This window comes from Pseudomonas sp. GD04058 (genome assembly GCF_029836855.1).
Taxonomy (GTDB): Bacteria; Pseudomonadota; Gammaproteobacteria; order Pseudomonadales; family Pseudomonadaceae; genus Aquipseudomonas; species Aquipseudomonas bharatica.
Window position 1 is genome coordinate 55,558 of record NZ_JAOECN010000002.1, and the last position, 55,375, is coordinate 110,932.

57 protein-coding genes and 1 tRNA gene (1 of these 58 cut by a window edge) are annotated in these 55,375 nt (G+C 63.3%); 24 read left to right on the forward strand and 34 right to left on the reverse strand.

What is annotated here, in order from left to right:
- The 4 genes in view from N7650_RS02030 to N7650_RS02045 are tightly spaced (at most 25 nt apart) and all read right to left on the reverse strand, a layout consistent with a single transcriptional unit that may run on beyond the window.
- Positions 1 to 535, reverse strand: the 5' portion of a protein-coding gene (locus N7650_RS02030) for a 5-oxoprolinase subunit PxpA (RefSeq protein WP_009399565.1). The gene continues 218 nt to the left of window position 1, outside the view; 535 of the gene's 753 nt are visible here — the first part of the coding sequence; it begins with the start codon at positions 533 to 535; the stop codon falls past the left edge of the window.
- A 25-nt stretch (positions 536 to 560) separates the two neighbouring features.
- Positions 561 to 1,082, reverse strand: a complete 522-nt coding sequence (locus N7650_RS02035; RefSeq protein WP_279896871.1) for a DUF2937 family protein — start codon at positions 1,080 to 1,082, stop codon at positions 561 to 563.
- Positions 1,083 to 1,093: 11 nt separating this feature from the next.
- Positions 1,094 to 1,870, reverse strand: a complete 777-nt coding sequence (locus N7650_RS02040) for a class II glutamine amidotransferase (protein ID WP_009399567.1) — start codon at positions 1,868 to 1,870, stop codon at positions 1,094 to 1,096.
- 14 nt (positions 1,871 to 1,884) lie between these two features.
- Positions 1,885 to 2,367 (reverse strand): hypothetical protein, encoded by a 483-nt coding sequence (locus N7650_RS02045; RefSeq protein ID WP_064301901.1) that lies wholly within the window; start codon positions 2,365 to 2,367, stop codon positions 1,885 to 1,887.
- A gap of 82 nt (positions 2,368 to 2,449) precedes the next feature.
- Between N7650_RS02045 and N7650_RS02050 the strand changes: the two genes are divergently transcribed.
- Positions 2,450 to 4,507: a S9 family peptidase gene (locus tag N7650_RS02050; RefSeq protein WP_279896874.1), complete on the forward strand. Its 2,058-nt coding sequence runs from the start codon at positions 2,450 to 2,452 to the stop codon at positions 4,505 to 4,507.
- Here N7650_RS02050 and N7650_RS02055 read toward each other — a convergent pair.
- Positions 4,504 to 4,785 carry a hypothetical protein gene (locus N7650_RS02055; RefSeq protein WP_009399570.1) on the reverse strand — a complete coding sequence of 94 codons (282 nt, stop codon included), beginning with the start codon at positions 4,783 to 4,785 and terminating at the stop codon, positions 4,504 to 4,506. The two genes, N7650_RS02050 and N7650_RS02055, sit on opposite strands and share 4 nt — an antisense overlap.
- A 129-nt stretch (positions 4,786 to 4,914) precedes the next feature.
- Here N7650_RS02055 and N7650_RS02060 point away from each other — a divergent pair, with 129 nt between their 5' ends.
- From N7650_RS02060 to N7650_RS02070, 3 genes are all read left to right on the forward strand, one after another.
- Positions 4,915 to 5,289, forward strand: a complete 375-nt coding sequence (locus tag N7650_RS02060; protein WP_009399571.1) for a YajD family HNH nuclease — start codon at positions 4,915 to 4,917, stop codon at positions 5,287 to 5,289.
- A gap of 60 nt (positions 5,290 to 5,349) precedes the next feature.
- Entirely contained in the window at positions 5,350 to 5,820 is a 471-nt protein-coding gene (locus N7650_RS02065; RefSeq protein ID WP_009399572.1) for an RNA methyltransferase, read from the forward strand.
- 67 nt (positions 5,821 to 5,887) lie between these two features.
- Positions 5,888 to 6,250 (forward strand): DUF2892 domain-containing protein, encoded by a 363-nt coding sequence (locus N7650_RS02070; protein WP_009399573.1) that lies wholly within the window; start codon positions 5,888 to 5,890, stop codon positions 6,248 to 6,250.
- A 123-nt stretch (positions 6,251 to 6,373) separates the two neighbouring features.
- Here the strand turns inward: N7650_RS02070 and N7650_RS02075 are convergent, their stop codons facing one another.
- On the reverse strand, positions 6,374 to 7,594 hold the full coding sequence (locus tag N7650_RS02075; protein WP_009399574.1) for a hypothetical protein: 1,221 nt from the start codon (positions 7,592 to 7,594) through the stop codon (positions 6,374 to 6,376).
- A gap of 36 nt (positions 7,595 to 7,630) precedes the next feature.
- Positions 7,631 to 8,080 (reverse strand): YcgN family cysteine cluster protein, encoded by a 450-nt coding sequence (locus N7650_RS02080; RefSeq protein ID WP_009399575.1) that lies wholly within the window; start codon positions 8,078 to 8,080, stop codon positions 7,631 to 7,633.
- 154 nt (positions 8,081 to 8,234) lie between these two features.
- On the opposite strand from N7650_RS02080, the gene N7650_RS02085 reads away from it, so the two are divergent.
- On the forward strand, positions 8,235 to 8,828 hold the full coding sequence (locus N7650_RS02085) for a nitroreductase family protein (protein WP_009399576.1): 594 nt from the start codon (positions 8,235 to 8,237) through the stop codon (positions 8,826 to 8,828).
- Positions 8,829 to 8,919: 91 nt separating this feature from the next.
- Here the strand turns inward: N7650_RS02085 and N7650_RS02090 are convergent, their stop codons facing one another.
- From N7650_RS02090 to N7650_RS02110, 5 genes are all read right to left on the reverse strand, one after another.
- Entirely contained in the window at positions 8,920 to 9,852 is a 933-nt protein-coding gene (locus tag N7650_RS02090; protein ID WP_279896880.1) for a D-2-hydroxyacid dehydrogenase, read from the reverse strand.
- A gap of 62 nt (positions 9,853 to 9,914) precedes the next feature.
- A complete protein-coding gene (locus N7650_RS02095) occupies positions 9,915 to 10,208 on the reverse strand; it encodes a YcgL domain-containing protein (protein ID WP_009399578.1) in 294 nt (97 codons plus the stop codon).
- The gene (rnd, locus tag N7650_RS02100) at positions 10,205 to 11,338 is read right to left on the reverse strand and encodes a ribonuclease D (protein ID WP_279896884.1); all 1,134 of its coding nucleotides are present in this window, start codon (positions 11,336 to 11,338) and stop codon (positions 10,205 to 10,207) included. Before rnd ends, N7650_RS02095 begins: the two co-directional genes overlap by 4 nt.
- 108 nt (positions 11,339 to 11,446) lie before the next feature.
- Positions 11,447 to 13,081: a phosphoethanolamine--lipid A transferase gene (locus N7650_RS02105; RefSeq protein ID WP_279896886.1), complete on the reverse strand. Its 1,635-nt coding sequence runs from the start codon at positions 13,079 to 13,081 to the stop codon at positions 11,447 to 11,449.
- Positions 13,082 to 13,276: 195 nt separating this feature from the next.
- Positions 13,277 to 13,642 carry a 5-carboxymethyl-2-hydroxymuconate Delta-isomerase gene (locus N7650_RS02110; RefSeq protein WP_009399581.1) on the reverse strand — a complete coding sequence of 122 codons (366 nt, stop codon included), beginning with the start codon at positions 13,640 to 13,642 and terminating at the stop codon, positions 13,277 to 13,279.
- Between the two features lie 112 nt (positions 13,643 to 13,754).
- On the opposite strand from N7650_RS02110, the gene N7650_RS02115 reads away from it, so the two are divergent.
- A complete protein-coding gene (locus tag N7650_RS02115; RefSeq protein WP_009399582.1) occupies positions 13,755 to 13,985 on the forward strand; it encodes a DUF465 domain-containing protein in 231 nt (76 codons plus the stop codon).
- A 27-nt stretch (positions 13,986 to 14,012) separates the two neighbouring features.
- Here the strand turns inward: N7650_RS02115 and N7650_RS02120 are convergent, their stop codons facing one another.
- The gene (locus N7650_RS02120; RefSeq protein WP_279896888.1) at positions 14,013 to 14,801 is read right to left on the reverse strand and encodes an aspartyl/asparaginyl beta-hydroxylase domain-containing protein; all 789 of its coding nucleotides are present in this window, start codon (positions 14,799 to 14,801) and stop codon (positions 14,013 to 14,015) included.
- Positions 14,802 to 14,946: 145 nt separating this feature from the next.
- Between N7650_RS02120 and N7650_RS02125 the strand changes: the two genes are divergently transcribed.
- Genes N7650_RS02125 through N7650_RS02135 form a run of 3 tightly spaced genes read left to right on the forward strand, consistent with a single transcriptional unit; the run spans position 14,947 to position 18,135 of the window.
- Entirely contained in the window at positions 14,947 to 16,260 is a 1,314-nt protein-coding gene (locus N7650_RS02125; protein ID WP_279896889.1) for a glycosyltransferase, read from the forward strand.
- Positions 16,261 to 16,315: 55 nt separating this feature from the next.
- Complete coding sequence (locus N7650_RS02130; RefSeq protein WP_279896891.1) at positions 16,316 to 17,437, forward strand: DegT/DnrJ/EryC1/StrS family aminotransferase; 1,122 nt, start codon at positions 16,316 to 16,318, stop codon at positions 17,435 to 17,437.
- Positions 17,434 to 18,135, forward strand: coding sequence for a WbqC family protein (locus tag N7650_RS02135; protein WP_279896893.1), 702 nt, complete (start codon positions 17,434 to 17,436; stop codon positions 18,133 to 18,135). The genes N7650_RS02130 and N7650_RS02135 overlap by 4 nt, the downstream gene beginning before the upstream one ends.
- A 3-nt stretch (positions 18,136 to 18,138) precedes the next feature.
- On the opposite strand, the gene N7650_RS02140 is transcribed toward N7650_RS02135, so the two are convergent.
- The 5 genes from N7650_RS02140 to N7650_RS02160 are packed head-to-tail and all read right to left on the reverse strand — an operon-like array spanning position 18,139 to position 22,017.
- Positions 18,139 to 18,867, reverse strand: a complete 729-nt coding sequence (locus tag N7650_RS02140) for a class I SAM-dependent methyltransferase (protein ID WP_279896895.1) — start codon at positions 18,865 to 18,867, stop codon at positions 18,139 to 18,141.
- A gap of 2 nt (positions 18,868 to 18,869) precedes the next feature.
- Positions 18,870 to 19,649: a phytanoyl-CoA dioxygenase family protein gene (locus tag N7650_RS02145; protein ID WP_064301887.1), complete on the reverse strand. Its 780-nt coding sequence runs from the start codon at positions 19,647 to 19,649 to the stop codon at positions 18,870 to 18,872.
- Between the two features lie 8 nt (positions 19,650 to 19,657).
- On the reverse strand, positions 19,658 to 20,437 hold the full coding sequence (locus N7650_RS02150; RefSeq protein WP_279896898.1) for a class I SAM-dependent methyltransferase: 780 nt from the start codon (positions 20,435 to 20,437) through the stop codon (positions 19,658 to 19,660).
- Positions 20,430 to 21,353, reverse strand: coding sequence for a hypothetical protein (locus N7650_RS02155; protein ID WP_279896900.1), 924 nt, complete (start codon positions 21,351 to 21,353; stop codon positions 20,430 to 20,432). Before N7650_RS02155 ends, N7650_RS02150 begins: the two co-directional genes overlap by 8 nt.
- 7 nt (positions 21,354 to 21,360) lie before the next feature.
- Positions 21,361 to 22,017, reverse strand: a complete 657-nt coding sequence (locus N7650_RS02160) for an acetyltransferase (protein ID WP_279896901.1) — start codon at positions 22,015 to 22,017, stop codon at positions 21,361 to 21,363.
- A gap of 117 nt (positions 22,018 to 22,134) precedes the next feature.
- On the opposite strand from N7650_RS02160, the gene N7650_RS02165 reads away from it, so the two are divergent.
- Positions 22,135 to 22,983, forward strand: a complete 849-nt coding sequence (locus N7650_RS02165; RefSeq protein WP_279896903.1) for a phytanoyl-CoA dioxygenase family protein — start codon at positions 22,135 to 22,137, stop codon at positions 22,981 to 22,983.
- Complete coding sequence (locus N7650_RS02170) at positions 22,980 to 23,819, forward strand: hypothetical protein (protein ID WP_279896905.1); 840 nt, start codon at positions 22,980 to 22,982, stop codon at positions 23,817 to 23,819. The genes N7650_RS02165 and N7650_RS02170 overlap by 4 nt, the downstream gene beginning before the upstream one ends.
- Positions 23,820 to 23,877: 58 nt before the next feature.
- Here N7650_RS02170 and N7650_RS02175 read toward each other — a convergent pair whose 3' ends face one another.
- Positions 23,878 to 25,080, reverse strand: a complete 1,203-nt coding sequence (locus tag N7650_RS02175) for a benzoate/H(+) symporter BenE family transporter (RefSeq protein WP_279896907.1) — start codon at positions 25,078 to 25,080, stop codon at positions 23,878 to 23,880.
- A gap of 92 nt (positions 25,081 to 25,172) precedes the next feature.
- Here N7650_RS02175 and N7650_RS02180 point away from each other — a divergent pair, with 92 nt between their 5' ends.
- Together N7650_RS02180 and N7650_RS02185 are read left to right on the forward strand one after the other, a co-directional pair.
- Positions 25,173 to 26,651, forward strand: coding sequence for a PLP-dependent aminotransferase family protein (locus tag N7650_RS02180; protein ID WP_279896909.1), 1,479 nt, complete (start codon positions 25,173 to 25,175; stop codon positions 26,649 to 26,651).
- A gap of 101 nt (positions 26,652 to 26,752) precedes the next feature.
- The gene (locus N7650_RS02185) at positions 26,753 to 27,217 is read left to right on the forward strand and encodes a GNAT family N-acetyltransferase (RefSeq protein ID WP_279896911.1); all 465 of its coding nucleotides are present in this window, start codon (positions 26,753 to 26,755) and stop codon (positions 27,215 to 27,217) included.
- A 104-nt stretch (positions 27,218 to 27,321) separates the two neighbouring features.
- Here N7650_RS02185 and N7650_RS02190 read toward each other — a convergent pair whose 3' ends face one another.
- On the reverse strand, positions 27,322 to 28,554 hold the full coding sequence (locus tag N7650_RS02190) for an NAD(P)/FAD-dependent oxidoreductase (protein ID WP_279896913.1): 1,233 nt from the start codon (positions 28,552 to 28,554) through the stop codon (positions 27,322 to 27,324).
- A gap of 93 nt (positions 28,555 to 28,647) precedes the next feature.
- On the opposite strand from N7650_RS02190, the gene N7650_RS02195 reads away from it, so the two are divergent.
- Positions 28,648 to 29,604 (forward strand): AraC family transcriptional regulator, encoded by a 957-nt coding sequence (locus N7650_RS02195; protein ID WP_279896915.1) that lies wholly within the window; start codon positions 28,648 to 28,650, stop codon positions 29,602 to 29,604.
- Positions 29,605 to 29,870: 266 nt separating this feature from the next.
- Here N7650_RS02195 and N7650_RS02200 read toward each other — a convergent pair.
- The 5 genes from N7650_RS02200 to dapA form a co-directional block, all read right to left on the reverse strand.
- A tRNA-Ser gene (locus tag N7650_RS02200) sits at positions 29,871 to 29,960 on the reverse strand.
- 93 nt (positions 29,961 to 30,053) lie between these two features.
- Positions 30,054 to 30,764 carry a phosphoribosylaminoimidazolesuccinocarboxamide synthase gene (gene purC, locus N7650_RS02205; RefSeq protein WP_009399599.1) on the reverse strand — a complete coding sequence of 237 codons (711 nt, stop codon included), beginning with the start codon at positions 30,762 to 30,764 and terminating at the stop codon, positions 30,054 to 30,056.
- A 29-nt stretch (positions 30,765 to 30,793) separates the two neighbouring features.
- Positions 30,794 to 31,552 (reverse strand): MBL fold metallo-hydrolase, encoded by a 759-nt coding sequence (locus N7650_RS02210; protein WP_279896918.1) that lies wholly within the window; start codon positions 31,550 to 31,552, stop codon positions 30,794 to 30,796.
- Entirely contained in the window at positions 31,553 to 32,665 is a 1,113-nt protein-coding gene (gene bamC / locus N7650_RS02215) for an outer membrane protein assembly factor BamC (RefSeq protein ID WP_009399601.1), read from the reverse strand. It lies immediately after the preceding gene.
- Positions 32,666 to 32,682: 17 nt separating this feature from the next.
- Complete coding sequence (gene dapA / locus N7650_RS02220; RefSeq protein WP_009399602.1) at positions 32,683 to 33,561, reverse strand: 4-hydroxy-tetrahydrodipicolinate synthase; 879 nt, start codon at positions 33,559 to 33,561, stop codon at positions 32,683 to 32,685.
- 258 nt (positions 33,562 to 33,819) lie between these two features.
- Between dapA and N7650_RS02225 the strand changes: the two genes are divergently transcribed.
- Both N7650_RS02225 and N7650_RS02230 read left to right on the forward strand, forming a co-directional pair.
- Complete coding sequence (locus N7650_RS02225; RefSeq protein ID WP_009399603.1) at positions 33,820 to 34,380, forward strand: glycine cleavage system protein R; 561 nt, start codon at positions 33,820 to 33,822, stop codon at positions 34,378 to 34,380.
- A gap of 11 nt (positions 34,381 to 34,391) precedes the next feature.
- On the forward strand, positions 34,392 to 34,865 hold the full coding sequence (locus N7650_RS02230) for a peroxiredoxin (RefSeq protein ID WP_009399604.1): 474 nt from the start codon (positions 34,392 to 34,394) through the stop codon (positions 34,863 to 34,865).
- Between the two features lie 66 nt (positions 34,866 to 34,931).
- On the opposite strand, the gene N7650_RS02235 is transcribed toward N7650_RS02230, so the two are convergent.
- Complete coding sequence (locus N7650_RS02235; RefSeq protein WP_009399605.1) at positions 34,932 to 36,002, reverse strand: AI-2E family transporter; 1,071 nt, start codon at positions 36,000 to 36,002, stop codon at positions 34,932 to 34,934.
- Positions 36,003 to 36,012: 10 nt separating this feature from the next.
- Positions 36,013 to 36,252, reverse strand: coding sequence for a sulfurtransferase TusA family protein (locus N7650_RS02240; RefSeq protein WP_009399606.1), 240 nt, complete (start codon positions 36,250 to 36,252; stop codon positions 36,013 to 36,015).
- Between the two features lie 122 nt (positions 36,253 to 36,374).
- Here N7650_RS02240 and N7650_RS02245 point away from each other — a divergent pair, with 122 nt between their 5' ends.
- Positions 36,375 to 37,808: a M48 family metalloprotease gene (locus tag N7650_RS02245; RefSeq protein ID WP_009399607.1), complete on the forward strand. Its 1,434-nt coding sequence runs from the start codon at positions 36,375 to 36,377 to the stop codon at positions 37,806 to 37,808.
- Positions 37,809 to 37,967: 159 nt separating this feature from the next.
- Here N7650_RS02245 and nadA read toward each other — a convergent pair whose 3' ends face one another.
- A complete protein-coding gene (gene nadA, locus N7650_RS02250) occupies positions 37,968 to 39,026 on the reverse strand; it encodes a quinolinate synthase NadA (RefSeq protein ID WP_279896924.1) in 1,059 nt (352 codons plus the stop codon).
- 220 nt (positions 39,027 to 39,246) lie between these two features.
- The gene (locus N7650_RS02255) at positions 39,247 to 40,710 is read right to left on the reverse strand and encodes a YdgA family protein (protein ID WP_279896925.1); all 1,464 of its coding nucleotides are present in this window, start codon (positions 40,708 to 40,710) and stop codon (positions 39,247 to 39,249) included.
- A 191-nt stretch (positions 40,711 to 40,901) separates the two neighbouring features.
- Here N7650_RS02255 and N7650_RS02260 point away from each other — a divergent pair, with 191 nt between their 5' ends.
- A complete protein-coding gene (locus N7650_RS02260) occupies positions 40,902 to 42,245 on the forward strand; it encodes a UDP-glucose/GDP-mannose dehydrogenase family protein (protein ID WP_279896927.1) in 1,344 nt (447 codons plus the stop codon).
- 20 nt (positions 42,246 to 42,265) lie between these two features.
- Here N7650_RS02260 and N7650_RS02265 read toward each other — a convergent pair whose 3' ends face one another.
- Positions 42,266 to 43,135, reverse strand: coding sequence for an oxaloacetate decarboxylase (locus tag N7650_RS02265; RefSeq protein WP_009399611.1), 870 nt, complete (start codon positions 43,133 to 43,135; stop codon positions 42,266 to 42,268).
- A 422-nt stretch (positions 43,136 to 43,557) separates the two neighbouring features.
- Between N7650_RS02265 and N7650_RS02270 the strand changes: the two genes are divergently transcribed.
- Positions 43,558 to 44,556, forward strand: coding sequence for a response regulator (locus N7650_RS02270; RefSeq protein WP_037060347.1), 999 nt, complete (start codon positions 43,558 to 43,560; stop codon positions 44,554 to 44,556).
- A gap of 3 nt (positions 44,557 to 44,559) precedes the next feature.
- Complete coding sequence (locus N7650_RS02275) at positions 44,560 to 45,513, forward strand: diguanylate cyclase (RefSeq protein WP_279896930.1); 954 nt, start codon at positions 44,560 to 44,562, stop codon at positions 45,511 to 45,513.
- Here the strand turns inward: N7650_RS02275 and N7650_RS02280 are convergent.
- On the reverse strand, positions 45,510 to 46,418 hold the full coding sequence (locus N7650_RS02280; RefSeq protein WP_279896932.1) for a LysR family transcriptional regulator: 909 nt from the start codon (positions 46,416 to 46,418) through the stop codon (positions 45,510 to 45,512). The two genes, N7650_RS02275 and N7650_RS02280, sit on opposite strands and share 4 nt — an antisense overlap.
- A gap of 140 nt (positions 46,419 to 46,558) precedes the next feature.
- Between N7650_RS02280 and mdlC the strand changes: the two genes are divergently transcribed.
- The 4 genes from mdlC (at position 46,559) to N7650_RS02300 (ending at position 52,055) form a co-directional block, all read left to right on the forward strand.
- Positions 46,559 to 48,148 carry a benzoylformate decarboxylase gene (gene mdlC, locus N7650_RS02285; protein ID WP_279896934.1) on the forward strand — a complete coding sequence of 530 codons (1,590 nt, stop codon included), beginning with the start codon at positions 46,559 to 46,561 and terminating at the stop codon, positions 48,146 to 48,148.
- 62 nt (positions 48,149 to 48,210) lie between these two features.
- Positions 48,211 to 49,545, forward strand: coding sequence for an aromatic acid/H+ symport family MFS transporter (locus N7650_RS02290; protein ID WP_279896936.1), 1,335 nt, complete (start codon positions 48,211 to 48,213; stop codon positions 49,543 to 49,545).
- A gap of 106 nt (positions 49,546 to 49,651) precedes the next feature.
- Positions 49,652 to 50,929 carry an OprD family porin gene (locus tag N7650_RS02295; protein ID WP_279896938.1) on the forward strand — a complete coding sequence of 426 codons (1,278 nt, stop codon included), beginning with the start codon at positions 49,652 to 49,654 and terminating at the stop codon, positions 50,927 to 50,929.
- Between the two features lie 151 nt (positions 50,930 to 51,080).
- On the forward strand, positions 51,081 to 52,055 hold the full coding sequence (locus tag N7650_RS02300; RefSeq protein ID WP_279896940.1) for a helix-turn-helix domain-containing protein: 975 nt from the start codon (positions 51,081 to 51,083) through the stop codon (positions 52,053 to 52,055).
- A gap of 55 nt (positions 52,056 to 52,110) precedes the next feature.
- On the opposite strand, the gene N7650_RS02305 is transcribed toward N7650_RS02300, so the two are convergent.
- From N7650_RS02305 to N7650_RS02315, 3 genes are all read right to left on the reverse strand, one after another.
- Positions 52,111 to 53,337, reverse strand: a complete 1,227-nt coding sequence (locus N7650_RS02305; protein ID WP_279896942.1) for an MFS transporter — start codon at positions 53,335 to 53,337, stop codon at positions 52,111 to 52,113.
- Positions 53,338 to 53,364: 27 nt separating this feature from the next.
- The gene (locus N7650_RS02310; protein ID WP_279896944.1) at positions 53,365 to 54,258 is read right to left on the reverse strand and encodes a transporter; all 894 of its coding nucleotides are present in this window, start codon (positions 54,256 to 54,258) and stop codon (positions 53,365 to 53,367) included.
- Positions 54,259 to 54,340: 82 nt separating this feature from the next.
- Positions 54,341 to 55,360, reverse strand: coding sequence for a carbon-nitrogen hydrolase family protein (locus tag N7650_RS02315; protein ID WP_009399621.1), 1,020 nt, complete (start codon positions 55,358 to 55,360; stop codon positions 54,341 to 54,343).
- Between the last annotated feature and the right edge of the window lie 15 nt (positions 55,361 to 55,375).

Here is a 55,375-nt window from a genome sequence, read left to right on the forward strand (position 1 = left end):
GGCCGTCAGCGTCGTAGGCTCTGTCGGCGAAGGCCTCGAACCACAGCGGCACACCGATTTCAGCGCCCAGGGCTCGGGCAACGGTATCGTCGGCAGTGGCCATCAGCATCAGCGGCAACGGCGGGTCATAGGCGGCCACGGCTTCGAGCACGGCGCGCAGCTTGCGGTGGTCGGCCATCATGTCGTTGTACAGCGCACCATGGGGTTTGACGTAGGACAAGTGCGTGCGCTGGACGCGGCAGATGCCGTCCAGCGCGCCGATCTGGTAGTGCAGCAGGTCGCGGATTTCCTCGTTGCTGCAGGCCATGGAGCGGCGGCCGAAGCCGGCCAGGTCCTGATAGGACGGGTGGGCGCCGATCCGCACCTGGTGCTGCACCGCCAGGGCGACGGTCTGGCGCATGATCCCGGGATCGCCGGCATGGAAGCCGCAGGCGATATTGGCGCAATCGACGAAGGGCATGACCTCGGCGTCCAGACCCATGGTCCAGTTGCCAAAGCTCTCGCCCATATCGCAGTTCAATAGCAGACGGCTCATGGCGGGCTCCGTTGAAGAGATGAAGTTAACGCCAGCTTGGCTGCACGGCCTTGCGCCGGCCCCCCATGATCACCCAGCCGATCAGCAGTAACACGCTTTCCACCACCAGGGCGAAGATCAGCGCACAGCCCACGCCCCAGGCCGCGGCCTCGGGCGTGAGCAGAATCTGGTAGCTGTAGCCCTTGAAGGTTTCCTCGCGGATCGCCGGGTCGGGCTGGGTCAGCACATGCCAGGTGCGACTGGCCCAGCCGGCCTGCAACGCCTGCCATTCGCTTTCCAGCATGCGGTTGCGGGCGACCAGGCTGTCGATGCTCTCGGCATCGCTCTGGAACACCGGATCGTCGCTGGCGCGGTAATGCCGCACCAGGGCCTGGAGATCACCGTTGAAGAAACGCTGGGCGGTCTGCTGGAAGCCCTTCAGGCCCTCGCGGGACTCCAGCAGGTGGGCTTGCACGCGCTGGCTGTAGTCATTGACCAGGCCGGGCACCTGGACGCCCAGCAACAGACCACAGGTGAACAGGATCAACCGCAGGTAGCTTCTCAGCATTTGGCTCGTCCTTAGCGGGTCTGGCCCTTGGCGATGCATTCGCCCTTGCGCCACAGGCCCCATTGGCCGGGCTCGTAGCGGTTCCAGGTTTCGTTTTCGGTCAGCGCTTCGGTGGTGATGACCGTAACCACATCGTTGGGCGTGGTTTCGGCATGGAAGTCAACGATCATGTCCACGTCCTTGAGCCGCGCCGGGCCGAATGGCGCACGCCGGGTGATGTGCACCAGCTTGGTCGAACAGAAGCAGAACAGCCAGTCGCCATCGCTCAGCAGGCAATTGAACACGCCCTTGCCACGGTATTCGGCACAGGCCTGCTCCAGCACCGGCAGCAGTTGCTCGACGTCCACCGGCTCGGGGAAAGCTTCACGGATGCGGTTGAGCAGGTCGCAGAAGGCCGCTTCGCTGTCGGTGTCGCCGATCGGCCGGTAGAAGCTGGTCAGGCCATTGAAATCGGCGAGCTGGCCGTTGTGCGCGAAGCACCAGTTGCGCCCCCACAGTTCGCGGACGAAGGGGTGGGTGTTGGACAGGCAGACCTTGCCGACGTTGGCCTGGCGGATATGGCCGATCACCACTTCGCTCTTGATCGGATAGCGCTGCACCAGGCTGGCGACTTCCGATTCGCAACTTGCCGCCGGGTCCTGGAACACCCGCAGGCCGCGGCCTTCATAGAAACCGATGCCCCAGCCGTCACGGTGGGGGCCGGTACGGCCACCACGCTGCATCAGGCCGGTGAAGCTGAAAACGATGTCGGTGGGGACGTTGGCGCTCATGCCCAGGAGTTCACACATGCTCGGGCCTCCAGTTACAGACGTGGTTCGAGACGCTGGCGCGCCCCGCCCAACGGCGCCTCGGGTGGCTCGTCGCGATAGCGCGCACGGCTATCGGCGGGCTCGGCCAGGATTTCCTCGGCCTCGCGCTTCTTCGCAGCTTCAACGCGTTCGCGGCGCGCCCGGGCGCGAGCCTCCAGGGGCATGCGGATGGCGACGAAGATCAGGTACAGGGCGAAGGCGATCATGCCGTACATCGCCAGGTCGGCGGCAGCGCGCCAGACGTTGTTGCCGACCTTGAAGGCCAGGTCCAGGGCGCTGATGGCGATGGCCGGGGCGAAGATGTCCTTGGCCGGATCGACGATGGTCGGGGTGAACAGCAGCACGGCCAGCAACACCCGCAGCGGCTCGCGCAGCCAGCGCCACATCCAGCCGGTCAGGCGAAAGCCCACCCACAGGCAACCCAGGGCGGCCAGGGCATACAGGCCCCAGGCGAACAGATAGTCGTTTTCGGTCATGGCGTCCGTGGTAGGTAGGCAAACAGGCGCTTATGATAGCGATTTTTCCGCGCGCAGGCGCCCCCCAGCCAAGGAACCGCATATGTCCTCTTCCGCCCGAGCCCTGTCCGCCCCGATCGCCCGCCGGGGCGAAGGCGCGGATCCCTATGCCTGGCTGCAGGAACGCGACGCTCCGGAGGTGATGGCCTACCTGGAGGCCGAGAACGCTTTCCAGGAGGCGCAACTGGCCGGCCAGGCCGGGTTGCGCGAAACCTTGTTCCAGGAAATCAAGGGCCGCATCCTCGAAACCGACCTGTCCCTACCCTCGCCCTGGGGTCCGTATCTGTACTACACCCGCACCACCGCCGGCGACGAATACGCCCGACACTACCGCTGCCCACGCCCGGCCGATGATTCCAACACGGTGGACGAAAGCCGCGAGGAACTGCTGCTCGACCCCAACGCACTGGCTGCCGGCGGCTTCCTCAGCCTGGGCGCCTTCAACGTCAGCCCGGACCATCAGCGCCTGGCCTACAGCCTGGATACCAGCGGCGACGAGATCTACACCCTGTACGTCAAGGAGCTGGCCAGCGGCGCGATCAGCGAACTCCCGTTCGACGATTGCGACGGCAGCATGACCTGGGCCAACGACAGCCAGACCCTGTTCTTCACCGAGCTGGACGACACCCACCGGCCGTTCCGCCTGCACCGCCACCGCCTCGGCAGCGCCGAGGCCGAGCCGGTCTTCGAGGAAAACGACGGGCGCTTCTTCCTCCACTGCTACCGCTCGAGCTCCGAGCGCCAGTTGGTGCTGTCGCTCAACAGCAAGACCACCAGCGAAGCCTGGGTACTGGATGCCGACACCCCGGACGGCACGTTCGCCTGCCTGGCGCCACGGGTCGAAGGCCATGAATACGACGCCGACCACGGCAAGCTCGACGGCGAATGGCGCTGGTTCGTGCGCAGCAACCAGGACGGCATCAACTTCGCCCTCTATCACGCTCCCGGTGACCGCGTGCCCACCCGCGACCTATGGCAGGTACTGGTGCCCCACAGCGACGCGGTGATGATCGAGGGCCTGACCCTCAATGCCGGCGCCCTGACCCTGAGCCTGCGCGAGGGCGGCCTGCCGATCATCGAAGTGCGCCCTTGCGGGCTGCCGGCCTACCGGGTGCAACTGCCGGACGCTGCCTACAGCCTGTACGTACAGGACAGCCTGGAGTTCACCAGCGCGCGCATTCGCCTGCGCTACGAAGCCCTGAACCGCCCGGCCCAGGTGCGCCAGCTGGACCTGGCCACTGGCGAGCAGGTGGTGCTCAAGCAAACGCCGGTGCTTGGCGAGTTCGATGCCGACACCTATGTCAGCCAGCGCCTCTGGGCACAGGCCAGCGACGGCACGCGGGTGCCGATCAGCCTGGTCCAGCGTCGCAGCGACCTTGGCCAGCCGGTGCCGCTCTACCTGTACGGCTACGGCGCCTACGGCGAAAGCCTCGATCCGTGGTTCTCCCATGCCCGCCTGAGCCTGCTGGACCGCGGCGTGGCCTTTGCCATCGCCCACGTGCGTGGCGGCGGCGAGCTGGGCGAAGCCTGGTACCGCGCCGGCAAGCAGGAACACAAGGCCAACACCTTCAGCGACTTCATCGCCTGTGCCGAACACCTGATCGCGTCCGGCATCACCCGCGCCAGCCAGCTGGCGATCAGCGGCGGCAGCGCCGGCGGCCTGTTGATCGGCGCGGTGCTCAACCAGCGTCCCGAGCTGTTCAAGGTGGCGATTGCCGAGGTGCCGTTCGTCGACGTGCTCAATACCATGCTCGATCCGGACCTGCCGCTGACCGTCACCGAATACGACGAATGGGGCAATCCCCAGGAGCCGGAGGTTTACCAACGGATCAAGGCCTACGCGCCTTACGAAAACCTGAAGGCCCAGGCCTATCCGTCCCTGCTGGTGATCGCCGGCTATAACGACAGCCGCGTGCAGTATTGGGAAGCGGCCAAGTGGGTGGCGAAGCTGCGCGTTACCAAGACCGACGGCAATCCGCTGCTGCTCAAGACCGAGCTGGGCGCCGGCCATGGCGGCATGAGCGGGCGCTACCAGGGCCTGCGCGACGCGGCCCTGGAGTACGCCTTCGTGCTGAACGAGCTGGGGCTGGCGGGCGCCTAGTCCTTGGTCTTGTCCATGGTCTTGTCCGGCGTCGGCATCAGCCCCGGCAGCGGTTGATCCTTGGGCGGCGATGGCAATGGCATGGGCGGCAGCAAGGGGCCGCCCGGCCTGCCGTCGCCGGCCTTCGGTGGCATCGATGGGGTGATTTGCGGATAGGGCGTGGGCGTCGCGGTACCCGGCGCCCCGGGCACCGGCGCGATCACGCGCGGTTGCAGGTCGTCGGCCTGGGCGGTGGCCAGGCTGGCGACGCAATACAGCAGGATGCTCGTCAGACGCATGCGGGGCTCCTGGTCGAGGTCATGCCATACAGACTACTCCGCCATGTAGCGGATTGCCTGCCCAGGAAGCGGTACTGGCGCTAAACTGACGGCGAAACCGTGCCAACCCAAGCCTGAACAGGTAAGAACATGACTGACGCCTCCTCCGCCGCTGCCACCGCGCGGCTCGACCGCATCCTTGCCGACGCCAAGCGCGACGACGAACGGGGCTACCGGCAGAAAGCCCTGCGCATGTACCCGCATGTCTGCGGCCGCTGCGCCCGGGAGTTCTCCGGCAAGCGCTTGAGCGAACTGACCGTGCATCACCGCGACCATAACCACGACAACAATCCCCAGGACGGCTCCAACTGGGAACTGCTGTGCCTGTACTGCCACGACAACGAGCACTCGCGCTATACCGACCAGCAGTACTTCAGCGAAGGCTCGCTGAGCACGCCGTCCATCGCCAAGGCCACGCACAACCCCTTCGCCGCCCTCGCCGGAATGCTCAACAAGAAGGACTGAAGTCGCAGCACGCCGCGCCGAGCCCGTATAATCGCGTCTTTTTTGCGAAGGGCCCGGCACGTGGCGAACAAAAGGTACAGCTGCATCGGCCTGTACAACCCCAAATCCCCTGAAAACGTCGGTTCGGTGATGCGCGCCGCCGGCTGCTATGGCGTGAACTCGGTGTTCTACACCGGCAAGCGCTACGAACGCGCTCGCGACTTCGTCACCGACACCAAGCGGGTTCACTACGACATCCCGCTGATCGGCATCGACGACCTGCAGAAGATCATTCCCCTGGGCTGTACCCCGGTGGCCGTGGAACTGGTGGAAGGCGCTCGGCCCCTGCCGGAATACACCCATCCGGACCGTGCCATCTACATCTTCGGGCCCGAGGACGGCAGCCTGGACGACGACGTCCGCGCCTGGTGCGAGGAGACCATCTACATCCCGACCAACGGTTGCATGAACCTGGCCGCCACGGTCAACGTCGTGCTTTACGACCGCATGGCCAAAGGCCTGAACACCCGCTCCGGGCCGCGCTTCAAGTAAGCGATTGAACGCCGGGCGCAAGCCGGCGGTCTGCTGACTATCACGTCACTCAAGAGGAGAAGCGCTCATGCGCCAGAAGCCAGAGATTCCGGCAACGCCCTTTCAGAGCAAACCCGAGCACAACGTCCAGGGCTGGGAGCGAGCGGGCTCGGTATTCACCGGGGTAGTGATGCTGGGCAAGGGCCTGCGTCGTGGCGGTCTGTTCGGGCTGGTCCAGATGGCCATTGGCGGCGCCGTGCTGGCCCGCGGGGTCACCGGGCATTGTTCGGCGAAAAGCCTGCTGGAGAAAGGACGCCAGGACCTGGACGGGATCCGGGCGAAGATCGAACGCACCGGAAGCGAGCTGAAGTCGTTGAAGGATGCGGCGGAGGCGGCGACCAAGAGTGCCACCGTGACCGGGAACGATTCGCTGGTCAGTCCAAAACCCTGAGATTTGCTGTGCTCTTCAGGGCCTCATCGCTGGCAAGCCAGCTCCCACAGGTTGAGTGCAGATCTTGAGATCACTGCAGCCCTGTGGGAGCTGGCTTGCCAGCGATAGGGCCCTGAAGGTCGGTCACTGAAGCAGCGGAGTGCGCAAAACCTCCGACTCCCGCCCCATTACACTCTCGGCCAACTGCACGAACTCCGCCGTACTCACGCTGTTCATCCGCATCAATGCCCGCACCAGATCGTCCAGCGACTGCTTGTTGTGAGTATGAACACGGATTTCCCGATCCAGCGCCTGCAACAGCAACACCGCGCGGGCGATGGTCGCTCCGCTGGCCTGCTCGCCGCGCAGGCTGGTCACCGCCTTGCCTTCCTTGTTCAGGCGCTTCTGCAATGCCTGGTAGCGGTCATCACTGATGCCACCGGCCCGGCGCAGCAGCTCGGTAGCGTAGTACTCCGCCAGCCCCTCGCCGATCCAGTCGCTGCCTTCACGGTCGTTGATCCGCGCAAACACCCGCACCAGCTCGCGCAACAACGGGCTGCTGCCGTTTTCGCTGACCAGCGCGCTGGCACTGTTGAGGTAGATGGAGTCGTGCGCAGCCCGTGCGCCTCGCCATAGATGTTCACGGGCGCCGACCAGCAGCAGTTTCGCTGGATTGCGCGGGAACACCGCCTGGTACTGCGGCCAGACGAAGGTCAGCAAGGTCAATGCATCCATGCGGCGCTGCCCCTGCCCGACCGGACCGGCCACGCTGACCTCGGTCTCGCCCAGGCGGGCACGTCGCACACCTACCGTACCGGCGAGCATCCAGCCGGTTGGACGGTCGAACAGGCGCGAAACGTTGTCGATGCGAAAACGCTGCTTGCCAATCCGCGGCCATGCCGTCTCGATGCTGTTCCAGCCGGCAGGCAGATCGACGCTCAGGCGAGCCACCAGTTCGGTGCCATCCTGCTGGTCGAGACGCGCTGGCGGCACCAGGTCATCACCGCGGAACAGCGCCCAGTTCGCCGCGATACGGCTGTCGTAGCTGCCGTTCTTCAGCTTGTGATCAAGCCGTACCTTGTAGCTCAGGCTGGACTTGCCCGGTGCCGGCTGCCAGACCCCACGTTGGCGGTCCGCCGCCGGTAGCCACGGACCGTCGGCCTTGAAATCGCTATACAGGCCTTCCCTGCCCAGGTCGAAATCCAGGCTGCGCACCTGGGCGCCATCGGCCAGGGTCAGGCGCACTTCGGCCTGGCCGCTCTGGGGCAGCAGGCGCACGTGGTAATCCAGATCGACTTTCCTGGCCCAGGCGGCATCGCTCGCCAGCAGCAACAGGACCCACGCCAGAGGGTGACGCACAGGCATTGCCCGACTCCTTGCACGAACGCGAAACGCGCCAGCTTAGCTGGCGCGGAATATCAGATAGTCTTCCCAGTCATCTTCGGCGACGCTGTTCTCGCTGAGCATGCGCCCCGCCTGCGAAATGCGCTGCTTGTGCACCTGCTCGCGGTCGCCGCAGACCAGGTGGTGCCAGTCCGGCAGGTCCTTGCCCTCGCTGACCAGGCGATAACCGCAGGTGGGCGGCAGCCATTTGAACTGGTCGGCCTTGCCCGGGGTGAGCTGGATACAGTCGGGCACGTGCTCGAAGCGGTTCGGGTAGTCGCTGCAGCGGCAGGTGTTCAGGTCCAGCAATTTGCAGGCGATGCGCGTGTAGTAGACGCTGTTGTCGTCTTCGTCTTCGAGCTTTTGCAGGCAGCACAGGCCGCAACCGTCGCACAGCGACTCCCATTCGGCGGCGTCGAGCTGATCGAGGGTTTTGCGGGTCCAGAACGGCGCGGAGCTTGCCTGCATGTTGCGATGATCCTGTTTCAAAATTCTTCGGCCCTGCGGGGCGGCGCCAGTCTAGGACGTGCGTTGCGCCTTTGCCAGACCGCTTGTCAGGGTGTGGCCGACAGTTGTAGTTTTGCAAACCATTTCAGTTCTCGCCCCTGTCCAGGAATCCGTCATGAGCGCCAACCCTCGTATCGCTGACTATGCCATCCATGAACAGTTCATCCAGCGCTGGTCGCCCCGAGCCTTCACCGGCGAGCCGATTTCCGAAGAAACCCTGCTGAGTTTCCTCGAGGCCGCGCGCTGGGCGCCTTCGGCCTACAACTCGCAACCCTGGCGCTTCCTCTACGCCCGCCGCGATACGCCGAACTGGGAGCGTTACCTGGGCCTGCTCAACGAATTCAACCGCAGTTGGGCGCAGCATGCGTCGGCACTGGTGATCGTGATCTCCAAGACTACCTTCACCGCACCGGGCGCCAGCGAGGAAACCCCGGCCCTGTGGCACACCTTCGACACCGGCTCGGCCTGGGGTCACCTGGCGCTGCAAGCCAGCATCAGTGGCTGGCACACCCACGGCATGGCCGGCTTCGATCAGGAACTGACCCGCAAGGAGCTGAAGATTCCCGAGGGCTACGACCTGCACGCCGCAGTGGCGATCGGCAAGCTGGGTGACAAGGCGACCCTGGCCGAGTACCTGCAGGCCCGTGAAGTACCGAGCCCGCGCCGGCCGCTGAACGAGCTGGCGGCCGAGGGTGACTTCACTCTGTAAGCCTTATGGCCTAATCGCTGGCAAGCCAGCTCCCACAAGGACCGCGTGCACCGCAACCCCTGTGGGAGCTGGCTTGCCAGCGATTGCTGCTTCAATAGCCCCGCGAAAAATCGACTTCTCCGCGCAATCCGTCGCCCCGCCCGTAAGCCCCCAGGTTCTCAACGAACAACCGCACCATCGCCGCCGGCGAGGTCGGCGCCGAGCTATGCCCGGTCAGCAGCAGCCCTAGCGCGGTCCAGAACGGATGATTGCGCGGCAACGGCTCCTGGCGGCACACATCGATCACCGCCCCGGCCAGATGGCCCTTGGTCAGCGCCTCTACCAGGTCGCCATCGACCACTGCCACACCGCGCCCGGCGTTAATGAACAACGCGTCCGGGTTGAAGCGCTGGAACAGCGCAGCGTCATAGATATCGCGGGTCGCCGGGGTATCCGGCAGCAGGTTGACCACATAGTCCACCTGCCCCACCAGCCGGCCGATCTCGTCCAGCCCGGCCACTTCGATGAAGGGCTCGAGCGGGCGGGGCGAACGGGCGATGCCATACAGCTTGCAGCCGAACGGCACGAGGAAACGCGCCACCTCGCAACCGATGTCACCGGTCCCGACGATCAGCACCCGACGCCCGTCCAGGCTGCGTCCCGGACGCCCGTCCCACTTGCGCTCGACCTGGCTCATCAGGCGGGTCAGCACTTCACGCTCGTGACCGAGCATGTAGGTCAGCACGTACTCGGCCATGACCTGGCCGAAGATACCCACGGCCCGGGTCAGCCGGTATTCGCGGGGCAGGCCCTCGGCCAGCAGCGGCGTGATGCCGGCCCAGGTCGACTGCACCCAGCCAGGGCGGTGCCCCTGGCGCAGCAGGGACGCCAGCAGGTCGGGCTGGCCCAGCCAGACCGGGCACTGCGCTGCCTGCGCCGACAATTCGGCGGAATCACCGCTGGTGAGCACTTCGAGTTCGGGCAATGCCTCGCGCAGCAGACGGGCATAGAGAGCGTGATCCTGTTCGGCGATCAGAACGCGCATATCGATTAAAACCTTGCAGAACAGCGGGAGGGCCGGTCGGAACCGGCCCCGTCAGGGCGGGATCAGACCGGGTCGTTGCGACGCAGCAATTCGTCCGGCAGGTGCTCGATGTATTCCTCTTCGGCTGGCGGCATCTGCAAGTGGAAGCCCTGGCTATCAAGGTTTTCCAGGACCTTGGCGATGTCCTCGCTGGCCAGGGTGCGCTCCGGGGTCAGCACGACATCGAAGGCGTGCTGCGGCGTGCCGAACAGCGGCAACAGGGCGTCCGGCACCCGGTTCAGGCCATCGGCCTTGAGCAGGTAAAGGTACATGCCCGGCTTGCGCGGGCTGCGGTAAATCGAACAGATACGTTTCAAGCGGATTCTCCGGCATCGGCCAGGCAGTCGAGGAGGGCCTGGCCCATCCGCTCGCGGCGCCAGCCGCGCAGCGAGTCGGGCAATTGGTACGGTCCGTCGGGGTAGCCGCTCTTGAGCAGCGCCTCGAGGGTTTTCTTGCGCAGCATCAGCTCGGGCGCGATGTTCAGGCGTTCACCCTCGGCCTGGCCGATGGCACGCAGTTTCTTCAGGAGCGCGGCGGCTTCGATCGGCAGCGGCTCGGGCACTGCCGGCGGCCATTCTTCCGGCGGCAGGTTGCCCGTGCGCTTGATCAGGTCGAGCAGGAACTCGCCATCCTGGCGGATGGTGCGCGGGTGCATGTCTTCGATACGGGCCAGGGCTGACAGGTTGTCCGGCTGGGTCCGGGCGATCGGCCACATGGCATGCTCGCGCAGGATGCGGTTGCGCGGCACGTCGCGCTCGCGGGCTTCCAGTTCGCGCCAGGCGCACAGCTCGCGCAGCACGGCAAGCTGGGCCCGGGACAGCTTCCAGGCCAGCTTGGCGTCGCGGTACAGCTCGTAGGGGTCGATTTCCCGGCACAGTTGAATCACCAGCTCGGCGCCGTCCTCCAGCACCCAGGCATTCTTGTCGTCGCTCAGTTGCGGGCGCAGGCGCTCGTAAAGCTCGGCCAGGTGCACGGCGTCTTCCGCGGCGTAGCTGACCTGGGTTTGCGAAAGCGGGCGTTGCAGCCAGTCGGAACGGGTCTCGCCCTTCGGCAGTTCGATGCCCAGGACTTCCTGGACCAAGCGCGAGTAGCCCATGGAAAAGCCGAGGTTGAGATAGCCGGCCGCCAGTTGCGTGTCGAACAGCGGCACCGGCAGGCTGCCGGTCAGGCGAGCAAGGACTTCGAGGTCTTCGCTGCAGGCATGCAGGACCTTGGTCACGCCCTGGTCTTCGAGCAGGCCGGCCAGGGGCTGCCAGTCGTTGATCAGCAGCGGATCGATCAGGAAGGCACGCTGGCCATCGCCGACCTGGATCAAACCGGCTTTGGGATAGAAGGTGTCGACCCGCATGAACTCGGTGTCGAGGGCCACGAAGGGCAGTTGACGCCATTGCCGGCAATGTTCCGCCAGGGCGCTGTCGTCGGTAATCCAGTGAATTTCGATGGCCACAAGGCTCTCCCACATACAATGGCGCGCAGTATATACGGCACGGGCCACCGCCGGGAAACCGCTCGACGGTAGCCTTTCCAGAGTAGGCGGCGAGCCCGTGCCGCGCTTTTACAGTGATGCCTGGGCCGGACGGCAGCCGGCGAACAGATCCAGCTGCGGGTTGTACAACGAGGTCCGAACCTGCAGCAGGCCGAGCATGGAGTGGAACAGGTTGTCCTGGCTCAGCGGCCGGTCGCGGCCCTGTTGCAGGCAGTCGGTATCGACGCCGAAGCTCTTGCGGTAGTTGTCCGAGAACCAGGCCAGCATCGGCACGTGCTTTTGCTGCTCGGGGGCCAGCATGTAGGGCGTGCCGTGGAGGAACAGGTTGTACTCGCCCAGGGATTCGCCGTGGTCGGAGAGGTAGATCATCGCCGTATCGACCTGGTCCTGCTTGCTGCGCAGCACATCGATCAGCGAGGCCAGCACGTGGTCGGTGTACAGCAAGGTGTTGTCGTAGCCGTTGACGATGCTCTGGCGGTCGCACTGATTCAGGGCGTTGCTGCGGCAAACCGGGGTGAAGCGCTCGAACGAAGCCGGGTAGCGCTTGTAGTAGTCCGGACCGTGGCTGCCCATCTGGTGCAGGACCAGCACGGTGTCCTGCTTGAGATCGTCGATACGCGCGGCGAGGTCCTTGAGCAGGATTTCGTCGTGGCATTCGTTGTCGGCGCACAGGGCCGGGTCCTTCAGGTTGCTGACGTCCTCGACGTGCACGCGGTCGCAGGTGCCCTTGCAGCCCGACTGGTTGTCGCGCCATTCCACCACCAGGCCGGCACGCTGCAGCATGTCGAGCAGGCCTTCCTGGTTCTTCGCCTTGGCCGCGTCGTAGTCCTTGCGGGTCATTCCGGAAAACATGCAGGGCACGGAGACCGCGGTTTCGGTGCCGCAGGACGTGACATTGCTGAAGCTCAGCAAGCCCTGCTCCTTGCTCAATTGCGGCGTGGTATCGCGGTTGTAGCCCAGCAGTCCGAAGTTCTCGGCGCGGGCACTCTCGCCCACCACCAGGACCGTCAGGGATTTGCGCGGATGGGCGGCCCAGGCCGGGGCCAGCGTGGCATCCTCGCCGATCTTGCGGAACGGCTGCGAAGCGACCCCGACCTTTTCCCGGGCGTAATTCACCGAGGCGCCGATGTAGTTGCTCGGCACGATCATCAGGCGCAACTCATGATGATTGCGAAACAGCGAGGCCAGCCCCTGGTAATTGACCATGGCCACGGCAGCCAGCAACGCCGCACTGGCCAGCACGACCAGGAGCTTTTGCAACAGCTCGCGCGGAAGGCTACGGAAGCGGATCGGTGTCCTTAGCAGGATGAAGGTCGGTAGTACCCCGAGCAGCACAATATGAACGAACAACTTCAGCGATAGCAGGTCACGCACTTCCGTGACGTTGGTTTCCACGGTATTGCGCAACATGCCGATATCGATCAGCACGCCGTACTGGCTCATGAAATAGGCGACGCCGGCACTGATGATGAATAACGTGGCCAATACCGGTTTAAGAACTTTGCGAAACGCCAGCAGGGTCAGCACGATATTGAAGGCGCACAGCAGCAGCACGCCGAAAGCCAGGCGCAGCAGCACGGCATGGGCGTCCCCCTGCAACACCGTGGAAACATGCTCCCAGAGTACCGAGTTGAAGCCGATCAACAGGTAGGCGCTGGCCAGCAGCGTCACCCATTCGGGACGCAACGACTTGAGTTTCAGCATGACGATTCGCTTATAAAAAGATCCATCCGCTGATGTCTTTGCGACATCAGGTTGTTCGCGGGGTGGACTTTAAGCAGCCGTTCATCAATTTTCCGTGAAAAAAACGCCAACAAACGATGGCCGGGAATGAACTTTTATTAATCCGGAATAGGTGATCAAGCCGCCGCTGGCAAACGGCGGCCGGGAATGGCAGGGTCAGGCAGGGAAACGGACCTTGGCGTAGGAGTCGCGATCGATGTCCAGGATCTCCACGCACAGTTGCGTATCGATACCGGCCGGGACCGCCAGCACATCCTTCAGCGCCTCCAGCAGGCTGGCGGACAACTGGCGCTTGATCTCCGGCGAGCGACCGCTGAGCAGCGCCAGCTTCACATGGACGAAGGCACGCTCGACCGGCGCGATGCCGACGCGAAAGGTCTCATGGGCCACGGCGCGACTCTTGATATCCACCTCGTCGCCGAACTGGCCACTGGCGACCAGGGCGCTGTTCAGGCGCAGCAGGGCCTTGTCGGTATCGAGGTCACGCAGGTTGGCGCTGTATTCCAGATGAAGCTGGGGCATGGGGGACTACCGGTCGCGGAAAAAGATCCGACAGACTAACCCCGACTGCCCAACACGGCAAAGACATCTACGCTGAAGGTTCATGCCCCGACCTGACTGAGGAGTTGAAGCTATGCCGGTCAAACACAATCTGTACGCCGACCTTGGAGTGACCGCGGAAGAATTCGAGGCGCTGAAGAAAGGCAGTGCCCACTTGGCGGAGCTGGAAACCCGCTACCTGCAAAAGGACAAGGAGGTCGTCGAAGCCGAACAGAGCGCCGCCGCGGATGACATCGTCACCCGGCTGCGCAAGGAGCGCCTGGAGATCAAGGACAAGATCGCCAGCCTGGTGAAATCCGCCTGACCCCGCCCCCGCGCTGACGCCCCGGTGTCAGCGCACCACCTGGCGCTGCCGACGCAGCGCCGCCCGCACCTGGTCCGCCCCGAACACGAAGCCCTGAGCCTGGCCCAGTTCCAGAATGCGACTGATCAGCACCTCGCGATCCTGCAGCGGGTCGAGTGCTACGGCGTGCTGTGGATGCTGCTCCAGCCAGCGGCTGAACCCGGCATAGGCCCTGTTGAAACGGCCCTCGCCGGCGGCCGGTGTGGTCGCCAGCCCCGCGTCGATCGCCGCGTCCACCCAAGGGCCAGGACGGCAGTCGATAACCAGGTGGATGCGCGGCCTGTCGCCATGATTGTTGACGCTGTGCGGGCGATACAGGTCGAGAAACCAGCACTCCCCGGCACGCATCGGCACACGCTGGTCCTCCAGCATGAAATCCACCTCCTCCGGCGCCAGCAACGGCACATGCAGGCGCATGTCGGCATCCGGGCCACCCAGATCGTAGTCGCGGTGTTCGCGGATATGGCTGTGGGGGCCGAGGCGCAGCAAACGGGCGTTGCGGATCTCCACCTCGAGCCCGGCCAGGCCCCGGGCCCAGCGCGGATCATCCAGCCACGGCTGGCGCTTGATCGCCGGGCCCTCGCCGTGCACCAGCGCCACCTGGGACTCGGTGGTTATCAGCCCGACGCCACTCCAGTCACCCTGGTAGTAATCGCGGTTGAAATGGGGTTGCCAAAGGGTGTCGTCGAGGTCGGCCAGGGCAGCTAGCATCGGCGCCGGGTCGATGACCAGGGGCAATCGGGAAAAGCCGGGGCGGCTGCGTTGCACGGGTTGCATGGGCGACTCCGATTCCATTGGCTGTCACATATTGTCTTGGAGCAAAACGCCATCACCCTGCCAGTTGCAGGATTCCCCCGCAAGGATCATGTTTACACCCCATCGGCCGATACACTGGCCAGGCACTCTTTTCGAAGCGAACCCCATGCAGTCCATCTACCTGAACCTCGGTTGCCCCGTTCACCCACGCCAGGGCTTCTTCAATATCGACCTGGAGGCCGCCCATGCCGACTACCAGCTCGATCCGGGGGCCGCCCTGCCTTGGGAACGCGGCACGGTGCCGGGGATCTACAGCGCGCATCTGCTGGAGCGCCTGAATCGCAACCAGGGTATCCGCCTGCTGCTCGAATGCCGCCGTGTGCTGCAGCCGGGTGGCGTACTGCGCCTGGTGACCAGCGACCTGCAGGCGCTCGTGGATGACTACGTGGCTGATCGGGTTCACCCCGAAACACCCGGTATCGGCCGGGGCGAGCGCTTGAACCGTGCTCTGCGCCAGCACGCCTGGACCTGGGACCGTGACGACCTGACCCGTGTCTGCAAGATGGTCGGCCTGGTCCCGGTAGACGGCATCGCTGCGGGCCACAGCAGCGACGCCAACCTGGGCGGCCTGGAAAGCGCAGCGGCGGGCCAGCTGGTCCTGGAGTTGCGCAAACCGCAACGCCAGCTCGCCGCCGATGCCGAGCCGCTGGTCAGCATCGTCATGCCGACCTACCGGACCGAGCATTTGCACCAGGCCCTGGAAAGCGCGCTGAACCAGACCTACCGGAATATCGAAGTCCTGGTCTGCGACGACTGCCCGAGCGATGCCATCGAGACCATCGTCGCCGACTATGCCCGCTTCGACCCGCGCCTGCGCTATGTGCGCAACCCCGACGCGGGCAAGGACATCGGTCGCCTCAACCATGTGCTGTGCATGCAGCAGGCCCGTGGCGAGTACATCAAGTTCCTCAACGACGACGACCTGCTGGACATCGAATGCGTCGAGCGCCTGCTCGGGACCTTCCGCGATTACCCGGACATCACTCTGGCAACCTCCAAGCGCCAGCGCATCGACGGGTTCGGCGCACCGCTGGCCGATATTCCCGCGACCCAGGCACCGGTGGCTGCCGACTCGATGATCGAGGGCCTGTCCATGGGCACCGCGTTGATGCTGTCGCAGCTCAACTTCATCGGCGAGCCGAGCACGGTGATGTTCCGCCGCGACGACATGATCGACGTCACCCCGGACTTCATGTCGGTGGACCAGCAGCCGATCGCCTGGGCGTCCGACGTGGCGATCTTCCTCAACCTCGCACTGCGCGGCAATACCGTGTACCTGGTCCGGCCATTGAGCAGCTTCCGCATCCATGGCGAACAGACCCAGGTAGTGTTCGGCGCTGCGGCACAAGGCGAGTCACGCCGCTGCTGGGGCATCATGAAGGACTTCTGGACCCGGCATGAATTCGACAAACCCTTGTGAACATCACGTGCAAAGGGGCCGCGATGAACAGGACGATCGGAGCGATGTGCAGCCCATGAAAAAGCGCGATCCGATCTTCGTCACCCAACCCGCCCTGCCCGCGCTGGACGACTTCATCCCGTACCTTCGGGAAATCTGGGACAGTCGCATCCTGACCAACGGTGGCAGCATGCACCAGCGTCTGGAAAGCGCGCTGTGCGAGTACCTGGGCGTCGCGCATGTGTCGCTGTTCTGCAACGGCACCCAGGCGCTGATCACGGCGATCCAGGCGGCAGGCCTGGAAGGCGAAGTGATCACCACGCCCTATTCGTTCGTCGCCACGGCCCACTCGTTGCTGTGGAACAACCTGCGGCCCGTGTTCGTCGATATCGCCCCCGATACCCTGAACCTGGACCCGGCCCGCATCGAAGCAGCGATCACCGCCCGCACCACGGCGATCATGCCGGTGCATTGCTACGGGCATCCCTGCGATGTGCGGGCAATCCAGCAGATCGCCGAGCGTCACCGACTGAAGGTGATCTATGACGCAGCCCATGCCTTCGGCGTGCGCGACGAGGCCGGCAGCCTGCTGCAGCATGGCGACATGGCAGTGCTGAGCTTCCATGCCACCAAAGTGTTCAGCACCTTCGAGGGCGGTGCCATCGTCTGTCGCGACGAGGCGACCAAGCGCCATATCGACCAGTTGAAGAACTTCGGCCTGTCCTGCGATGGCAGCACCGTGGAATTCACCGGCAACAACGGCAAGCTCAGCGAAGTGCACGCGGCCTTCGGCCTGCTGCAACTGCAAGGGCTCGACCAGGCCCTGGACAAGCGTCGCCTGATCGACCAGCGCTATCGCCGGGGCCTGGCCGGAGTCCGCGGCATCCGTTGCATCGACGGCGTCGGCGAAGCCCTCGGGAATCACGCCTATTTCCCGATCCTGGTCGGCGCGGACTATCCGCTGCAACGCGATCAATTGTTCGAGCATCTCGCCGCCCACGGCATCAACGGCCGCCGCTATTTCCAGCCGCTGATCAGCAGCCTGCCGATGTACCGCCACGACCCGTCGTCCAGCGCCGACAACCTGCCGGTGGCGCACCGGGTGGTGGAGCAGGTGATCTGCCTGCCGATCTACCCCGACCTCGACCACGACAGCGTGGATTTCATCATCGAGCTGGTCGCCGGGGCGGCTGCATGACCGCACTGGCGATCATGCAGCCGTACCTGTTCCCCTACATCGGCTACTGGCAACTGCTGCAGGCTACGGACCGCTTCGTGGTCTACGACGATGTGAACTACATCAATCGCGGCTGGATCAATCGCAACCGCATCCTGATCAATGGCGAACCGGCGCTGTTTACCCTGCCGCTGCTGCAGGCCTCGCAGAACCGCAGGATCGACGAGATCGACATCGCCCCCGCCGCCCAGTGGCAACGGCGCCTGCTGCGCAGCCTGGAGATGGCCTATCGCAAGGCCCCCTGCTTCGAAGAAGTGTTTGCCCTGGTGGAGGGAATACTGCGTCATGAGGACCGCAACCTGGCCGGGTTCCTGAGCCACCAGGTGCAGGTACTGGCCCGCTTCATGGGCTTGCAGGCGCAGATCGTGCCGAGCAGCAGGTGCTACAGGAACGGCCATCTGGCGGCGCAGGAACGCATCCTCGATATCTGCCGCCAGGAAAACGCGAAGCGCTACATCAACGCCCAGGGCGGGCGCTCGCTGTACGAGGCGCAGGCTTTCGCCGAACGCGGAATCGAGCTGCGCTTCATCGCCATGCGCGCCCTGCCCTACCGCCAGCGCAGCGAAGGGTTCACGCCTGGCCTGTCGATCATCGATGCGCTGATGGAAGTGGGCCCCGAGGGAATCGGGGCCCATTTGCGGTCGTTCGACTGCACGTGAGGATCAGGCTTCGCACACCACGTAGATGCTGGCGGTAAGGTCGGGGTACTTCATTCCCAACTGGTAGCAACCCTCGAAGAACGCCTGGTCGATGATGCCGGCGCGATGCGCTGCATCGAACTGGAAATTGGCCAGCGGCTTGAACAGGATGCCGCCCCGCTGCCCGATGCGGAAACCGGCCTGCCGCACCTCGTGCTCAAGCGTATCGAGGCTGTAGGTGCAGCGGTGGCCATGCTTGCGCTCGCCTTCGGTGACTGCCGCGTTGAAGTCGATCAGGCCCATGCCTACGGCAATCTGCCGGGATGCCGCATTGGCATTGGGCACCACGACGAACAGGCGGCCGCCGGGCTTGAGCCATTCACGGACGCGTTTCAGCACCGGCTGCGGTTCGCTCAGGTGTTCCAGCGTGTGGACCAGGAAAATATTGTCGAAGCGCTGCCCGGGATCGGCCTCTTCGAACCGGCCCAGGATGAACGTCGCCCGCGCATCGTCGACGTTCCTGCGGGCGATCTCGATAAGGTCGGACGCGCCTTCGAGCACCGTCACCTCGTTGAAGACCTGCAACAGCTTCCTGGTGAACTCGCCGTGGTAGCAGCCCATCTCCAGGGCATTGCCGGGACGGAACTGCCCGGCCAGCGCGCGGATCATGTAGTCGCGGTGGATATAGTCGAAATCGTAGGCGTAGCGCCGGTCTTCGGTGTCCTGGTACTCGGTGTTGAGATCGCGTGACATGCTCAGCCCTGGTTGGAGTGGTACATGCGCTTGGCCGGCGGCTGGTACCACTCGTCCAGCGTGGCGGGAACCCGCGCGTTGTAGCCGATGACCTGGCGCAGGCGCTCGTCGAACTCCGGCCCGCGGTCGTAACCCAGGGCGCGCGGATAATCGAACTGCTGCTTCATGAACGGCCTGGAGAACATCGGCGTCACCGAGCGACGCAAGTGATCGGTGATATTGCTGCCGCCCGCGTGCCAGACATTGGAGTTGAACATCAGGATGCTGCCTGCCGGCGCGATGGCCTGCTCGGCGTGGGCCCGGAAGTAGTCGTCGGTCGGTTTGCCCGGCGCTTTGTGCGAGCCGGACAGCATCCAGGTGGCGCCATTGTCGGCGGTGAAATCATCGAGCATCACCAGGGTGTTGAGCAGCAGCGCGGTTTCCCCCGAGTAGGAGCGGATATCCCGGTGCACCCGCTGCGCGTAGGACTGGCTGTCCCGCGTGTTGATCGCCCCACCGAACGAATTGAGGATGAACTGGCCGCCGAAATAGCGCTCGATGAACGGGTAGATCGGATAGGCGCGCAGGCAGTCGAGAAAGCTGTCGAACTGCCCGACCAGGTGGTGCACGGTGAAACTGGTGTCCTGGTCGATGCCATTCTTCACCTGGTACTCGCGGCAGATCGCATAGGCCTTGTGGATGTCCTCGCGCATCTGCTCGACGATGGCCTGCGGGATGGCCCGTTCGAAGATGACCCAGCCCTGCCCGGCCATGCGCGCGTCGAATTCCTCGATGCTGATCATTGCGGCTCCTACTTGATGGTGACGATGCACTTGGAGGGGTACAGCTCGCACTTCTCCAGGCTGTACTCGTGGGGCTGGAATACCTCCTTGAACGCCAGCGCCTCGCCCGGCGATTCCGCCCAGGTCAGTTCGTCCATCAGCAGCACACTGCCGCTGACCAGATGCGGCCTGACCGCCTTGAGCGCCGCCAGGGTCGGCTCGTACAGGCCCATGTCGAAGTAGGCGAACGCGACAATCGCCGAAGCGTTGGCCGTGAAATACTCGGGCGCGGTCTGACAAACGTCACCCGCCACCAGTTGATGAATGCCGCGCTTGTGGCCAAGGACATTGTTGCCCTCGTGCACCTCCAGCAGTTCGGCAAGATGATCCTTGTAGCTGGCTTGGGTGGAATAGGAATTCTCGACCCATACGCCGCTTTCCTGGCGATCCTTTTCGCCCGGCGCGGAATAGCCTTCGAAGGTATCGAAACCGACGATCCGCCGTTGCTTGTTGAACGGCTCGTACATGGCGCGCAGGTTCTCCAGCAGGACCAGGTTATGGCCGTACCAGGTGCCGAATTCGCAGATGATTCCAGGAATGTGCTTGAAGCGCTTGTACAGGTCGCTGAGGACGATGAACTTCACCAGCACCGAGCTGCGGGTATACAGGCCGATATTGAACAGCAGGTCGTCATCCGACAGCGGGCTGTTCAGGTACAGGGCGCGCAACCTGTCGCGGAACGCGTATTGCAGGTCCGAGGCAGTGGATTCCAGCTTGTAGACATCATCCTGGATCTTTTCGTTACTCATCATCACTCCACTGGGCCAGGCCGAAGCCGCTGGTCCCGAACCGGTTGCCGTTGTACAGCATGTATTTTTGCCCGCCGCTCTCGAAGATGAACGGGTAGCAGGTCATCTGCGAGTCCCAGCCCTCGACGGATGGTGGGATGCCCTCGTCATCGAAGCGGGTCCAGGTCCGGCCGTCGACGGACTCGGCGTAGCGGATGCGGTAGGACCCGGCGCCGTCGCGATAGTCCTCGGAGGCGCGGGAGCAGAACCACATCTTGAACAGGCCATCCTCGCGGATCACGCACGGACGCGAGAACGCCTCGGTGGGGAAGCGCGATTCCAGGCACTGTTCGGGGAAGCGGGTGTATTGGTAGCCGTCCTCGGATTCGGCGTACTTGATCACGTAGAGCGGCTCGTACTTGCCGTTCACCTCCAGCCAGCGGGTGCCGGAGACGTACCACATTTTCCACAGGCCCTCGTCGAACAGCACCGTCGGGGTGACTGCCAGGTATGGCTCGGTGGCGGTGCGGTCCATGATCGGACCTTCGAAAAGCTTGCGGAAACTCAGGCCATCATCGTCCGAGACTGCAACGCCCATGGCGTTGTGGTAAGGCACGGTGAGCCGCTGGTTCCAGCCACTGTAGTAGAGGTAGGTGCGACCGTCGCGCTTCAGCGCATAGCTGGGCATAACGCCCTCGTCGTCGAAGGTGCCGGGAGCACCGAAGCCCAGGCACGGCTCGCGGTGGCGGGCGACCACCCGCAGCGGGTCGTGCCGGTCCAGGTCCACCGCATAGCAGAGGCTCTTGCCCTGGGCATTGCGGGTGGAAATGAACACCCGCACGACATCGTCGAGTACCAGGCTGGTGGGTACCTGAGCGTGGGAGCCAACCCAGTCGCTGTCCGGGTCGAAGATTCTGCCGAGTTTTTTCCAGGCCATGTTCTACCTAAAAATCCAGGTCCTGGCTGCTTTTCACGGCACGCGCGGGTGCGCCGATGTAGAGCTGCCAGGGTTGAGTGTTTTTCGAAATCAGCGCGCCCATCGCCACGCAGGTGCCTTCGGCGATGGTGCAGTCGTTGGTGATGGTCGAATTGACCCCGAGCCAGGCGTAAGGCTCCACCACGCAATGACCGGACAGGACCACGTGGGAGGTGAAGAACACGTGGTCGCGAATCTCGCCGTGATGACCGATATGGTTGCCGCTCCACAGCACCACGTTATTGCCGATGGTGGTGAAGGGCTGCAGGGTGTTGTCTTCGAGAATGAAGCAGTTCTCGCCGATCGGATTGTCGTTCACCGTGGCATTCGGGCTGACATAGGAAATGAAGTCGTAGCCCTTGTCCTTGCCCTGCAGGTAGACGGACTCGCGCAGGCGATTCATCCGGCGCCCGGTCATCGGCGCGAACAGCCTGTACCCGCTGCTGGGAAAGTACTCGTGGAGCGATTCGAAGGGCACCACCGGCAGCCCTTCGAAGCGTTTCGACTCGGGGATATAGCGCTCATGCACGGTGAAGGCGACGACCTCCACGGTCGGGTCCTTCTTCAGGTAGTAATGCGCCAGCTGCGCAGTATCCAGAATTCCGAAAATGACAACTTTCTGCATCGTGACGTCCCGCGGGTACAAAAGTGAGTCAGGTCAAACCGACGTGAAAGAAGCGCTGTGTATACTGCCGGCCACGATAGCACTGTCGCTGGCACAACGAAAAAGGACACCGGGAAGATGGGCAGGATTCTTGATCACGATCAAATCCGTTTTTACCAGGACAACGGTTATCTGATCGTCGAGGACATTTTCGATGCGCGACACCTCGACGAAACCCTCGAGCATTTCAACCTGTCCTTCGCCCAGCAACTCCAGCGCCTCGGGCTGCCCGTCGCCACGGGGCCGCTGGTGGACGCCCTGCACGACAACATGGCCAGCCTGCTCGGCGCCAGCATCCCGCTCTATCTCGCCACGCTGCGCATGTGCGCCAAGCTCCATGGCGTGTATCGCCTGATGACCGAGGAGCGCCTGCGCCAGGCCTGCGCCGACCTGGGCATCGCCACCCCGCTGTTCCAGACCACCCCGGTGCTGCACCTGATGTCCAGGCGCCTGGTGATCCCGGGCGGTTACCAGGGCTTCGATGTGCATCAGGACTGGACCTCCGTCCAGGGCAGCCTCGACACCATCACCACCTGGATTCCCTTCATGGCGATCGACGAACGGTTGTTCACCATGGAAGTGGTACCCGGGAGTCATCTGCTCGGCCTGCTCGGCGGCAACCAGGAGCAGCATGTGCTGCGCGTGGATCCCCGGCACTACAGCGAGGACAGCTTCGTTCCTGTCTGTGTCGGCAAGGGCGGCGTTTGCTTGATGTCGAACTTCACCATTCATCGATCTTCGCGCGAAGGCGACGAGCGCATGCGCCTCTCGATCAGCGGTCGCTACGAGAACGCCAGCGAACCGACTTTCATCGCGCGGGAATATCCGTTCACCCAGCACAAGTCGATGCAGCGCGGCTTCATCACCGAGAACTTCCCCAGCGTCGAACAGGTACGCCGGACCTACGCCCGGAGCACCGAGCAATGAGCGATTCCAATCCGTTTCCGGCCTTGATCGAGTACTTCGCCGCCAAGCGCGCGATGTTGCAGCAGGACAGCCCGGTGCTGACCAGCATCGCCCTGGGCTCGTCCCATGGCGACTTCGCCTTCGATCCGCGCTACAGCCCGGGTTCGTTCAACCTGTGCAGCCGCTCCCAGGATTTCCGTCATGCCCTGGCGCTCTACCAGCACGCCGTGAACCAGGCGCCGCGACTGGATACGGTGATCGTGTTCTATTCGCTGTTCTCGCCTGGCAACCTGCTGGAGCAGTCGCCCAGCGAGAAGATTCTCGCACCGCTGATGAACGAGATTTTCCAGTTGGGGCTGAGCTACGAGGATCCGCTGCTGATACAGATCGCCAGCCAGTTGCAGGGCCGCCTGGCAGCACCGGGCGATACCCTCGGCGGCGTCGCCGGCTTCCTGCCGGACCAGCAGAAGGCCTTCATGCCGGCCAGCCAGGGCGCAGCGCAGCGGGTCGCCGACCACATGCGCCTGAATGCACGCGAAGACGGCAACCAGTACCTGGCGCAACTGCTGCTGTTGGCCGCCGAGCTGCGGCACAGGGTCATCGTGGTCATCCCGCCGATGCACGAGGCGTACCGCGCCGCTGCCGGTCACGACAGCGCCTTCCTGTTCCGCGGAGTCTTCGAACTCCAGCAGTTGCTCGGCACCCTCGCCCCCGGCCTGGACATGCAGATTATCGATCTCTATGCCGACCCCGCCTTCCATGCCGGCCACTTCGGCGACTTCGACCATCTGCTGCCGCAAGGCGAAGGAGCGATGCTGCTATCGCGCCGGATAGGCCAGGCCCTCGGAGCGTCGTGATCGAAGTTTCCAGCGCCTGCGCCAGGCCGGCGCGCAAAGCCATATGATTTCGGCTGGGTCAGCGTTGCCATGGAAGGCGACCGTTCAGCACGGCATAGGCCAGCAATCCGATCACCAATCCCCAGAACGCCCCGCCAATCCCGAGCAGCGTGATATTCGCCGCTGCGGCAAGAAAGGTAATCAACGCCGCTTCCCGTGACTTCGCGTCGGCCATGGCGCTCGACAGGCTGCTACCAATGGTGCCCAGCAAGGCCAGCCCGGCCAGGGTCGTGATGAAAGGTGCCGGAAAGGCCATGAACAGCGCTGCCAACGTCACCCCGAACACGCCGACCAGGATGTAGCAGACGCCGGCAGCGACACCGGCGATCCAGCGCTTGCCCGGGTCCTCGTGAGCTTCCTTGCCGGTGCAGATGGCGGCGGTGATCGCCGCGATATTGAAGGCGTGGGAGCCGAACGGTGCCATCAGCAACGAGCCCAGGCCGGTTACGGTAACGATGGGATTGGCGCTGGTGGCGAAACCGTCGTTGCGCAATACCAGCATGCCGGGCATGTACTGGCCGGTGAGGGTAATCAGGAACAACGGCAGCGCAACACTGAGCGCGGCATTCAGGCTGAAGGCCGGAGCGGTGTACACCGGAGCGGCGAATTGCAGTTGCAGGCCTGCCAGTTCGACTTGCCGCATCGCAAGCAGATAAGCCAGGCCGAGAAGCAGGATACCGACCACCGCGTATCGCGCGCTGAAGCGCTTGAACAGCACATAGGCGCAGATCAGCAACCCGGCCAGTGCGGGATCCAGCGAGAGGCTGGCGAAGGCCCCGATCCCGAACTGCAGGAGGATGCCTGCCAACAGACCGGCAGCCAGCCCCGCAGGGATAAGACGGATCAGCTTTTCGAAGCAGCCCGTGACCCCGAGCAGGACGAAGGCCATCGCAGACAACAGATAGGCACCGATCGCCTCGGCATGGGTGACGGTGGGCAGCGCGGTAACCAGGAACGCCGCCGCCGGTGTGGACCAGGCGGTGATGATTGGCGCGCGGCTGAACCACGACAGCAGCAATCCGCTGATGCCCACCCCGATCGATACGGCCCAGACCCATGAAGCGGTCAGCTCGGGGCTGAGCCCGGCCATCCGGGCCGCCTGGAACACCAGGATAAAGGTACCGCCATAGTTGACGATGACCGATACCACGCCGGCGACCACTGGATGAATCAGGTCCGCGGGGCGCACGGCGGACGAAGGGGTTTCAGCGGAAATGCTCAAGGCAGCCTCCGGAACAAGGTTGAAGGAAGCCACGTTTATAGCCGTAGAATGGCGGGTGACTTCCCGCCAATTCATGGATATCGAGCAGACCAATGTTCAAGAACGCCCAACTGGAATCGGTAAAGGCCTGGCTCAACCACCCGGCCTATGGCGCGCTGCCCCTGCATGTGCGTATCCAGCGCGGGATTCGCCAGTTGATCCTCGATGGGGCATTGGGGGTGAACAAGCCCTTGCCGGCCACCCGTCCGTTGGCGCTGTCGCTGGGTGTGTCGCGGGATACGGTGGAATCCGCGTACAGCCAACTGCATGCGGAAGGCTTCATCGAGCGCCGGGTTGGCAGCGGCAGTTTCGTTTCCGAACGCACCAGGCAACTACCACCACGAAAACGACAGCGTTCCGGGGCGAGCGTTGCACAGGCCGAGTTGAGCCAGCGCGGCGCCGCCATCTTTCGCGAAGGTGGCGTGCAAAACTTCCAATATCCCCACCCTTTCGCACCCGGTCTCGCAGAGACACGCAATTTCCCGTTACCGATCTGGGATCGGCTCGAGCGCCAGGTCATCAAGGAACATGGCACCCGCGCCCTGCTGCACAGTGCTCCCCAGGGCATGGAGGTGCTGCGCAGCAGCATCGCCGACTACCTCAACCTTGAGCGCGGGGCACGGGCCAGCACGGATCGGGTGTTGATCCTGACCAGTTCCCAGCAGGCCCTGAGCCTGTGCTCGACCGTGCTGATGGATAGCGGCGAGCGCGTGCTGGTGGAAGACCCCATGTACCACGGCGCGAAAAAAGCCATCGGTGCGGCCGGCCTGGAATGCATACCGGTGCCGGTCGACGGCGACGGCATGCAGGTCCCGGCCATGGCCGCGTTGGCCGGCGATGCCCGGGCGCTGTTCCTTACCCCGTCCCACCAGTTTCCCACCGGTACCACCCTGTCCCTCGACCGCCGCCTGGCCGCCATCGAGTGGGCCCGCCAGCAACGGGCGTGGATCATCGAGGACGACTACGACAGCGAGTTCCACTATGAAGGCCGCCCCACCACCTGCGTCCAGGGGCTGGATGCCCACGACCGGACCCTATACATCGGCACCTTCACCAAATCCATGTTTCCCGGCCTGCGGATCGGCTACATGGTTCTGCCGCCGCAACTGGTCGGCCCGATGACCGCGGCGCGGACGCTGCAGGACGGCCATAACCCCTCGATTTCGCAACTGACCCTGGCGCGCTTTATCGAAGGCGGGCATCTCGGTGCCCATGTCAGGACCATGCGCGCCCTCTACAAGGCTCGCCGGGACATCCTCGCGGAGCTGGTTGAGCGGCATCTGGCCGATTTCCTCGCTCCACGGGTGCCTGATGGAGGCATGCAGATGCCCTGCCTCTTTACCCGCCCCATGGACGAGCGCGCGGTGGTCGCTGCTGCCAGAACGGTGGATGTGGACCTGCTGGGGATGGGCAGCCTGTATGCGCGGCCACGCAACGACACGGGATTCCTGATGGGCTTCGCCGCACATACGCCAGCGGAACTGACGGCTGCGGTGGGTCGGCTGAAGAAGGTGCTAGAGAAAATGGTCTGACTGCCTATCTGCAATTGGCAGGCTATCCCAGGCCATTTCCGGACTATAAAACGCAACCGGGCAACACGCCCGTTTCGATCAGTCCGGATAGGAGTCTTCCCATGGCCGCAGTACAACAGTCGATAGCAATTCGCCCCTTGGAACCGGGCGACCTCGAGCAGTGGAGCGATTACTGGCGCAGCTACCAGACCTTCTACAAGGTAGACCTGGGCGCAGAGATCACCCGGCTCACCTGGGAGCGCTTCTTCGACCCCAGCGAGCCGGTGCACTGCGCCGTCGCCGCGGATGGCGACCGCATCCACGGCTTCGTCACCTACGTATTCCACCGTTCCACCTGGGGCAAGAACGATTTCTGCTACCTCGAAGACCTCTACGTCAGCCCGGAGGTACGTGGCCAGATGATCGGCAAGCGCTTGATCGAATACGTGCAGGGACAGGCGCGGGAGAAAGCGTGCGACCGGTTGTACTGGCATACCCAGGAAAGCAATCGCACGGCGCAGCGCCTGTATGACTGGATCGCCGAAAGGCCGGGAGTGATCGAGTACAGGATGGGGCTCGACGACTGAGTGATTCGTTACGCCTGAGGCGTGGAATTCCTGTGGAGTCCGTCCGGCACGACAGTGCGGGCGTGCTCCACAGGGGCCAGGAGGTCGAGGGCCCTCACGTTCCGTCAGGCCTGGTGCAACTCCTGCATCATCAATGACATCTTCTCCGCGTCGGCCAGGTAGTCCCGGCGGATCATCCTGTCGAGAAAACCCGTGTGGTCGAACACCAGGTCTCGCAGTTTGGCCAATGGATAAGGCAGCCGGTGAAAGACATGGCCCAGTTTCCTGGCAAGCTCCACATGGTGGTTAACGTAGGCGACACGCTGCGCTTCGAACTGGCGCAAGCTCGTACTGATCCGTCCGGCATCGGCAAGGTCCGCTCCCGCAAGCGCCTTACCAAGGAAATAGCCATCTTCGATGGCCATGCCCATACCGTAAGCGGCGTAGGGTGAAACCGGATGCACCGCATCGCCCAGGCAGACCACCCGGCCTTCGCTCCAGCGCTGTAGCGAGGGGCGATTGTAGATATCCCACTTGAAGATCCGGTTTTCCACATCGGTGGACCTGAGCAAGCGAGGCAACGGCTCCGGGAAGTCGCGCAGGATCCTGCCCAGATGGCCGGCAACGTCGGACGGCGCCGGGGCGTTTTCCCGGCAGGGCTCCACGACCCACCACTCGTAGCCCGGCTTGCCGTCGTGGAGCATGGGAAAGAAACTGGCCTGGTATTTGTGCGAGTGGATGATCCTCCCGGTCTGCGGCGCAATACCCTCGACAGGATCGCACCAGGCCAGCCAGACGCGCAGGCCCACATGGAATAGTTGCGGATCGCCGAACAACTGCCGCGACACACCCGAACGAACGCCATCGGCACCGACCAGGATATCGGCATCGACAGCCTTGCCATCCTTGAAGTTCACCGTCACGCCATCGGCCCTTTGCGTGTAATGGTCGAACTCCGAGTCCGGCACCAGCATCCCGTCGGGCATGAGCTCCAACATCCGGGCAAAGGCATTGGATCGCAGCATCCCGTAATGCCAGCCGTTGATTCCGAAGGATTCTTCCACCGAGCGATTGAACGGCAGGCGCGACCGCAAGCGATTCCTGTTATTGCGAAATTCGGTGACGGTAAACGAGCCGAAGTTGTTCAGATCGACACCATAATGGCGCAACACCGCCAGCACCGGCACGCTCAGCAGCACGGCACCTCCCAGCGGCTTCGGCTCTGGCTGCCTTTCATAGACCCGGACATCGAAGCCCTGACGATGCAAGGCCAAGGCGGCCGAAATACCCCCCGGCCCAGCGCCGATCACGGCGACACGTTTCCCCGCACGCCATTGCAAGTTCGAGTCATTGCGCATATCCAGCTACTCCCGTTGTTATTGTCGGGATAGTCTGAAGGCCTGCGCCTGGACAAAAAACGCGTAAATCTCCATATAACCGGATAAATCCTCTTGATTGCGCCCATGGACTTATTGAGCCACTTCCTGTCGATGCTCAGGATCGAATCGACCAGCCTCTCCAGTTGGCACCTCAGGGCTCCATGGGGTGTACAGGTCCGCGACTACCAGCCGGGCTTCTGCTTTATCGTCACCGAAGGCAGCTTCGTGCTGGAAACTGCCGACGGCCAGCGCCTGCATCTCGCCCAAGGCGACATACTGCTGGCCGCCAAAGGCGCCGAGTGTCGCCTGCTGTCGAAACCGGGGGTCGCCACGACCGATCTTCACCAACTGAGGTGGAGTGAATCGCGCTCACCCAGGCTCGACCGCAGTCAGCAGCCCGGGTCGGCGATTTCCGTCGTCCATGGCGGCGACGGCGAGTTGTGTCGTCTGCTCGGATTGGCCTTCAGCATCCAGGGCGGACAGGGCGCATTCATCCTGTCGGCACTGCCGGAGTTCATCGTCTTGCGGGATAACGACGCCAGCATTCTCAATCTGACCCGCCCGGCTATCGAGACCTTGCTGGTCGACGGCAAGCCAGGCTATTACGCAGTCGCCAGGCATATGGCGGAATTGATCATCGTCGGCCTTTTGCGCCACTTCATCCTCACCGACTCCGGTTTCTCGCCAGGCTGGATGAAGGACTTGCAGGACCCATACATCTGCAAGGCCATGCTGGCGATACACGAAAAGCCGGATCATAAGTGGAACGTTCAGCAACTGGCGGCAACCGCCAATCTATCGCGCTCGTCATTCGCCGCACGTTTCAGGCGGCTCGTTGGCCAGTCACCGATCGACTATCTGAATGCATGGCGCATTACCGTCGCAGCCGAGCTGTTGCGCGACAGCAAGGACTCGATAGGGCAAATCGCCGCGACGGTGGGGTATCAATCGGATCGCGTGTTTCGCCAGGCATTCCATGAGCGCATGGGCACGTCGCCCAGGCATTATCGTAATGAGCAGAAGGCTTGAGTGTTCTTTCGACAGGCATGGCGGATACGACTGCAAGTCGCTCAGTTCCTGCTTGAACGGGTCAAACCGAGGTAGCTGAAAAGGGGAATTCGTGAAGGTTTGCGCAGTCCGACCTTAGCTCGACAGTCGGCTCACCATACGCCATGGTCAGCATGTCCTCTATGTCACGACTGGACAGGGCATTCCACCGGTGTTGCCACGCGCGCATGACCAGACAAAACGACAAAGCCCCTGAAACTTCACAGTTTCAGGGGCTTTGACATGTATGGCGGAGAGATAGGGATTTGAACCCTAGGTACCCGCGAAGGTACAACGGATTTCGAATCCGTCCCGTTCGGCCACTCCGGCATCTCTCCAGTGGCGCGCATCATACCAGCACTTTCTGCAAAGGCGAAGCCTTTTGATGAAAAAAATCGCGTGCTTTCAGATGCTTGCGCGAACGTGCCGGTTTACAGCGGCACGCCCAGGCGCTTGGCGACTTCTTCGTAGGCTTCGATGACATCACCGAGGCCCTGGCGGAAGCGGTCTTTGTCCATCTTCTTGCGGGTTTCCTTGTCCCACAGGCGGCAGCCGTCCGGGCTGAACTCGTCGCCGAGGACGATTTCGCCGTGGAATACGCCGAACTCCAGCTTGAAGTCGACCAGCAGCAGGCCGGCGTCGTCGAACAGCTTGGTCAGCACTTCGTTGACCTTCAGCGACAGCGCTTTCATCTTCGCCAGTTGCTCCGCAGTACCCCAGCCGAACGCCACGACGTGGGATTCGTTGATGAACGGATCGCCCTTTTCGTCGTTCTTCAGGAACAGCTCGAAGGTCGAGGGCTCCAGCTTGATGCCTTCCTCGACGCCAAGGCGCTTGACCAGGCTACCGGCGGCGTAGTTGCGCACCACGCATTCGACCGGGATCATGTCGAGCTTCTTGACCAGGCATTCGTTGTCGCCCAGCAGCTTGTCGAACTGGGTAGGGATGCCGGCTTCTTCCAGTTTCTGCATGATGAAGGCGTTGAACTTGTTGTTCACCATGCCCTTGCGGTCGAGCTGTTCGATACGCTTGCCGTCGAAGGCCGAGGTGTCGTTACGGAACAGCAGGATCAAACGGTCGGCGTCGTCGGTCTTGTAAACCGACTTGGCTTTGCCGCGGTAGAGTTCTTCACGTTTTTCCATGATGGGCTCCGCTTGCTAAATGAGAGGGGCTAGACGATTTCGCGCCAGTCGAGCCCACAATCCTGGTTGGCCACTTGCAGCCAGTCCGGGTCGCACCCGAGGGTATCGACGAAACATTGCCGGGCCAGCTGTGGCAGGTTGTTCTTGCTGCTGAGATGGGCCAGCACCAGGTGCTGCAGATTCTCCCATCCCAACTCCGCCACCAGGTTCGCGGCCTGGTGGTTGTTCAAATGTCCGTAGTCGCCACCCACCCGCTGCTTGAGAAACATCGGGTAATGCCCGCGGGCCAGCAGGTCGCGACAATGGTTGGATTCGATCATCAGGGCATCCAGGCCCCGGTAATGCTCCAGCAGCACAGAGTCGTAGCAGCCCAGGTCGGTCAGCATGCCAAGGCGCCTGCGGCCGTCACTGAACACGTACTGCAAAGGCTCCAGCGCGTCATGGGTCACACCCACCGCGCGGATGCTCAGGTCACCCACCACGAAGGTGTCGTTCGCCGCGAGCAGCCCGGTTGCCTCCAAGGGCTTGCGCAAGCCGCGCAAGGTGCCTCGACTCAGGTACACCGGAACATTGTAGCGCCGTGCCAGCAAGCCCACCCCATGCACGTGGTCGGCATGTTCATGGGTTACCAGCACGGCGCTCAGGCTGTCCGGGGCAACGCCGAGCCGCCCCAGGCGCCGCTCGGTTTCACGCAGGGAAAAGCCGCAATCGACCAGCACTCGCGTGTTGCCACTGCTGACCAGCGTGCCATTTCCCTGGCTGCCGCTTCCGAGAACCGCGAAGCGCACTTAACCCAGGTTGTCCTGGATGACGCTCAGCACACGACGGGCCACGTCAGCCGGGGCCACGGTATTGATGTTCTTCTCGACGGTGACCTGCACGCTGTCACCTACCTTGCTCAGGCGTACCTGATAGCGCTCGGCGCGGGCTTCGACCTCTTCCTTGCTCGGCTCGCTGCCGAACATGCGGCTGAAGAAACCAGGCTCGCTCTTGGGCTCGGCTTTTTCGGCAAGGTTGATGTAGTACAGGCCAAGGCTGCGGTTGATGTCTTCGACGCGCCATTCGCCGTGCTCCAGGGCACGACCGACGCTGGACCAGGCGCGATCGAGGTCGGCACCGAGGCTCAGCACCGGGTTGCCGCTGCCGTCCTCGCTCAGGCTGACACGGCTCGGCGCATCGAAATCGCGGGCCGCGAGCAGGGACACCGAACCACCCTTCTCGGCGCTGCGGGTCATGCTGGCGAGCATTTCGTCGACCAGCACCGCGTCGACGCCGGTATTGCTGGAGCGCGCCGGGAAGTCCTGCTCGGCGGTGCTGCCGGCAGGACGCTCGACGGTAACCACGTAGACCTCGCTGGTGTTGCGCTGCACGCCCGGCTCGATACGCACACGGGCACGGATTTCGCTGTCACGGCTGCTGGCGGCGCCGCCCAGGCGATCGGCCATGGACGCGGAAAGCTCGTCGAAACGCTGCCAGGTGGTGTTGAACTCGCCGGTCTGCGGACGCTCTTCGGCAATCCGGAAACCGTTGTCCTCGAAGAACTGCCGGGCCACCGGCCAGGTTTCCGCCGGCGAACGCTGGGCCAGGACCCAGCGCGCGGCGCCGCTCTTCTGCAGGCTGAAATCGCTGACATCGGCGGTAGCCGCCAGCGGCAGCGGACGGGGAACCTCGAATTCGCCCTTGACGGTGTCGTCGGCGACGTTGCGCGGAATCGGCAACAGTGGATCGAGACGCTTGACGTTGCTCGCATCCGGAGGCAACTGCATGGGCGGCTTCTGGGTCGCCTCCAGGTAGTCGCTGCCACGGTCGCGGAAATACCCGTCCTCGCCCCACAACCAGGCGCAACCGCTGGTGCTGGAAATGATCAGGGCAAGGGCGGAAAGACCAGCCAATCGCTTCATGCGGAGTACGTCCTCAATTAAACCAGTACGCCGCACTGGCGCATGGCCTGGCGCAGCGTGTCATGACAGGATGGGCTCAGCCAGGTCAGCGGCAGGCGAATGCCGTTGTCCATCAGCCCCATTTCATTCAGGGCCCACTTCACCGGAATCGGGTTGGCCTCGATGAACAGGTTCTTGTGCAGCGGCATGAGTTTTTCGTTGATGGCCCGTGCGGTTTCGGCATCGCCACGCAGGGCGGCTTCGCACAGGTCGGCCATTTCGCGCGGAGCGACGTTGGCGGTGACGGAGATGTTGCCCTTGCCACCGAGCAGGATCAGCTCGACGGCGGTCGGATCGTCGCCCGAGAGGACGATGAAGTCGTCGCCGACACCTTCGATGATCGCCTTGGCGCGGGCCAGGTCACCGGTGGCTTCCTTGATGCCGATGATGTTCGGCACGCTGGACAGGCGGATCACGGTCTCGGCCAGCATGTCGCAGGAGGTGCGGCCCGGCACGTTGTAGAGGATCTGCGGGATGTCCACGGCTTCGGCGATGTGCTTGAAGTGCTGGTACAGGCCTTCCTGGGTCGGCTTGTTGTAGTACGGCACCACCAGCAGGCAGGCATCGGCACCGGCTTTCTTGGCATTCTGGGTCAGGTGGACGGCTTCGCTGGTGGAGTTGGCGCCGGTGCCGGCAATGACCGGGATGCGGCCGGCGACCTGCTTGACCACGAACTCGATGACCTGGATGTGCTCATCGACGCTGAGGGTCGCCGACTCGCCGGTGGTGCCGACGGCAACGATGGCATGGGTCCCGTTCTGCAGGTGGAAGTCCACGAGTTTGCTGAGGCTGTCCCAGTCCAGACGCCCATGTGCATCCATGGGTGTGACCAATGCCACCATACTGCCCGCAATCATGAAGCTGCTCCTGCCGGAAAAAGAGAGCGGTAATGGTACTGGCGCCATCGGCCTTGCACAAGCGACGCGGGCGCCTGGAGCATTCCCCTTCGCGGCCATTTTCGCTACCCTTCGTCCTTTGATCGGTACACAGCGGCCCGCCGGGCTGCCAACCATGCGTTCCGGCAGGGTCCGCCCCTCGATCCAGAACCCCTGGAGCATGCGAACCAGCCTTTTTCCGCGCGTCAGGTACCGACCGCTCATCGCTTTAGGAATGCTATGTCCACCCCCACCGTCCGCGAACAATTCCTTGTCGTCAGCGCCCTGGGCCCGAGCCCGATGGAGCTGACCAACATCCTCTGCCGCGCCAGCAACGACAGCCGCTGCGCGGTGGTCACCTCCCGCCTGACCCGCCACGGCGAATGCAGCGCGCTGATCCTGCAGATCAGCGGCAACTGGGACGCCCTCGCCCGCTTCGAAGGCGCCCTGCCGAGCCTGGCGAAGAAGCACGGTTTCATCGTCAACGTGGTGCGCAGCACCGAGCTGGAAGTGCGCCCGCTGTCGCTGCCGTACGTCGCCTACGTCAGCGCTGCGTACCGCCCGGACATCATCAACGAGCTGTGCCAGTTCTTCATCGACCACCGTGTCGAGCTCGAGAACCTGACCTGCGACACCTACCAGGCACCGCAGACCGGCGGCACCATGCTCAATGCCACCTTCACCGTCACGCTGCCCGCCGGCACCCAGATCAGCTGGTTGCGCGACCAGTTCCTGGACTTCGCCGATGCACTCAACCTGGATGCCCTGATCGAGCCGTGGCGTCCGCAGAACCCGATGTAAGGAGCCGCCTCATGGCCGTCGAACTCGATAAACCCGTTGCCGACTTCCAGGTCCAGGCCACCAGCGGCCAGCAGGTCAGCCTCGCCGATCTCAAGGGCCGCCAGGTCGTGCTGTACTTCTATCCGAAGGACAGCACTCCGGGCTGCACCACCGAAGGCCAGGATTTCCGCGACCAGCACGCCGCCTTCCAGGCCGCCGGCACCGAGGTGTTCGGCGTGTCCCGCGATGGCCTGAAGTCCCATGAGAACTTCAAGGCCAAGCAGGCCTTCCCCTTCGAGCTGATCAGCGACAAGGACGAAAGCCTTTGCCAGCTGTTCGACGTGATCAAGCTGAAGAAGCTGTACGGCAAGGAATACCTGGGCGTCGACCGCAGCACCTTCCTGATCGACAAGGACGGCGTGCTGCGCAAGGAATGGCGCGGCGTCAAGGTGCCTGGCCATGTGGCCGAGGTACTTGCCGCGGCCGAAGAGCTCAACAAGGCTTGAACAGAAACGGGGCATGATCGACATGCCCTGTTTTCATTTCACGCTGTTCATTTCGCGCTGTTCACTTCATAGCAGCGGCGCCACCGCCGGTTCCCGCCTCGGCCAGGCATCCAGCACGGCCTTGAACAGCGTCGCCAGCGGAATGGCGAAGAAGATTCCCCAGAAGCCCCACAGCCCGCCGAACAACAGCACCGCGCAGATGATCGCCACCGGGTGCAGGCTCACCGCCTCGGAGAACAGCAGCGGCACCAGCACGTTGCCATCCAGCGCCTGGATGATCGCGTACACCGCCATCAGGTAGATGAACTGGTCACCCCAGCCCCACTGGAACAGCGCGATCAGGGTCACCGGCACGGTGACCACCACCGCGCCGACATAGGGCACCACCACCGACAACCCCACCAGCAGCGCCAGCAGGGCCGCGTAATTCAGGCCCAGGGCAACGAAGGCAATGTAGGTGGCCACGCCGCAGATCAGGATCTCGATGCCCTTGCCGCGGATGTAGTTGGCGATCTGCCGGTTCATTTCCTCGGCGACCCGGGTCATCAGTGCGCGCTCGCGCGGCAGGTAGCTGACGACCCAGCGGGCGATGGTCTCGCGGTCCTTGAGGAAGAAGAACACCAGGATCGGCACCAGCACCAGGTAGATCATGACGTTGACCAGCAGCGGCAGGCTGGACAGGGAGAAGGTCAGTGCCCACTGGCCGAACTTGCCGATTTCGCCGCGCATGGCCTCGATGGCCTGCAGCACCTGATCGTCCGACACCAGGTGCGGATAGCGCTCCGGCAGCAACAGCAGCAGCGACTGCCATTTGCCGAGCATGCCCGGCAGTTCGTTGAACAGGGTGATCAACTGGTGCCAGAGCAACGGCACCAGCACCAGCAGGAACACCGCCAGCGCGCCCATGAACAGGGTGAAGACCAGGCCGACCGCGACCTTGCTCGGCACCTTGAAGCGCTCCAGCGCATTGACCAGCCCCTGCATCAGGAACGCCAGGACCATCCCCGCCAGCACCGGCGCGAGCATGCCGCCCAGGGTCAGGACCGCGGTGAAACCGAGAAACAGCAGAACCGCCAGCACCACCGCTTCCTCATCGGAGAAGTAACGGTGCAGCCAGCTGCGAAGCACTTTGAACATCGGAAAGGACTCAGGCCTTTTTTAGCCAGTAGGTGTAGGTCCCGCCTTCGGCGGTTTCGTGAAGCAGGGTATGACCGGCAAGCCTGGCGAAAGTGCGGAAGTCGCGCTGCGAGCCGCCATCGGTGGCGATGACCTTGAGCACTGCGCCCGAAGCCAGGCGATTGAGTTCCATCTTGGCCTTGAGCAACGGCAACGGACAGTTCAAGCCGCTGGCGTCCAGTTCGGCATCGGGATTGGGAATAGCGGTCATTGCAGCACTCCAGAAGAATCGGAACGGGCCGGGCGAGCCGGCAAGCCTCGCAGAATTGCGCCACTGGTCGCAACCGTGCCGGGCGGCTACAGTAAGGCTTTTTGTCGACCAGAGCTCCGTGCATGACTTTTCTGCGCCCTACCCTGCTGACACTGGCCTGCCTGCTGGCGCTTCCGAGCCACGCCGACGACCTGCCGTCACTCGGCGACGCCAGCTCGGCCATCGTCTCGCCGCAACAGGAACACCAGCTAGGCCGCGCCTGGCTGAGCCTGCTGCGCGGCAACGTCAGCCAGTTGTCCGACCCACAGCTCAAGGATTATGTCGAAACCAGCGTCTACAAGCTTGCCGAAACCAGCCAGCTGCAGGACCGCCGCCTCGAATTCATTCTGATCAACAGCCCGGAACTCAACGCCTTCGCCGCCCCTGGCGGAATCGTCGGGGTCAACGGCGGCCTGTTCCTCAATGCCCAGACCGAAGGTGAATACGCCTCGGTCCTGGCCCACGAACTTGCACACTTGTCGCAGCGCCACTTCGCTCGGGGCGTCGAGGCCCAGCAGCGCATGCAACTGCCTATGATGGCGGCCTTGCTCGCCGGCATTGTGGTCGCGGCGTCCGGTGCCGGCGATGCCGGTATCGCCGCCATTGCCGGCACCCAGGCCGCAGCCATCCAGGAACAACGGCGCTTCTCCCGGCAGAACGAACAGGAAGCCGACCGCATCGGCATCCTCAACCTGGAGAAAGCCGGTTACGACCCGCGCAACATGCCGACCATGTTCGAGCGCCTGATGCGCCAATACCGCTTCGACGCCAAGCCGCCGGAATTCCTCCTGACCCACCCGGTTACCGAAAACCGTATCGCCGACACCCGCAACCGCGCGGAACAGGCGCCACCGGGCGGTATCGAGGACAGTGCGCGCTACCAATTGATGCGCGCCCGGGTGCAATTGTTCTATGAAGGCACGCCGGGCCTGGCAGCCAAGCGCTTCCGCGCGCAACTGGACGAAAACCCCAAGCTGGACGCAGCGCGCTACGGCCTGGCCCTGGCGCAGATCAAGGGTGGCCAGCTCAACGAGGCGCGGGAAAACCTCAAGCCGCTGCTGGCCAAGGCGCCCAACGACATCACCTACAACCTGACCCAGATCGACCTGGAGATCACCAACAATCGCCTGGCCGACGCGCAGCAGCGGGTCGATCGCATGCGCCAGTTGTATCCCGGCAACTACCCGCTGAAACAGGTGGCTGCCGACCTGCTGCTCAAGCAGAACAAGCCGGCCGAGGCAGAAAAGGCGCTGGAAGCCCTGGTGAAGGACCGTAGCGACGACCCGGATGTCTGGTATGACCTGGCCGAAGCCCGCGGGTTGTCTGGCAATACCATCGGCCTGCACCAGGCCCGGGCCGAGTTCTTTGCGTTGACCGGGGATTTCGACCAGGCGATCCAGCAACTGGACTACGCCAAGCGGCGTGCCGGTACCAACTTCCAGTTGGCCTCACGGATCGATGCCAGGCAGCGGGACATGCTGGAGCAGCAGCGGATGGTCAAGGATATGATGCGCTGATCTTCAGGGCCTCATCGCTGGCAAGCCAGCTCCCACAGGTATAGCAGTGCTCTCACGAGCGGCGCAGTCACTGTGGGAGCTGGCTTGTCGGACCGGCGCAGTCACTGTGGGAGCTGGCTTGTCGGACCGCCGCACCGCAGCGATTGGAGCAACCGAGGTTCAAGCGTTACCCGACAGTTTCAACCGCGCCGCCGCGGTGAAATCCAGCATCCGCTGCAATGGCCGGATCGCCTGCGGCACCAGCGCCGGCTCGACGAAGATCTCGTTGCTGCCTTCGCGCAGGCATTGCAGGGTGCGCTCCAGGGTGTTCATCGCCATCCATGGGCAATGGGCACAACTGCGGCAGGTCGCGCCGTTGCCCGCCGTTGGCGCCTCGATGAACTCCTTGTCCGGACACAACTGCTGCATCTTGTAGAAGATGCCGCGGTCGGTAGCAACCACGAAACGCTTGTTCGGCATGCGCTGCGCTGCGGCAATCAGCTGGCTGGTGGAGCCCACCGCGTCGGCCAGCTCGATCACCGCCTCCGGCGATTCCGGGTGCACCAGGATCGCGGCATCCGGGTACAGCGCCTTGATATCGGCCAGCTGTCGGGATTTGAATTCTTCGTGAACGATGCAGGCGCCATCCCACATCAGCATGTCGGCACCGGTCTGCTTCTGGATATAGCGCCCCAGGTGCTGGTCCGGCCCCCAGATGATGGTTTCGCCGTTGTCCATCAGGCTTTCGACGATCTCCAGCGCGCAACTTGAAGTCACCACCCAGTCGGCACGGGCTTTCACCGCCGCCGAGGTGTTGGCGTAGACCACCACGGTACGCTCGGGATGCTGGTCGCAGAAGGCCGAGAACTCGTCCACCGGGCAACCGAGGTCGAGGGAGCAGGTGGCTTCCAGGGTCGGCATCAGGATGCGTTTTTCCGGGGTGAGGATCTTCGCGGTCTCGCCCATGAAGCGCACGCCGGCCACCAGTACGGTACCGGCCGGGTGGTTCTTGCCGAAGCGGGCCATCTCCAGGGAGTCGGCCACGCAGCCACCGGTTTCCTCGGCGAGGGCCTGGATCACCGGGTCGCAATAGTAGTGGGCGACCAGCACCGCATCCTGCGCCTTCAGTTCGGCGGCGATGGCGGCACGGTAGTCGGCCTCTTGTTCAGGGGTGAGGGGCTTGGGCTGCTTGGCATCCAGGTGGGCCTGGACCAGAAGGCGTTCGGAAATCTGCGTCATGTTCGCAAGACCTGCAGGCGCTGATGCGCGTAAGTCGAGAGTATCATCGGGCACGGACAAATCGGGTAACAGCTCGACTGTTGCACAGGTGGCAAAGTCCGCTGCGACCTCGGTTTTATGAGTGGCCGAAGGCTACAGACAATCGGATGAATTCTAAAGGCTTTTTTAGCTTGCCAGGCTGGCGGGCGACGCTCGACACAGCGCCCGCGAGCCCGTGTGGTTACTGTGCCGCGCCAGTGAATCCGGCAGTACGCTGCTGGACCAGCGCAGCAAACTGATCGACGGTCATCTTCTGGCCGTTGAAGTCCACCTGGCCGTCGGCGTAGCGCAGTTGCACGAGGATGTCATCTCCCTTGATAGCCGCAAGCTGGCTCTGCGCCGCGATCATCCCGACCATCTCGCCGGAAGCCGAGGCCTGGCGCACTTGCTCGGCGTCCAGCCCTTCGAGCCTGGCGCGCAAGGCCGCGAGGTCGCCGATCATCGGTTTGGAGATCTTCAGATTGGTCTGCAGTGACTTGACCGACTGGGCGAAGGCCTGCTCCAGCGGGACACCTTCCGGGCCCTTGGCGGACAGGTCGAGATCGAGATCGAAGCGGCTTTCGCCGTTGGCAGTCTTGAACGACAGCTCCTGCAGGGTAACCCGTGGACCGCCCGCCAGCAGTTTCAGCAAGGGCGCCTGCAACTGCGGGTCATCCAGCATCAGTGCGCCGGTGTCCGGGGTCAGGCCCAACGCCATGCTTTGCAGTTGCGGCAGGTTCTGCTCGTACCATTGCACCAGGTTGCCGACCGCCTCCGGATTCAGGCGCGCGACATGCCAGGCTACCCGTGCGCTGCCGATGGGGTTCCCGGAAAAGGTGATATCCGCAAGGCTGGCCTGCTGCTGCAACGACAGACCGCTCTGCTCCAGGCGATAGACATCGCGCTGTTCGAACTTGCCGAAACGCAGTGATTGATTGTCGCCGAACGACAGCGAGCTCTCGGCCACGTCCAGGTTCATCGAGCCGACGAAATAGCCGTAGCTGCTCATGGTGAAGTCGGTGGACAGCGCGATGCCCTTGAGCGAGACACTGACCGGGGCTTCACCACCCGTCACCATTGCCACACGGCCCAGCTCACCGCGAAGACGCAACCCCTCGCCTTCGAGCGTCGAATCCATGTCCAGGGTCAGGCCGGAGAACGACAGGGAGGTATCGTCCTCGCCGACGGCTTCGAACGGCGCCAGGCGCAGCTCGTTGCGGATCGCACCGCCGTAACCGACGCTCATGCTGCCTTGCAGCGGTGCTTGCTCGCCGGTCACGGCAAACCAGGGCGCGCTGTCGTCGGTGTTTTCCAGTACGTAGTTGCTCGCAGCCATCACCGGCGCCAGTTGCAGGCGCTTGACCCGCGACCAGGGCAACGGGCCATGCTCCAGCCGGTCCTTGAACTCGAGCTGGAGGTGTTCGCCCTCGGCACCGTCGAGGGTCAGGCGATAGCGCGCCTGGCTGCTGAACACTCCGGAATCCAGGGACAACAACTCGACCTTGCCGCTGCCACTGCCGCTCAGGGCTGCGGCCAATTGCCGGTTGGTCTGCGCCAGCGAGGCCTCGAGCACCTCGGGCAATTGCTTGCCGGTGTACCACGCGATCGAGGTACACGCCGCTCCCGCGACCACCAGCCCGCCGATGACTAACAGTGCTTTCTTCATGAAGTGTTCCAGTTGCTTTCCCTGATTGATTGACCGACTGCCCGGGCGTCCCGCCGCGTATTGCCGGGCAGCGAGATTACCACCCCCGCATCGCACGCTCATACAACTGTCATCGGACACTGCCATGTTCAGCGCATCAACCCGCCCTGCGCGGCGGCACGAACGGCATCGCACCGAAAAGGGAGCTTCTTATGAAAGTTGCAGTGTTCGGCACCGGTTACGTGGGCCTGACCCTCGCCGCCTGCCTCGCCGAGGTGGGCCATGCGGTGTGCTGCGTCGATGTGGATGCCCGGCGCGTGGCGAGCCTGTCCGAGGGGCACTGCCCGATCTTCGAACCCGGCCTTCCAGTGCTGCTGAAAAACGGCCGGGCCAGCGCCCGCCTGGCCTTCACCACCGACGCCGCCCGGGCCATCGACGCGGCGACAGTGATCTTCATCGCCGTCGGCACCCCTTCATTGCCCGACGGCAGTGCCGACCTGAGCCAAGTCTTTGCCGTGACCGACAGCATCGCCCGGCATGCCCGCGGCGAGAAGATCGTGGTCAACAAATCCACCTCGCCGGTCGGTACCGTCGATGCGATCAAGGCCCGTCTGGCCCGACACGACGCCAGCACCGCCACGCGCGTGGACGTGGTGAGCAACCCGGAATTCCTCAAGGAAGGCTCGGCGGTGCTCGACTGCATGCGTCCCGACCGCATCCTCATCGGCGGCGCCAGCCCGGCGACCCAGGCGCTGCTGCGCGAGCTGTTCGCACCGTTCAGCCGCAACCACGACAAGTTCATCTGCATGGACGCCCGCAGCGCCGAGCTGGCCAAGTACGCGGCCAACTGCATGCTGGCAACCAGGATTTCGTTCATGAACGAGATGGCCAACCTGGCCGAGCACACCGGCGCGGACATCGAGGCGGTGCGCCGGGCAATCGGCTCCGATCCGCGTATCGGCTACGACTTCATCTATGCCGGCTGCGGTTTCGGCGGCTCGTGCTTCCCCAAGGACCTTTCCGCGCTGCAACGCATCGCCGAGCAATACGACTACCAGCCGCGCCTGCTCCAGGCCGTGGACGCGGTCAACCAGCGGCAGAAACATCGGCTGTTCGAGAAGATACTCGGTCACTACGACGGCGACCTGGCAGGCAAGACTTTCGCCGTCTGGGGCCTGGCGTTCAAGCCCAATACCGACGACATGCGCGAGGCCTCCAGCCAGGTGCTGCTGCGCTCGCTGTGGCAGGCCGGGGCGAATGTCCAGGCGTTCGACCCACAAGCCCACGCCGAAGCCCGCCGCCTGTTCGGTGAACGCGAGGACCTGCGCTTGATGGACAGGAAGGAAGACACCCTGGCAGGCGCCCATGCCCTGGTGATAGTCACCGAATGGCAGGATTTCAGGGTTCTGGACAACGGCCTGGTCAGGCAGCGCCTGCTCGACGCCACGGTGTTCGATGGCCGCAACCTTTACGAACCGGCACAGATGGCCGAGGCAGGACTGGTGTACTACAGCATCGGTCGCCCCGACGCCGGGGCGCACCAGGCGCCCCGGTGATCCCGGGATAACGAAACGTCCTACTCGTTGACGTCCATGAACTCGCGGGCCCAGACGATGTAGTCATTTGGCTGGGTGTAGGTGTGAGTCAGCTCGGTGGCGCTCAGATCCGAGGCGGCACTGGTAATCCGGCGCTGCTCGCGAAGGCTGTCGTAGGTAGCCTTGATCGCGGCGAAATAGGCGCCATGGCCATCGACCGCGATGCGCACACCCAGTTGCGCCAGGCGCGCATCGTCGTGCAGTTGCGGGTTGCCGTAGGTCACCAGCATCAGCGGTACGCTGAGGTGGCGGGCGATTTCTTCCAGGTGCTCGAAATCGCGCACGCCAACCATGCACACACCATCGGCGCCAGCGTTCTGGTAGGCCACCGCGCGGGCGATGACTTCCTCGGTCGGGATGGCCGCGGCGTTGGTCCGGGCGATGATCACCAGCTCCGGATCGACACGGGCTTCAAGGGCCGCACGGACCTTGCCGACGCCTTCCTCGATGCTGATGAGGTCGGTGGATTTGCGCCCGAACTGGGCCGGCAGCAGGGTGTCTTCGATGGTCAGTGCGGAAACCCCGGCGCGCTCCAGTTCGATCACCGTGCGCATCACGTTCAGGGCGTTACCGTAGCCATGGTCGGCGTCGGCAATGAACGGCAACTGGGCGACACGACCGATGCGGGTGGCCTGCTCGGCGAACTCGCTCAGGGTGATCAGGGCAAAATCCGGTGCTGCAAGTACCTGTAGCGACGCCACCGAGCCCCCGAGGATACCCACCTCGAAACCGAGGTCGGCGGCGATACGCGCGGACATCGGATCGAACACCGAGGCGGTGTGGTAACAGCGGGGGGAAGCAAGGAGTTTACGAAACGCACGGCGCAGTTCTTGGTGGGACGCTTTGGGCATGATCAATCCACTTATTTCGACTTCATTCTGCCCCGCAACATACCACTGCTTGATGTCGCTCTGACAGCAGGAAAGGTCCTTGTCCGACAAATTGACGAAACGTTTCATCTCCCCGGGCTTGCAGGGAAACTGGATGGCGAATGACGCCCCGACGCCGACCGGCCAAGGCCGGGCCTGGGTGGATCGAGGCTGGCGAAACAGGAATTTTTTCAGCGTTTCATAAAAAAAGCGCCGAATGAGTATGAACTGTGCATGGGTTTTTCCCTCAACACTGACTCAGGCCAATCCTGTATCCACGATCAGGGATTACCGTAATGGATCCACTTGAGGCATCAGAGATTCCCTGAGTCATTAAGCATAGAATTTGTATGGCTATGGCATAATGAAATCATTCCGCAACTCCAGATAACGAGCCGTGACTTGTGTCAGTAACTACCCTAACCGTATGTGACGACTCCACCGTTGCCCGCAAGCAGGTATTGCGGGCCCTGCCTTCCGACTGGCCGGTTTCGGTCACCGAAGCCGCCAATGGCCACCAGTGCATGGACGCTGTGCGCAAGGGCCTGGGCCAGGTCGTGGTGCTGGACCTGAACATGCCGGAGATGGATGGCTACCAGGTACTGCATGCATTGCGCGACGAAGGCTTGAAGGCCAACGTCATCGTTATTTCCGGGGACGTTCAGCAGGAGGCCCTGCGCCGCGTGCAGGAACTGGGCGCCCTCGCCTTCCTGAAGAAGCCCTTCGAACAGGACCAGTTGCGCGAAACCCTCGACCGCCTCGGCCTGCTGCGCCTGGCAGGCCAGGCGGCGCATAGCCATCGTCCGCAGACCCACGCTGCTGTCAGCTTCAACGAAGTCTTCCGCGAGACCGTCAACGTCGCCATGGGGCGGGCCGCTGCACTGATCGCCAAGGTGCTCGGCGTCTTCGTCCAGTTGCCGGTCCCTAACGTGAACGTCCTCGAGGTCGGCGAACTGCATATGGCCCTGGCCGACGCCGGGCGCAGCCAGCAACTGACCGCCGTGTGCCAGGGTTTCATCGGCGGCGGTATCGCCGGCGAGGCGCTGCTGATGTTCCATGACGCCGAAATCGCCGATATGGCGCGCCTGATGAAGCACCAGAGCAGTCATGCCTCCGACCTGGAAATGCTCCTGGACCTGTCCAGCATCCTGATCGGCGCCTGTCTGAGCGGCATCGCCGAGCAGGTCGATGTGGTGTTCTCCCAGTGCCACCCGCAGATCCTCGGCCAGCACGCCAACATCGAGGAGCTTATCCGGGTCAACCAGGGGCGCTGGAAGAAGACGCTGGCGGTGGAGATCAGCTATCGGCTCGAAGGGCATGACATCAGCTTCGACCTGTTGCTGCTGTTCACCGAGGACTCCATCGAACGCCTCACCCATAAACTCGCGTACCTGATGAACTGAGCCATGAACAAACCTCTTGATCTGACCGAGTTCCACTGGCTGCTGGCGATCGTGCAGAGCATCGATGTCGGCGTCGTGGTGCTCGATCGCGACCACTGCGTGCAGGTCTGGAACACCTTCATGGAGAACCGCTCCGGGGTGCCGCCCAAGGATGCCATCAGCCAGTCGTTCTTCAGGCTGTTTCCCGAAGTCAACGAAGAGTGGTTCCGGCGCAAGCTCGACAGCGTCGCAACCCTGGGCACGGCAGCGTTCACCGTATGGGAACAACGCCCCTATCTGGTGCGGTTCAAGAACTACCAGCCGATCACCGGGCAGGAAGACTTCATGTACCAGAACACCACGCTGTTCCCGCTGCGCTCCACCGATAGCAGCATCAGCCACTTCTGCCTGGTGATCTATGACGTGACCGACGTCGCCACCAACCGGCACATGCTGCAGTCGGCCAATGCCCAGTTGCAGAAGCTGTCCAGCACCGATCGCCTGACCGGGCTATACAACCGTGGTCACTGGGAAGACAGCCTCAAGGTCGCGTATGCCCGCCATCAGCGGCATGGCAACCCCACCAGCCTGGTGATGTTCGACATCGATCACTTCAAGCGCATCAACGACACCTACGGCCACCAGGCCGGCGACAAGGTGATCGAGCAGGTCGCTGCCCTGCTCCGCCAGTACGTGCGCGACACCGATGTGGCCGGACGCTACGGTGGCGAGGAATTCGCGGTGGTGCTGTCGGACACCGACAAGCTCGGCGCGACGGCCTTCGCCGAGCGCCTGCGCAAAGCCGTGGAGGAACTGGAAGTCCAGCACGAGGGGCAGAGCATCCGCTTCACCATCAGCCTGGGTGTCGCCGATCTCGACCGGGCCTCGGACAGCCATGCCGATCTGATCGCCTGGGCCGACCAGGCGCTGTATGCGTCGAAGAAGGGTGGGCGCAACCAGGTCTCGGTACATCCCTAGCCTGCGCTTTCCAGACTGACCTGTACCTGGCGCAAAAACCACTCGAGCGCCGTGGACTGGGTGCTGCGCGAGTGCCAATGCAACGACACCTCGAAGGCTGGCACCTCGAATGGCAGCTCGAGTGTCTTGAGCTGCCGGGGCAGTGGCATTTCGCAGAAGCTTTCTGCGATCTGGCTGGGCAGGATGACCAGCATCTCGGTGCCCGGAATCAGTCGTGGAAGTACGGAAAAATGCGGCAAGCGCAACTTGATCCGGCGCTCCACGCCCAAGCGCTGCAACGCTTCCTCGGCCATGCCATGGCCCGATGTGCGGGTGACCAGGGCATGGGGCTCGGCAAGAAACTGCTGCATGTCGATGCTGTCGCCGATACGCGGATGGGCGGCATCGAGCAGGCACACGTAGCGCTCCTTCATCAGTACCCGCGAGACCACCCCGTTGTCGGTGAGCTTCCTGCTGCAGATCGCCGCGTCAATGTGGCCGTCGTTCAGCCAGATACCGACCTGGTCGATCTCCAGCGGTACCACTTCGAGTTCGATATTCGGGGCTTGGTGGCTCAGGTGCTCCATCAGCCTGGGCAGCAGTGCCATCTCCCCCAGGTCGGACAATGCCAGGCGAAACTGGCGCTGCGAGTGACGGGGGTCGAACTTGCGCGCCTCGCCCACTGCCGAGTCGATGCAGCGGGAGGCTTCCTTGAAACTGCCATACAACTGCGTGGCCAGGCGGGTCGGCTGCATGCCTTGGCGGTTGCGCACGAACAGCACGTCATCGAACTGCTCCCTCAGCTTCGCAAGCGCGTAGCTGACCGACGGCTGGGTAACGAAAAGCCGTTGGGCGGTCACCGTCACGCTCTGTGTTTCGTAGACGGTAATGAAAGTGGTGATCAGGTTGAGGTCGAAGCTGGCCATGTTCGCGGCTGTCCACGGGCTGTTGGTCAAGGGGCACAACTATAGCTGGTGTTTATACAACACTCATAAAGCATTTATTTGATCGATCATGAAGGGATTCTTAGAGTGGAGGCCTCACGACACACGCGGAATCACCCACGATGCAAACCATTCACTCCGCCGCTTACACCCTGCTGCGGCGCCACGGTATGACCACCATCTTCGGCAATCCCGGCTCCAATGAATTGCCGTTTCTCAAATCGTTCCCGCAAGACTTCCGCTACATCCTGGGGTTGCACGAAGGGGCTGTGGTAGGCATGGCGGATGGCTACGCGCTGGCAAGTGGCAAGCCGGCTTTCGTCAACCTGCATGCCGCGGCAGGCACCGGCAACGGCATGGGCGCGCTGACCAATTCCTGGTATTCCCATAGCCCGCTGGTCATCACCGCCGGCCAGCAAGTGCGCCCGATGATCGGCGTCGAAGCGATGCTGGCCAACGTCGATGCCGTGCAACTGCCCAAGCCGCTGGTCAAGTGGAGCTATGAGCCGGCCAACGCCCAGGACGTGCCGCGGGCGCTCAGCCAGGCTATCCATTACGCCAATACCACACCGAAAGCACCGGTCTACCTGTCGATTCCCTACGACGACTGGGATGCGCCCTGCCCGCCCGGTGTCGAGCATCTTTTCGAGCGCCAGGTGCAGGTCGCCGGCACTCCCGACGCTGCCCAGTTGCAAGCGCTGATAAAGCAGCTGGACCAGGCACGCAATCCCGTGCTGGTACTCGGGCCCGAGGTCGACGCCACCCTCGGCAATGCCCACGCCGCGGCCCTGGCCGACAAGTTGCGGTTGCCGGTGTGGATCGCGCCATCGGCGTCGCGTTGCCCGTTCCCGACCCGTCACCCGAGTTTTCGCGGCGTGCTGCCTGCGGCCATCGCCGGGATCAGCAAGACGCTCGCCGGGCATGACCTGATCCTGGTGGTCGGTGCTCCGGTGTTCCGTTATCACCAGTTCGCGCCCGGAGACTACCTGCCAGCCGGCGCACGCTTGCTGCAGATCACTTCCGACCCGCAGGAAGCCGCGCGGGCGCCGATGGGGGATGCGCTGATCGGCGATATCGCGGCGACCTTGCGGGCCCTGGCCGAGGGTGTAGCGCAGCAGGCACGCAGCTATCCCGAAGCGCTGCCGGCACCGCAGCCAATGGCCGACGAGCCTCGGCACCTGCGTCCGGAAACCCTGTTCGATGTGCTGGACGCTGTGGCGCCGGAAGACGCCATCTACGTCAAGGAATCCACGTCCACCACCAGCGCCTTCTGGCAGCGCATGAACCTGCGCCACCCCGGCAGCTATTACTTCCCTGCGGCGGGCGGCCTGGGCTTCGGCCTGCCGGCAGCGGTCGGCGTGCAACTGGCCCAGCCGCAACGACGGGTGATTGCCCTGATCGGCGACGGCTCTGCCAACTACGGCATCACCGCCTTGTGGACCGCTGCCCAGTACCGCGTGCCGGTGGTGTTCGTGATTCTCAAGAACGGTACCTATGGCGCCCTGCGCTGGTTCGCTGGCGTGCTCAAGGCCGAGGACGCACCCGGCCTGGACGTGCCGGGCCTGGACTTCTGCGCAATCGCCAAGGGCTACGGGGTCAAGGCAGTGCACACCGACACCCGTGCCGGCTTCGAGGCGGCACTGCGCGCCGCGCTGGATGCCAACGAACCGACCGTCATCGAGGTACCTACCGTCACCATCGAGCCCCACTGACCTGCTGCTGGAGCCATCAAGGCTCCTTCAACCCACCGACATAACAACAAGAAGACAAAACCATGACCCAGAAACGTGCGCTGGACGTCGCAGGGGGCGCGCCCCTCGGAAAACTTCATTACACCCTGCTGTTCTGGTGTTCTTTCATCATGCTCTTCGATGGCTATGACCTGGTCATCTACGGCTCGGTCGTACCGCGCCTGATGGAAGAATGGGCACTGACGCCGGTGGTTGCCGGCTGGATGGGCAGCGCGGCGTTGTTCGGCATGATGTTCGGCGCCGTCGTGGTTGGCCCGCAGGCCGACCGGCTTGGGCGGCGCAAGGTGGTCATCGGCTCCATCGCCCTCGCAAGCCTGTGTGCCTTGGGGACCGCCTTCACCTGGGATGCACCGAGCTTTGCCCTGCTGCGCTTCATCACCGGCGTAGGCCTTGGGGGCGCGATACCCAACATCGTTGCCTTGATGAACGACCTTGCGCCGACATCACGCCGCAGCTCCCTCACCACCATCATGCTCAGCTTCTACTCGATCGGCGCGATGATTTCCGCGCTGGTCGCGATGTGGATCATCCCTCGCTACGGCTGGGAGGCGACTTTCATCATCGGTGGCGTACCGCTGCTTCTCCTGCCATGGCTGGCGCGGCAGCTGCCCGAATCGCTGCACTATCTGCTGGAGAAGGACCGCGCTGCGGCGAGCCATCTGCTCACCCGTATCGATCCGCAGGTCGATACCAGCAACGTCAGCTTCGAGGCCCCACCCAGGACCTCTTCCGCGGCACCGCTTTCGCGTCTGTTTGCCGAAGGTCGCGGCGTGGGTACGGTGTTCCTCTGGCTAGGCTTCGGCATGTGCATGCTGATGGTCTACGGGCTCAACACCTGGCTGCCCAAGATCATGGTCGCCGGCGGTTTCGAACTGGGTTCGAGCCTGATGTTCCTGGTCACCCTGAACATCGGCGCTACCTTTGGCGCGCTGGGCGGCGGCTGGCTGGCCGACCGCTGGGGCTGCAAGCCTACGCTGATGCTGTTCTTCCTGCTTGCGGTGGTGTCGCTGTGCACCCTGGGCATCAAGCCCGGTCCGCTGTTGCTCAATGCCATGCTGCTGGTGGCAGGGGCCACGACCATCGGTACCCTGGCGGTGATCCATGCCTTTGCTGCCCAGCAGTACCCGAGCGAGATCCGCTCTACCGGCGTCAGCTGGTGCTCGGCCATCGGCCGCTTCGGCGGGGTGGCCGGGCCTGCCCTGGGCGGTCTGATGCTGAGCCTGAACCTGCCGCTGCAGCTCAACTTCATCCTCTGCGCCGTGCCCGGTGTGGTGGCGATCCTCGCCATTGCCATGATCCGCCAGCGCAACGTCGCAGGCTCCGCTGCTTCGGGTCGGGCGCTGGAAGCCCGGCACTGAGCTGACTCGCAAGCCTCTTCCGCTTGAAAACCTTGCCAACAGTGGCCGCTCGTCCCCGAGCGGCCCGATGGATCGTGCCATTTCGACAACAATAATAGGTACCTTCATGCGTCACTCTCCTGTTCCCCGCCACAGCGCCTGGCTGCTGGGCTGTGCCTGTCTGTCGCCGGCCTTTTACGCCCAGGCCGACTTCCTCGATGACAGCAGCGTCGTCCTCGGGCTGCGCAATGCCTACATCGACCGCGACTTCAAACAGTCGGATGCTCCCAGGTCGCGGATCGGTAGCTGGACCCAAGGCTTCGATCTGCGCCTCTCCTCCGGGTACACCGAAGGCCCGCTCCAGTTCGGCCTGGAAACCAGCACCCAGTGGGCCTATCGCCTCGATGGTGGCGGCGGGCGTGGCCCCGACAGCGTGATCCCCTACGACGCCAGCAAGGGCGAGCAGGTACGGGACTATGGCCGTACCGGGGTGACCGGCAAGCTCAAGTATTCGCAGACCGAGCTGCGCGTCGGTGAACTGCGCCCGCGCTTGCCGGTGGCCTATATCGACGACTCGCGCCAGTTGGTCACCACCTACCAGGGCGCCATGCTGGAGTCACGGGAATGGGCCGGCCTGACCCTGACAGCGGGACGCATCGATAAGATCGCCACCCGTGAATCCTCAAACCGGGAGCGGATCTACCTGATGAACGGCGCCAACATCAGGCGCCCCAGCGACGGCCTTAACTTTGCCGGCGCTACCTACCAGTTCACCCCTGACCTGTCGGCGACCTACTTCTACGGTCAGCTCGAGGATATCTATCAGCAGCATTACCTGGGTCTGTCCAACCGCTGGGCGCTGTCTGCGGATTACACGCTGCAGACCGAGCTGCGCTATTACCAGAATCGTGAGGACGGCCAAGCGCTGTATGGCGAGATCGACAACAAGAGTTACGGTGCCATGACCACGCTGAAGACCGGCGGCCATGGCTTTGGTGTCGGTTATCAGCGGATGCTCGGCGACAGTGCTTTCCCGTTGTTCAACGGCTATGCACCGCAGCCCTGGCTGGTCAACTGGTCGACGGTCGGCTTCTTCAAGGCCAACGAAGGTTCCTGGCAACTGCGCTATGACTATGATTTCGCGGCCCTGGGCGTGCCGGGCCTGAAGTTCATGACCCGCTATCTACGGGGTAGCGGTATCGATCGAGGCAACAACGATCTGGACCAGAACGTTGAAAGCGAGCGCAATTTTGTCGTGAGTTATGTGCTGCAAAGCGGTGCGCTCAAGGGGCTCGGCTTCGAATGGCGCAACATTGACGTGAAGACGCGTTACGGCAGCGGCAGGGTGTCGGGAGTCGATTACGACGAAAATCGCCTTATCACCACCTACACCTGGAGGTTCTGATCGCTTAGCGATCGTTTTACCAACGGGTCGCTTGACTGAGCGTCGCATCATCGTTGCCTTAACCGCTCGCGCGCTTTGGGCAACGAGGCCAGCCGTTACAGCGGACCATATCTTGCAGGTTTTTCGTTATGTCATTCTCCAGGTAACCGCCATGACGATCTCCATCTCAACCACCTGTGTCCCGGCTTCAGAGCGCAGCGGTTTCTGGGACGACATCAGTAGCCGATTTTTCGTCAAGCTCGATTGCCAACTGGATGGATTCTCCAGTAACGCAGCGTCCGGTGGATTCGAGGCGCATCTCAAGCACAGCCGTTTTGGCAGCCTCGACCTGATCGACCTCCAGGCAAGTGCGCACAGCGTCGAGCGTCGAGTCAGCGCTGGCAACGACCCGCATTATTTCATCCTCAGCCTGATTACCCATGGCATGTGCGAACTTACCCAGGACGACCGGCGCTGCGCCGTAGGTGCAGGTGACATCGTGCTGTATGACACTCGCCGCCCCTACAAGGTCGTACTGCCCCGTGCGTTTCGCATGTGCTCGCTACGCATCCCTCAGGAAACCATGCGCCTTTACAATCCTGCCGCAGAGCGTGCCGTGTCGAAGCCTCTGACCACCGCCAGTACCATGGGGCGCATCATTGGCGGCCTGATGCTGACGCTGTTCGAAGAGCAGGAGCATGCCGCCGAATTTGGTGAAGATGCCATGGCCCGGCCGCTGCTGGAAATGCTCTCGCTGGGTCTGCAGTCATTGGGCAAGGGCGAGGCTGACCCGGCGTGCACCCGCCTCATGCAGTTCCACCTTGAGCGCATCAAGAGCCTGATCGACAACCATTTGGCCGAGCCATTGCTGAGTGTCGAATGGATCGCCGAGCAGCTGAAGATGTCTGTCAGTTCCGTGCACCGGGTGTTTTCCGGGCAACCGGTCTCGGTGAGCGAGTACATCTGGGGCAAGCGTCTGGAACTGTGCCGTATGGCGCTGGCCAACCCTTGCCTGCGTGACCGCAGCATCAGTGATATCGCCTACAGCTGGGGCTTCTCCAGCAATGCGCATTTCAGTCGGGTATTCAAGCGTCATCTGGGCCTATCTCCCCGTGAATATCGCACGCTCTCGCTAGCCGCCAGGTAAGGGCTTGCAGGCCCCGCTCACTGGCGAGAGCCATACGAGCGGGGCCAAGGCTTCACTACAGCGGTTCGGCATTCCCAATGACCGATGCGCTGGCCATGGCTCGCGGCGCCGTTTCAATGAACGCGAACGAGACGATGGCGATAGCGGCGAAGGCGATCCCCACAATCATCATCGGATATTGCAGCCCAAATGCATCAGCCAGTCCTCCCGCCACGATGGGCATGAGCACGCCACCGAGCATCTCCCCGACGCAGGTCGGAATACCCACGGCGCTGCCGGTCATGCGCGAGGGCACGGTCTCCGCGGGGATAATTGCCAGAAATATCGGCGCGATGCCGAAGCCGAACACACCTGCGATGAACAACAATGCGAACATTCCGGCCGGGGGAAGCGGATAAAGCGCGAACATCAGCATCAGCGCGCTGTAGGCCGCCGCACAACCAATCATCATCGGGCGCCGGCCAAGACGGTCGGAGAGCGCCGGCATGATGATCATGCCGAAGAAACCGCCAAAGCCCCAGCCGGAAACGATCAGGCCGACCGTACTCAGCTCCAGGCCGATCACCTGGGTCAGGTAGAGCGCGACGAAGGTCGAGAAGACGAACAGCCCCGTCTGGAAGCAACAGCTGACCACGGTGGCCACCCAGATGTTGCGGTAACGCAGCGCCGCGAAGGCGCCATCGCTTGAAGCACTGTGAGCGCCTGGCGTGTCACGTGCAGGCTCACGCATGAACCTGGCCAGACACCAGGCTAGCAGCACGCCTGGAACGCCCACCACGATGAAGACCATCTCCCATGGCATGTAGTTATTGAGTTGGGTGGCGATGATCGGCCCCAGCCCGATCCCCAGCAGCGGGAAGAAGGCCTGGTGGATGCCTAGATTGAGGCCCTTTCTTTCGGGTGTGGAGGCGCTGGCAATGGCCGCGACGCTGGTGCTGAACACTCCGCCTTCGCCGACACCCAGCAACCCTCGGATCACCAGCATGCTGGTGAAACTCTTGGCGATCGCGGTCATCCACGTCATTAGCGAGAAGAACAACGTCGAGTAGATCAGCACCCGTTTGCGCCCGTACTTGTCGGACATACTGCCCAGGACCCAGGTCGAGATTGCCCAGGTGAACGCCAGCACGGAAGCGATGGCACCGGCCTGGATGTTGTTGAGCCCAAGCTCCGGGATGATGACGGGGAACAGATAAAGAACGACAAACCGGTCAAGGCCGACGATCCCGAACAGGACGGCCAGCAGGAATACCAGCTTCCACTCGTAAGAGAGTTTTTTCATGGTCAATGCTCACAAAGGAGTGGGGCGTCAGAAGGCGTGTGCGATGCGAAGGTTCACCCGGTATTTCTCCTGGGCGCCGTTGACGACATCGAGATCCTGGCCGAACTGGGTCTGTATCTGCAGGGTCGGTTGCAGGAAGTGTTGCCAGGTCAGCAGATAGCGCTGGGTACGGGTCGTGTCGTTCTGGGCCACGCCGCCGACGTGGGTTTCGCCGCCTGTGGTGTGAAACCAGCTGACACCGAACTGATTCTGCTGGTTGAAGACATAGCGCAGGTGCGTTTGCACTTCGAAGACATCATCCTGGCGCAGCGTCTGGCCGAAGAAGTCATCGTTATTGCCGAACGTGTCATGCTCCAGGGTTAACTCTGCGTACAGCGTGTCAGGCAAAAGAGCCTGCACGTAGGCAAGATGAACCATGCCTTTCCAGCGGTTTTCACCGAGATTGACCGGGGCGTCGTGGTCATAGCTACCCAATGGCATACCGACATAACCGGCGATGGCCAGGTAGCGCTCCTGCTTGGGATCGTTTACCAACCACAGCGCACTTCCGACCATGGGGTCTGCGGCGCCGCCGACGCTGTAGTCACGGCTGCCGCCCAAGTCGAGATGGCCAAAGGGCAGTATGACTTGCGGGGTCACGGTGAAACCGCCCAAGGTGGTCCAGTGCACGAAGCGAGCGATGCCAATGTCGCTGTCCAGGCCAAAATCACGGGTCACGGTATGGCCGTCAACCTTGATGCGGTTGCGTTCGGCGTGCTGGTAATACAGAAGACCCAGCTCGGTACCGGGTGGCAAGGCGACATAGTCACCAGGGTCGGTTGATAGCACGGCTGCCTCGACGGCGTTGCTGTTGGCCAGGGCCAACACTGTCAGGGCTGCACTCAGGGTGGTGAAGACGGTCATGCCTTTGCGGGCTTTCATGATGAATTGCTCCGGAGATTTATTATTGGCAGTGAGCAAAAGGACGGGCGGTGACGGCTGAATTCTTATGTGCTGTGCCGTCTCAGGCGTCTGGCTGAACCTCGTCGGGGTTCCTGGTGGGCGCGACTGCGTCGGATTGCGCGAAGGTGCCGAGCTGAACGGGCCGGCGAGGTGTGTTGTCGAGCAGCAGGCGGGTGACATCCGGGCGTGAGTAATGGCCTACCGGGTCGGCGGCGAGCTTGGCCAGGCTCAGGACACCCAGGTCGATGTCCGCAAGCAACAGCCCCTCGCGGTGTTCATCCAGTGGCTCGGCCAGAGGCGAGCCATCGGGCCCGAAGATTCGGGCATGGCCACCTCCGGATGGCAGCAGTTGCCGAGCCTCTTCGTTGTGGCAGAGCAACTCGACCATCCTGTCGCTCACCACGGAACTGGGCGCCACCACGAAACACTGGCCTTCCACGGCGTAGGTCTGGGTCACGGCCGTGTTGACCTCAGGGCCAAGGGCGTAGGCGACCCCGCTATAGAGCGAGAAGCTCGGCCAGGCTGCGATGTGCACCTGCTCGTGCTGGGCGAACAGCGCGTATTTGCTCAACGGCTGCACATGTTCCCAGCAGCACAGCGAACCGACCTTACCCAGTGGCGTGTCGATCACGCTCAGGTCACTGCCATCGCCTTCGCCGAAAAGGCTGCGCTCTACCAGTGTCGGCTTCAGCTTGCGTCGGGTGCTGAGGGTCTTGCCCTGATCGTCGATCAGCGCCTGGGCCATATACAGGCTGCCGTTGGATTTTTCGCTGAAGCCGATGGACAGGTAGATCCCCAGGCGCCTGGCTGCTTCGCACAGGCGTTGATAGTGCGGGCTGTCAATGACCAGCGAGTTGTCGTGGTAGCGCTGGATAAACTGCATGGCCCAGGCAGGCGAACCTAGCCAGAGAAAGAAGGGGTAGCCGGGAAAGAAGTTCTCGGGAAATGCAACCAGGCTTGCGCCTGCGCTAGCGGCCTGTTGCATCAGGCCGACAGCTTTCTCTACGGTAGCTTCGAGGTCAAGAAACTCAGGGGCCGCCTGAACAGCGGCAACGCGGTAGGTTGGATGATTGATGGGCATCGCAGGCTCCTTTGG

Coding starts and splice junctions, on each gene's coding strand:
- N7650_RS02170 (WP_279896905.1), top strand. CDS start 22,980: ATGAGCGATTCCAATCCGTTTCCGGCCTTGATCGAGTACTTCGCCGCC.
- N7650_RS02150 (WP_279896898.1), bottom strand. CDS start 20,437: ATGAGTAACGAAAAGATCCAGGATGATGTCTACAAGCTGGAATCCACT.
- mdlC (WP_279896934.1), top strand. CDS start 46,559: ATGCAAACCATTCACTCCGCCGCTTACACCCTGCTGCGGCGCCACGGT.
- N7650_RS02230 (WP_009399604.1), top strand. CDS start 34,392: ATGGCCGTCGAACTCGATAAACCCGTTGCCGACTTCCAGGTCCAGGCC.
- N7650_RS02265 (WP_009399611.1), bottom strand. CDS start 43,135: ATGCCCAAAGCGTCCCACCAAGAACTGCGCCGTGCGTTTCGTAAACTC.
- N7650_RS02280 (WP_279896932.1), bottom strand. CDS start 46,418: ATGGCCAGCTTCGACCTCAACCTGATCACCACTTTCATTACCGTCTAC.
- N7650_RS02145 (WP_064301887.1), bottom strand. CDS start 19,649: ATGATCAGCATCGAGGAATTCGACGCGCGCATGGCCGGGCAGGGCTGG.
- N7650_RS02255 (WP_279896925.1), bottom strand. CDS start 40,710: ATGAAGAAAGCACTGTTAGTCATCGGCGGGCTGGTGGTCGCGGGAGCG.
- N7650_RS02165 (WP_279896903.1), top strand. CDS start 22,135: ATGGGCAGGATTCTTGATCACGATCAAATCCGTTTTTACCAGGACAAC.
- N7650_RS02305 (WP_279896942.1), bottom strand. CDS start 53,337: ATGAAAAAACTCTCTTACGAGTGGAAGCTGGTATTCCTGCTGGCCGTC.
- N7650_RS02140 (WP_279896895.1), bottom strand. CDS start 18,867: ATGTCACGCGATCTCAACACCGAGTACCAGGACACCGAAGACCGGCGC.
- N7650_RS02035 (WP_279896871.1), bottom strand. CDS start 1,082: ATGCTGAGAAGCTACCTGCGGTTGATCCTGTTCACCTGTGGTCTGTTG.
- N7650_RS02235 (WP_009399605.1), bottom strand. CDS start 36,002: ATGTTCAAAGTGCTTCGCAGCTGGCTGCACCGTTACTTCTCCGATGAG.
- N7650_RS02135 (WP_279896893.1), top strand. CDS start 17,434: ATGACCGCACTGGCGATCATGCAGCCGTACCTGTTCCCCTACATCGGC.
- N7650_RS02245 (WP_009399607.1), top strand. CDS start 36,375: ATGACTTTTCTGCGCCCTACCCTGCTGACACTGGCCTGCCTGCTGGCG.
- N7650_RS02225 (WP_009399603.1), top strand. CDS start 33,820: ATGTCCACCCCCACCGTCCGCGAACAATTCCTTGTCGTCAGCGCCCTG.
- N7650_RS02315 (WP_009399621.1), bottom strand. CDS start 55,360: ATGCCCATCAATCATCCAACCTACCGCGTTGCCGCTGTTCAGGCGGCC.
- N7650_RS02060 (WP_009399571.1), top strand. CDS start 4,915: ATGACTGACGCCTCCTCCGCCGCTGCCACCGCGCGGCTCGACCGCATC.
- N7650_RS02050 (WP_279896874.1), top strand. CDS start 2,450: ATGTCCTCTTCCGCCCGAGCCCTGTCCGCCCCGATCGCCCGCCGGGGC.
- N7650_RS02080 (WP_009399575.1), bottom strand. CDS start 8,080: ATGCAGGCAAGCTCCGCGCCGTTCTGGACCCGCAAAACCCTCGATCAG.
- N7650_RS02075 (WP_009399574.1), bottom strand. CDS start 7,594: ATGCCTGTGCGTCACCCTCTGGCGTGGGTCCTGTTGCTGCTGGCGAGC.
- N7650_RS02185 (WP_279896911.1), top strand. CDS start 26,753: ATGGCCGCAGTACAACAGTCGATAGCAATTCGCCCCTTGGAACCGGGC.
- N7650_RS02125 (WP_279896889.1), top strand. CDS start 14,947: ATGCAGTCCATCTACCTGAACCTCGGTTGCCCCGTTCACCCACGCCAG.
- N7650_RS02045 (WP_064301901.1), bottom strand. CDS start 2,367: ATGACCGAAAACGACTATCTGTTCGCCTGGGGCCTGTATGCCCTGGCC.
- N7650_RS02040 (WP_009399567.1), bottom strand. CDS start 1,870: ATGTGTGAACTCCTGGGCATGAGCGCCAACGTCCCCACCGACATCGTT.
- N7650_RS02090 (WP_279896880.1), bottom strand. CDS start 9,852: ATGCGCGTTCTGATCGCCGAACAGGATCACGCTCTCTATGCCCGTCTG.
- N7650_RS02105 (WP_279896886.1), bottom strand. CDS start 13,081: ATGCTGAAACTCAAGTCGTTGCGTCCCGAATGGGTGACGCTGCTGGCC.
- N7650_RS02115 (WP_009399582.1), top strand. CDS start 13,755: ATGCCGGTCAAACACAATCTGTACGCCGACCTTGGAGTGACCGCGGAA.
- N7650_RS02295 (WP_279896938.1), top strand. CDS start 49,652: ATGCGTCACTCTCCTGTTCCCCGCCACAGCGCCTGGCTGCTGGGCTGT.
- N7650_RS02240 (WP_009399606.1), bottom strand. CDS start 36,252: ATGACCGCTATTCCCAATCCCGATGCCGAACTGGACGCCAGCGGCTTG.
- N7650_RS02160 (WP_279896901.1), bottom strand. CDS start 22,017: ATGCAGAAAGTTGTCATTTTCGGAATTCTGGATACTGCGCAGCTGGCG.
- N7650_RS02290 (WP_279896936.1), top strand. CDS start 48,211: ATGACCCAGAAACGTGCGCTGGACGTCGCAGGGGGCGCGCCCCTCGGA.
- dapA (WP_009399602.1), bottom strand. CDS start 33,561: ATGATTGCGGGCAGTATGGTGGCATTGGTCACACCCATGGATGCACAT.
- N7650_RS02300 (WP_279896940.1), top strand. CDS start 51,081: ATGACGATCTCCATCTCAACCACCTGTGTCCCGGCTTCAGAGCGCAGC.
- N7650_RS02120 (WP_279896888.1), bottom strand. CDS start 14,801: ATGCAACCCGTGCAACGCAGCCGCCCCGGCTTTTCCCGATTGCCCCTG.
- N7650_RS02130 (WP_279896891.1), top strand. CDS start 16,316: ATGAAAAAGCGCGATCCGATCTTCGTCACCCAACCCGCCCTGCCCGCG.
- purC (WP_009399599.1), bottom strand. CDS start 30,764: ATGGAAAAACGTGAAGAACTCTACCGCGGCAAAGCCAAGTCGGTTTAC.
- N7650_RS02260 (WP_279896927.1), top strand. CDS start 40,902: ATGAAAGTTGCAGTGTTCGGCACCGGTTACGTGGGCCTGACCCTCGCC.
- N7650_RS02180 (WP_279896909.1), top strand. CDS start 25,173: ATGTTCAAGAACGCCCAACTGGAATCGGTAAAGGCCTGGCTCAACCAC.
- N7650_RS02155 (WP_279896900.1), bottom strand. CDS start 21,353: ATGGCCTGGAAAAAACTCGGCAGAATCTTCGACCCGGACAGCGACTGG.
- N7650_RS02110 (WP_009399581.1), bottom strand. CDS start 13,642: ATGCCCCAGCTTCATCTGGAATACAGCGCCAACCTGCGTGACCTCGAT.
- N7650_RS02085 (WP_009399576.1), top strand. CDS start 8,235: ATGAGCGCCAACCCTCGTATCGCTGACTATGCCATCCATGAACAGTTC.
- N7650_RS02070 (WP_009399573.1), top strand. CDS start 5,888: ATGCGCCAGAAGCCAGAGATTCCGGCAACGCCCTTTCAGAGCAAACCC.
- N7650_RS02055 (WP_009399570.1), bottom strand. CDS start 4,785: ATGCGTCTGACGAGCATCCTGCTGTATTGCGTCGCCAGCCTGGCCACC.
- nadA (WP_279896924.1), bottom strand. CDS start 39,026: ATGACGCAGATTTCCGAACGCCTTCTGGTCCAGGCCCACCTGGATGCC.
- bamC (WP_009399601.1), bottom strand. CDS start 32,665: ATGAAGCGATTGGCTGGTCTTTCCGCCCTTGCCCTGATCATTTCCAGC.
- N7650_RS02275 (WP_279896930.1), top strand. CDS start 44,560: ATGAACAAACCTCTTGATCTGACCGAGTTCCACTGGCTGCTGGCGATC.
- N7650_RS02190 (WP_279896913.1), bottom strand. CDS start 28,554: ATGCGCAATGACTCGAACTTGCAATGGCGTGCGGGGAAACGTGTCGCC.
- N7650_RS02310 (WP_279896944.1), bottom strand. CDS start 54,258: ATGAAAGCCCGCAAAGGCATGACCGTCTTCACCACCCTGAGTGCAGCC.